The following is a 56,107-nucleotide window of genomic DNA, read 5'->3' as shown; positions in this document are numbered from 1 at the left end:
TCCTGGCCGGCGCCCCACGACCCGGAACGCTGGCCCCGGTCCGGGCGCAGCAGCGTGCCCAGCACGTACGCCAGATGGTGCGAGGTGCTCCACGCCGCCCAGTTGGTCGGCGAGCCGGCGCCCGCCCCGCCCCGGGCCCGCCGCAGGATCTCGTGGTCGCCCCAGGAGAAGGCCGCCCCGGCCGTCGGCCAGTGCGGGGCCGCCACCAGCGTCCGGCACAGGTCCGCGAAGCGGTCGTCGCCCCGACCGCCCCGCCGCGACCAGCGGTACACCCACCACGCCCCGTCGGCCGTGTACCGCAGCGTCGGCAGCCGGTCGCCCGAACCGTCCGTGCCGGCCACCGCGGAGCCGATCCCGTAGTCGCCGTACCCGACGCCGAGGTCGGAGAGGCGCTGCCACAGCCCCCAGTCGAAGCGGTCGAGGCGTACCGGCTCATCGGTGGGGAGGCGGGCCAGCGTCGGCGGCATCCCGCCGGCGGCCACCGTCACCGACCGCCAGGCGTGCCGGCGGGCCCACTCCAACAGCCGCCGGATCCGGGGCTCGGCCAGCCGCACGTCCGCCGGGCAGCACACGTCACCCGCGTCGACGAGCAGGTCGCACTGCTCCGGGACCAGCCGGGCGAGCCGCCAGACCCGCTCGACGGCGGTCGTCGTCGCATCCGGGCCGGCCCGATCCTGGCCGGTGCGCAGCCGGACCACCGCCCGCCGGGCGTACGCCCGCGCGGCCACGCCGTGCGCCACCAACCGCCGGTCGCTCTCCGCGAGCCCGACCACCGGCACCAGCGGTACGCCCCAGCGGACCAGCTCGCTCTCCGGGGCGTCCGGCAGGGCGGAGACGTCGACGGCCGGGAGCAGTCCGGCCGGCAGCCGGCCGATGAGGTCCACGGTGCACGGATCGACCACGCAGACGTCGAGGACCGGAGCGAGCAGCCGAGCGGCGACGTCGTCGAGATGGGCCAGCGACTCCAGCTCACCCCGGCGACCGGCCAGAATGGGGCGGTAGACCGGTTCCGCCGCCCGACCCCCGTGGGCGGGCACCATACTTCAATGTAGCCAGACATCGGCGCCTATCACAGGTTTTCCGGCCGAAGAGCCGATGCCCGGTCCCGGCGTGCCGGGTCGCCCGAACGGCCGTCTCCAAGTGTTTTCCCAGCTCGGCGGAGGTCCGCACACACGAGCGCACGGCGCCGCTCGACCGGGGTCGTAACGTCGCCGCGCTCTGGCCGTCTCCCACCACCGCAGCCGTACGGCGGTACGAAAGCGGGGACCTGGCTCGACCGGCCGGGTGTGCACCGGTCTTGGCGCTCCAGATGCCCGTCCGGAGGGGATCCAAACCGCGGATCAGTGGGGAATTCCACCATCTGCGAGTCCCGGCGTGATCCCGGGCCGGACCGGGTATGACGGCGCCATGGAGCATTTCACCATCGCGACCGTCGCCGAGAAGAGCCCAGACTTCCGCCGCGTGCTGTGGACCGGGGAGCACACCCAGCTGGTGATCATGACGATTCCGCCCGGCGGCGAGATCGGCGAGGAGGTCCACGAGGGCATCGACCAGATCCTGACCTTCGTCAGCGGCACCGGCGAGGCCCGGGTGGCCGGCGAGAAGAAGGAGGTCGTCTCGGGCGACCTGGTCGTCGTACCGGCCGGTACGAAGCACAACTTCGTCAACACCGGCCCCAACCCGCTGGTCCTCTACACCGTGTACGGCCCGCCGGAGCACGCCGACCAGGCGGTGCACCGCACCAAGGAGGAGGCCGACGCGGCGGAGGCCGCTGGCCAGGACGAGCCGCCGACCGCGTGACCGGCGTGGCCTGAACGCCCCGGGTCCGGGTACCCGGGGCGGGTGCATAAACCGCCAATCTCCGACTACGGATTCATCTCCGACTGCCGCTCCGGCGCGTTGGTCAGCCGGGACGGGTCGGTCGACTGGTGGTGCCCCGACCGGTTCGACTCGCCGTCGGTCTTCTGCCGGCTCCTCGACCCGACCGGCGGGCACTGGCGGATCGCGCCGCTGGCCGCGAGCCGGGTGGAGCGCGCGTATCGGCCGGGCACCCTGGTGCTGCGGACCGTCCACCACACCCCGGAGGGGAGCGTCGCGGTCACCGACGCGCTCGCCGCCGAGCTGGGCGCCCGCGGCCACGAGCTGGGGATGAACTCGCCGGCGGTGCTGCTGCGGGTGGTCGAGGGGCTGAGCGGGCGGGTACGGATGCACCTCGACTTCGCCCCGCGCCCGGAGTACGGGCTGCTCACTCCGTACCTGCACGAGCAGCCGGACGGCGGGGTGCTGGCCACCGCCGGGCCGGTGGCGCTGGTGCTGCGCGGGGGCGGGCAGCCGCTGCGCGTGGACGGGGACCGGGTCGGGTGCACGTTCGAGGTCGCCGCCGGCCAGACGGTCGGCTTCGACCTGGCGTACGCCCCGGTCTACGGCCCGCCGCCGGCCCGATTGGACCCGGTCGCCACGCTCGCCGAGACGGCGCGGGCGTGGGAGGCCTACCGGGAGGCCCACCATTACGACGGCGAGTACCGCGCGCAGGTCCGGCACAGCGCCACCGTGCTCACCGGCCTGACGTACACCCGTAGCGGCGCGGTCGCCGCGGCGCTCACCCCGTCGTTGCCGGAAGAGATCGGCGGTGAACGCAACTACGACTACCGCTACTCCTGGCTGCGCGACTTCGCGCTGACCATTCGCGCCTTTTGGGTGGCGGCCTGCCCGCACGAGGCGTCCCGCCTCTTCGCCTGGGTGACCCGCTCCATCGGGCGGGTGGGCGAGGATCCGGTGCCGGTGCTCTTCGGCCTGGAAGGGGAGCGGGACATCTCCGAGCACGAGGTGCAGCACCTGCGCGGCTACCTGGACAGCCGGCCCGTGCGGTTCGGCAACGACGCCTGGCGGCAGCGGCAGCTCGACGTGCCCGGCGAGGTGATCTCGGCGGTCTGGCGGATGCGCCACTACCTCGGCGACACCTTCGATGAGGAGCTGCGAGAGATGGTCCTCGGGCTGACCGAGCAGGTGGCAGGCACCTGGCAGCTGCCCGACCACGGCGCATGGGAGATCCGTGACGTCGAGCGGCACTACCTGTCGTCGAAGGTGTTCTGCTGGGCGGCGATGAACCGCGCGGTGGAGCTGGCCCCCCGGCTGGGCGATCGGGCAGACCCGCGCCGCTGGGCGGCCATCCGCGACGAGATCCGGGCCACCATCATGCGCGAGGGCTGGAACGAGCGCATCGGCGCATTCACCGGTGCCTTCGGCTCAACCGAGCTGGACGCCTCGGCACTCTACCTGCCGGTGGTGCACTTTTTGCCGGCCAGCGACCCGCGGATGCGCTCCACCATCGAGGTGGTCGAGCGTGAGCTGGGCACCGAGGATGGCCTGGTCCGCCGCTGGGACAGCGACCCGGCGGGCTTCCTGCCTTGCTCGTTCTGGCTGGTCGAGTGCCTGGCGATGGCCGGCGAGCGGGACCGGGCCGAGGCGCTCTTCGAGCGGGTGATCGGCCACGCCAACGACGTCGGGCTGCTCAGCGAGCAGATCGACCTGGCCACCGGCGCGCAGCTCGGCAACATGCCGCAGGCGCTTTCCCACATCGGCCTGGTCGCCGCCGCCTGGCGGCTCACCGACCCCACCTCCGACTGAGTGCACCCACTGTGGGCGAGCGTCGCGGCGACGGTCAGGCCGGCAGCACCGGTACGCCGGCGACGTCCACCGTCTCCGGGTACTTCAGCCCCGCGCCGGTGTTCAGCACCACCACCCGCTCGCCGGCCCGGATCCACCCACCTGCCCGCAGGTGCCGCGCCGCCGAGAGGCAGGCCGCTCCCTCCGGGCAGAGCAGCAGCCCCTCCCGCGCGGCGAAGTCCCGCAGGTCGGCCAGGATCTCCGCGTCGTCCACCGCGATCGCGGTCCCGCTGCTCTCCCGCAGCGCGTCCAGGATCAGCTCGTCGCCCAGCGGCGACGGCACGGTGATGCCGAAGGCCACGGTGTGCGCGTCCGCCCACGGGGTCGCCCGCGGCTCCCCGGCGGCGAACGCCCGGACGATCGGCGCGCAGCCGGTGGACTGCACCGCCACCAGCCGGGGCAACTTCTCCTCCACCCAGCCCAGCTCGCGCAGCTCGTGCAGCGCCTTGTGGATGCCGATCAGCCCGACGCCGCCCCCGGTCGGATAGATGATCACGTCCGGCACCTGCCAGCCGAGCTGCTCGACGATCTCGTACCCCATGGTCTTCTTGCCCTCCAGGCGGTACGGCTCGCGCAGCGTGCCGGCGTCGAAGACCTGCCCGCCTGATGCGGCGACCAGGTCGGCGACCCACCGACCCGCGTCGCTGATCAGCCCGTCCACCAGCCGCAGGTCCGCCCCCGCGGCCACGCACTCGCGCCGGCAGATGGTCGGCGCGGACAGCGGCATGGCGATGGTCGCGCCGATCCCGGCCCGGGCCGCGTAGGTGGCCCAGGCCGCCCCGGCGTTGCCGTTGGTCGGCATGGCGATCCGTTCGACGCCCAGCTCCCGGGCCCGGCTCACACCGACGGCCGCGCCGCGTGCCTTGAACGACCCGGTCGGGGTCAGCCCCTCGTCCTTGACGATCAGGTCCGGGATGCCGATCTCGGCGCCGTACGCCGGGGCGCGCAGCAGCGGCGTCCAGCCCTCGCCCAGCGTGGTGACGAACCGGGCGTCGTCCACCGGCAGCAGCTCGCGGTAGCGCCACAGGTCCGCCGGGCGGAGCCCGAACTGCTCCGGGGTCACCGACGCGGCCACCGCGGCCAGGTCGTAGCGGGCCAGCAGCGGCGAGCCGCAGGGACAGAGGTTCTGCAACTTCTCCGCCGAGTGCTCCCTGCCGCAGCGCGGGCACTCCAGGTGCGTCAGGTGCACGATGCTCCTCAGCTCGTGTCGATGCTCAGCCAGCGCCGGCTGCGCCCACCGGGCTCGTACGGGGAGTCGAGCCGCTTGGCCACCACCCCGGGGAGCCCCTGGTCGCGGGCGGTCCGCAGGGCGTCCGCGCCGACCCCCGGGAACCACGGCGGAGTCTGCCAGTGCCGCCCGGCCAACGCCAGACCGTCGAGCAGCTCCCGGCGCTGCACGTACGGCACGTCGGTGCTGGTCACGCCCTCCAGCCAGAGCAGGTCGAAGACCAGGAACTGAGCGTCCGGGCCGCCCCGGCCGGTCGGCGGCTTCACCCTGCCGGCGGCGTCGATCCGGACCAGCACGCCGTCCAGCACCGCTTCCGTCGGCGCCAGCACCTCCGCCATCTCCCGCAGCCACGGGTACGTGCCGGTGATCTCCTCGTCGGTCTCCGACAGCAACCGCAGCCGGCCGCCGGAGACGTACGCCATCGCCCGGACCCCGTCCCAGCGCAGCTCGTACCCCCACTCGGACTCGTCCTTCGGCAGCCGCTTCGCCGCAGTGGGATGCATCGGGCGGACCAGCTCCGGCATGCTCGTCCAACCCTGCGGGGCCGGGTCGGTGCGCCGGACCATCCAGTCCTTCCCGCCGGTGGCGAAGAGCACGTAGCGGCCCGTGGTGCGCTGCCCGTCTAGCACCACGATCACCTCGTCGTCGCGCCACTTCTCCGCGCGGTACGTCCCGGTGTCGTGGACGGTCATCCGCCCGCCGCCGTATTCGCCGGCCGGGATCTCGCCGTGGAAGGTGAGGTACTCCATCGGGTGGTCCTCGGTGTGCACGGCCAGGTGGTTGCGGCCCGGCTCGCGGGGCAGGCCGCGCGGTACCGCCCAGGAGGCCAGCACTCCCTCGTGCTCCAGCCGCAGGTCCCAGTGCAGGCTGCGGGCGTGGTGCTGCTGGATGACGAAGCGGGCCCGCCCCCGACTTGGCCGATTCCGCGCGGGCGCCCGCTCCGGCACCGGCTCGGGGGTACGCTCCGCGTCCCGCTTGCGCCGGTACTCCTCCAGCCGGTCAGCCACTCCCGCATTCTGCGGCACCCGGGAGCGGTCCGCATGCGCCACCCGGACGGTTCGTCCGGTTGCCGACCTTCGGGGCCGTTTGCCGGTGTTGCCGCTCGGCGTCCCGGTGCGGCCGGTCGGCGCGCTTCCCGGCGGGTCGATGGCATGCCGGCGGTGATCAGGGGTAGAACAGCCGCCATGACCACCGCTGAACAGCCCACCGTCCCGCTCGCCGGCGACGCCCGGATGCCGCTGCTCGGCTTCGGCACCTGGCTGGCCACGGGAGAGGCCGGGTACGACGCCGTGCTCGCCGCCCTCGACGCCGGCTACCGGCACATCGACACCGCGACCATGTACGGCAATGAGCGGGAGGTCGGCCGGGCGATCAAGGAGAGCGGGCTGCGCCGCGAGGACATCTTCCTCACCACGAAGCTGCCGCCGGATCGGGTGGGCCGGGAACGGCAGACCCTCGAGGCGAGCCTGAGCGCCCTCGACACCGACTACGTCGACCTGTGGCTGATCCACTGGCCGCCGTCCGCGGCGGGCAGCATCCCGGTCTGGCGGGAGCTGCTGGCCGCCCGGGACGAGAACCTGACCCGCACGGTCGGCGTGAGCAACTACAGCGTGAGCCAGATCGACGAGCTGATCCAGGCCACCGAGGAGACCCCGGCGGTCAACCAGATCCGCTGGAGCCCGTCGCTGTACGACCGGCGGACGCACGCCGCGCATCGGGACCGGGGCGTGGTGCTGGAGGGGTACAGCCCCTTCAAGGCCAGCGACCTGTCCGACCCGGTGCTGACCCGGATCGCCGCCGCCCATGACGTCTCCCCGGCCCAGGTCGTGCTCCGCTGGCACATCGACCACGAGATCGTGGTGATCCCCAAGTCCGTCACCCCGGAGCGGATCCGGGTCAACGCCGACGTCTTCCGCTTCTCCCTCACCGCGGAGGAAATGCGCGACATCGACGCCCTGGGCGGCTGACCGGCGGAAAGGGGCAGCGGGCGACCCGGACGGTCACCGCCACCTCCTGACGGTAGGGCGGCACGGCGAAGGGGCGGGTCCGGACGGACCCGCCCCTTCCCCGTCAAATCAGACCTTCGCGCAGGCCGGTGCGCGGGCCGACGGCATGCCGGGTGTGAGTGGCCGGTGCGGGGAACGTCCGGCGGACGCGAGCTGCCCGACCCGCCGCTGCGGGGGGGCCGGCTGGGGTGCGGCGCCCGGCGGTGGGACCGGCGCGCGGCGACGAGGGGCCGGACGCCTCGGGGCCGATCGCCCCTACCGTGCGTCGGTTGCCGCGAGTAGTGTCTTGCCTCCAACGCGTGCCGAACCCCTCCGGAGGCGTACACCACGATGGGTGGTTCCCCCCTGCGCATCCTCGTCGTCGGCGCGGGCATCGCCGGTCTGGCCGTGGCCCGGGCGCTGCGGCTCGCGGGGTTCCGGCCGGACGTCACCGAGAAGCTCCCCCCGGCCGAGCTGGTCGAGACCGGTCTCTACCTGCCCGGCAACGCGGCCCGCGCGCTGCGCCGGCTCGACCTCGACGGCCCAGTCCGCCCGCTCGGCCAGGTCATCCACCGGCAGCGCTTCCTGGACGCGGCCGGCGCGCCGCTCTGCGAGGTCGACCTCGACGCGCTCTGGGCCGGGGTGGGTGAGTGCCGGGCCCTGCCCCGCGCCGAACTGCACCGGGTGCTGCTCACCGGGGCCGGCGGCGCCGTCCGGCACGGCGCCGAGGTCAGCGCCGTCGAACCGCGGCCCGGCGGGGTCGCCGTCGGCTTCACCGACGGCACCTCCGGGGAGTACGACCTGGTGATCGGCGCCGACGGGCCGCGATCGGCGGTCCGCACCCTCGCCGCCCTCGGCGGCCCGCCCCGCCCGGCCGGGCAGGTGGTCTACCGCAGCGTGGTCCGCGGCGGGCCGCGGGTCGCCGACTGGACCGCCCTGCTCGGCCAGCGATCCGGCTTCCTGCTGGTGCCGATCGGCGCCGGGCGGCTGTACTGCTACGCCGACGAGGCCGGCACCGTACCGCCGGCCGACCCGCCGGCCCGGCTGCGGGAGTTGTTCGCCGGCTACGGCGGCCCGGTACCCGAGGTCCTGGCGGCCCTGGACCAGGTGCACGTCGGCGTCACCGAGGAGGTGGAGCTGGGCCGCTGGTTCCACGGCCGGGTGCTGCTGGTCGGCGACGCCGCCCACGCCACCGCGCCGACCCTGTCCCAGGGCGCCGCCATGGCGCTGGAGGACGCCGTCGTGCTCGCCGAGTCACTGAAGGCCGCCGGCAGCGTCGAGGCCGCGCTGCTGGCGTACGAGAGCCGGCGGCGACCCCGTACCCGATGGGTGCGCGACCGGACCCGGGACCGCAACCGGACCCGCGACGTGCCGCCGGCGCTGCGCGACCCGCTGCTGCGCGGACGCGGCGGAAGGATCTTCCAGGAGCACTACCGGTTGCTGGTCGGCCCGCTCTGAGCGCCGCCACGGTGGCGGATGATCGTAGCCGGCCACCCCACGCGGCGGGGCCACCTGCCGGGGACTATCCTCCTTGCGGATGACGGCTCGCAGATACAGCGCGTGCCGAGCGAGACAACCGAGAACCGGAGGCCACTCGTGACCACCGTCGCACCCAAGCCGGTCGTGACCCGGCCCTGGCCGGTCCGAGAGCCGGTCAAGGGGTCGGCAATCGCGCGGCTGCTGCGCACCACGGACGCGAAGCAGATCGGGATCATGTACATGGTCACCGCGTTCGCGTTCTTCATGATCGGTGGCGTGCTTGCCCTGATCATGCGCGCCGAGCTGGCGCGGCCGGGGATGCAGTTCCTGTCGCCAGAGCAGTACAACCAGCTGTTCACCATGCACGGCACGATCATGCTGCTGTTCTTCGCGACGCCGATCGTGTTCGCCTTCGGCAACTACATCGTGCCGCTGCAGATCGGCGCGCCCGACGTGTCGTTCCCCCGGCTGAACAGCTTCGCCTACTGGCTCTACCTGTTCGGCGGCACGCTGGCCACCGCGGGCTTCATCGCCCCGGGCGGCGCGGCCGACTTCGGGTGGTTCGCCTACGTGCCGCTGAGCAACGTCCAGCACTCGCCGGGCGTCGGCGCCAACATGTGGATCGTCGGTCTGGCCATCTCCGGTCTGGGCACGATCCTCGGCGCGGTCAACATGATCACCACGATCCTGACCCTGCGCGCCCCCGGCATGACCATGTTCCGGATGCCGATCTTCACGTGGAACCTGCTGGTCACCAGCCTGCTGGCGATCCTGGTCTTCCCGCTGCTCGCCGCCGCGCTCTTCGCGCTGGCCGCGGACCGGCTGATCGGCGCCCACGTGTACGACCCGGCCACCGGCGGGCCGATGCTGTGGCAGCACCTGTTCTGGTTCTTCGGGCACCCCGAGGTGTACATCGTCGCGCTGCCGTTCTTCGGCATCATCAGCGAGATCATCCCGGTCTTCTCCCGCAAGCCGATCTTCGGCTACAAGGGCCTGGTCGCCGCCACCATCTCCATCGCCGCGCTGTCGATGAGCGTCTGGGCGCACCACATGTTCGCCACCGGCCAGGTGCTGCTGCCGTTCTTCAGCTTCCTGAGCTACCTGATCGCCGTGCCGACCGGTATGAAGTTCTTCAACTGGATCGGCACCATGTGGCGGGGCCAGATCAGCTTCGAGACCCCGATGCTCTTCGCCGTCGGCTTCCTGGTGACGTTCCTCTTCGGCGGTCTGACGGGTGTGCTGCTGGCCAGCCCGCCGATCGACTTCCACGTCTCCGACTCGTACTTCGTGGTGGCGCACTTCCACTACGTGCTGTTCGGCACGATCGTGTTCGCGGTCTTCGCCGGCATCTACTTCTGGTTCCCGAAGATGTTCGGCCGGATGCTCGACGAGCGGCTGGGCAAGGTGCACTTCTGGCTGACCATGATCGGCTTCCACACCACGTTCCTGGTGCAGCACTGGCTGGGCAACGAGGGCATGCCGCGGCGGTACGCCGACTACCTGCCGGGCGACGGTTTCACCTTCCTGAACACGGTCTCCACGGTCGGCGCGTTCATCACCGGCATCTCGACGCTGCCGTTCATCTGGAACTGCTGGAAGTCGTACAAGACCGGCCCGGTGGTGGAGGTCGACGACCCGTGGGGTCACGGCAACTCGCTCGAGTGGGCCACCAGCTCCCCGCCGCCGCTGCGCAACTTCGACCGGATGCCGCGGATCCGCTCCGAGCGCCCCGCGTTCGACGCCAAGTTCCCGGAGCTGGCCGCCGGCCAGACCATCGCCGGCCCGCCGGAGGGTGGCGCCAAGCCGCTCACCAGCGAGTCCAACGGTGGCGCCAGCTACCAGGAGGACACCTCCGGCAACCTCGACCAGCGCTGACCCGCTGACCGCCGCGCCACGGGCGCCGCACCCCTTCCCGGGGTACGGCGCCCGTCGCCTTTCCGGCGCTGTCCCCGATTGCTGGTATCTGCGACGCCGGAACCCGGCCCCACCACTGCTGCTCGGTCATGCCGGTGCGCTGCAGCCTTGCCCGGCGGGCCTTCTCCGGAGAGCGATATACCTGAGAGTCATATTTATGCCGCTCAGGTATATCGCTTCCCGGGTATACCGGCCGCGTCGCAACCGGCCCGGACCGACCCCGGCCCGGACCGAACCCGGCCCGGCTCCCCGACCTGGCGGTATGCCGAGGCCAGCGATACCGCCACATCCGCGATCTAGGGCCGCGCAGACCGCACCGCCTCCCCGGCCCCGACCGCTGGTGCGGGCCGGCTGGGTGCTCGACTCCCGGCCCTGCCCGCCGGCGCGGCCGACCGCCCGCCGTCGCGGTCAGCGGATAACCCGCGCCGCAGCTCGCGCCTCGGAGGCCGGGTCCGGGCATGGGCGGCGTGGCGGCGTGGCGGCGGCGCTCCCAGGAGCGTGGGTCAGGGGGCGGCGGGGGCCAGTTCCGGCTCGGCGGCGGCGGGGACGGTTTCCCGCCGGTGGCGCAGCTCCACCGGAAGCACGGCCATCGCCACCAGCAGGCCGACCGCGCCGGTCACCGCGAAGCCCCAGAGCGGCAGCGAGGCGTCGATCACCGCGCCGGCGAGCGGGGCGCCGACGGCGATGCCGACGGTGACCGCGGAGCCGTGCAGGCCCATCGCCTCGCCGCGTACGCCGGCCGGGGCGAGCCGGCTGACCGCGTCGGAGGTGGCGGCGATGGTGGGCGCGCAGAGCGCGCCGGCCGGGACGAGCGCCAGGCAGAGCAGCCACCAGTGCGCCCCGCCCAGCCCGACCGGGATGGTGCACAGGCTGAGCGCCGCCATCAGCGCCAGCGGCGAGAAGGAGCGGCTGACCGCCCCGTACGCGAAGCCGCCGACCAGCGACGCGACCGCCCACATGGCCAGCACGGCACCGGTCCAGCCGACCTCGCCGCTGGCCCGCAGCACGGCGACCACCGCGACGTCGGTGCCGCCGAGCACCAGGGTGGCGGCGAGGCTGACCGCGAGGACGGCGAGCAGTCGGGGCGTGAGCCACTCTCGCCGGGGCACCCGGCGCTGCGGGCCGGCGGGCTCCTCCGCGCTGCGGGTGGGCGGGTTCAGCAGCCAGAACACGATGCCGGCGGCGACGATGCCGGCGCCGACCGCCCAGAGGGTGGCGCGCGGGGAGACGGCGGTGGCCAGCGCCACGGCCAGCGCCGGGCCGACCATGAACGACAGCTCGACCGACATCGAGTCCAGCGCGTACGCGGGGCGGCGGCGCTCGGCCGGGACCAGCGCGGCCACCGACTGGCGGACGACCGAGAAGACCGGCAGCGCGAGCAGCCCGGCGACGAAGGCGGCCGGCAGCAGCACCGGGTACGACAGCGCCGGGGCGCCGGCCCAGAACAGTGCCTCGGCGGCGGTGGTCAGGACGAGCACCGGGCGCAGGCCGCGCCGGTCCACCAGCCGGCCGAGCAGGGGCGAGCCGACGGCCGCGCCGACGGTCAACGCGGCGCCGACCAGGCCGGCGGCGCCGTAGCCCCGGCCGAGGTCGAGGACCACGTAGAAGGTCAGCGTCACCCCGGTCGCGGTGAGCGGGATGCGCGCCAGCACCGAGACCAGCAGCAGCGACCGGAGACCGGGCAGGGCGAGCGCCTGCCGGTAAGGCTTCAAGTTCACGACGGTCCGTACCTCCGGCGCCATCCTTGACGCCGGGTACGACAGTCGCAAGCGATTACCTGGTCAAGCGGTCCTGATCACAGGCTCGCCGACCATGCCGACCCCGGCGCCCTCCAGCGCCCGCAGCGCCACGTCGGTGGTGTCCGGTGCGACCCCGGCCGTCAGGTCGAGCAGCACGGTGGTGCGGAAGCCCTCCCGGGCGGCGTCCAGCGCGGTCGCCCGGACGCAGTGGTCGGTGGCGATGCCGACCAGGTCGACCCGGTCGACGCCCCGCGCGCGCAGCCAGTCGGCCAGGCACTCGCCGTCGTCGGCGTGCCCCTCGAAACCGGAGTACGCGGCCGCGTGCTCGCCCTTGTGGAAGATCGCCTCCACCCGACCGGTCTCCAGGTCGGGGTGGAACTCGGAGCCGGCGGTGCCGACCACGCAGTGCCGGGGCCACGAGTCGACATAGTCCGGCGGATCGCCGAAGTGCGCCCCCGGGTCGATGTGGTAATCCTTGGTCGCCACCACGTGGTCCCACCGGCCCGGTTCGGCGGCGAGCAGCCGGGAGATCCCGGCGGCCACCCCGGCTCCGCCGGCCACCGCGAGGGACCCGCCCTCGCAGAAGTCGTTCTGCACGTCCACGATGATCAGCGCGCTGCTCACGGAAGCAATCCTCTCAGCCAGCGGGTACGACGGTCACCGGGATCGCCGGGTCGCCACCGGAGAGCTTCAGGCCCTCCCACGGGATGGAGATCAGGCACTGCCGCAGGTGCTCGCGCGACTCGTCGAGCGTCGGCAGCGCCACCGGCTCGCCGTCGACCACGAACGAGCGCTGGAGCAACCGGTCGTTGGGCCGCCGGTCCGGCACGCCCTGCGGCACGATGACCTCCTCGGTGGCGGTGCCGGTCGGCTTGTGCCGGCGGACGGCCACCTTGCGGCCACCGATCGTGGCCTTGTGCTCGGAGCGCTTGACCACGGGCCGCCCCGCCACCTCGACCAGCTTGTAGACCAGCCCGGCGGTGGGGGCGCCGGAGCCGGTGACCACCGCGGTCCCCGCGCCGTACATGTCGACCGGCTCGGCGGCCAGCGAGGCGATCGCGTACTCGTCCAGGTCGCCGGAGACGATGATCCTGGTCTCGGTGGCGCCGAGCAGGTCGAGCAGCTCCCGGGACTGCTGGGCGATCACCGCGAGGTCACCGGAGTCGATCCGGATCGCCCGCAGCTCCGGCCCGGCCACGTCGATGGCGTTGCGGATGCCCTGGCTGATGTCGTACGTGTCGACCAGCAGGGTGGTGTCCTTGCCCAGCGTGGCGACCTGCGAGGCGAACGCCGCCCGCTCGTCGTCGTGCAGCAGGGTGAACGCGTGCGCGGCGGTGCCCGCGGTCGGGATGCCGTACCGCTGCCCGGCGGCCAGGTTGGAGGTGAACCGGAAGCCGGCCAGGTACGCCGCCCGGGCCGCGGCCACCGCCGCCTCCTCGTGCGCCCGGCGGGACCCCATCTCGATCAGGGTGCGGCCCCGGGCGGCGGTGACCATCCGGGCGGCCGCCGCAGCGACCGCGCAGTCGTAATTGAGCACCGACAGCACCAGCGTCTCCAGCACCACGCACTCGGCGAAGCCGCCGGAGACGGTGAGGATCGGGGAGCCGGGGAAGAAGAGCTCGCCCTCGGCGTATCCCTCGACCTCGCCGGTGAAGCGGTAGCTGCTCAGCCACTCGGCGGCCCGCTCGTCCACCACGCCGGTCCGGCGCAGGAAGTCGACCTCCTCCGCGGAGAACCGGAAGTCCCGGATCAGCTCCACCAGCCGTCCGGTGCCGGCCACCACCCCGTAACGGCGGCCCGCCGGCAGCCGCCGGGTGAACACCTCGAAGACGCAGCGGCGGTCCGCCGTGCCGTCCCGCAGGGCGGCGCTCACCATCGTCAGCTCGTAGTGGTCGGTCAGCAGCGCGGGGCGAAGGGTGCTCACCAGTCCAGCCTAAGGTTCAGGCGGGACCGGCGCCGTCAGGGCCCGGCATCGACCGCAGGGCGGCCCGCAGCTCGGCCCGCCCGGCCACCCCGAGCTTGCTGTAGATGCGCTGGAGGTGGTTCTCCACCGTCCGACTGGACAGGTAGAGCTGCTCGCCGATGGTCCGGCTGGTCGCCCCGTCGGCGGCGAGGCGGGCCACCTCCCACTCCCGGTCGCTCAGCGCCGGGCGGAGCAGCCGGAGCGCCGGGGTGGAGAGGTGGCCGCAGCCGCTCATCAGGGCGGCGAGGCGCTCCCGGGCCGGGCCCGTGGCGGTCGAGCGGCTCTGCCGCAGCCGGTGCAGGGCCATGGCGGCGGCCTCGGCCCCGTACACGATCAGTTCCCGGGCCGCGAAGCCGTCGGCGACGGCGAGCAGTTCGGTGGGGGAGTTCGCGACGGCGGCGCGGGCGTACCGGGCGAGCAGTGGCGGCAGCACCCCGTCGACCCGTTCGGAGAGCTCGGCCAGACGCTGCGCCACCCTGCGCCGCCCGCCGTCGGTGCAGGTCGGGCCGACCGGGGCGGCGGCCTGGTCGAGCCGGACCAGGTCGAGCAGGACCAGCGCCTCGTGGCCGGCCAGCCCGTCCTCCCGCAGCCGGTCGGCGAGCTGGCTGAGGTGCTTGGTCGCGCCCGGCAGGTCGCCGCCGGCGGCCAGCACCGCGCCGCGGGCCTGTTCCAGCCAGGGGTAGAGCACCGCCATGCCGGGGGCGTGGGTCCGGTCGGCCTCCGCCATCGCCTCCGCGGCGAGCACCGGGTCGCCGCGCAACGCCGCCGCCTGGGCCCGCTCGGCATGGGCGAGGCCGGCGTAGACCCGGCTGGTGGCGAGCACCGCGCAGGCGCCCAGGCTGGTCTTGAGCGCCTCGTCGCTGTGCCCCCGCAGCCGGGCCGCGTACGCCTGGAGGATGGCCAGGTAGCCGGTACCCAGCCGGAAGTCGCCCGCGCCCGCGAGGTCGGCGAACTCGTCGGCCACGATGGCGTCGATGCCGGCCAGGTCACCGGAGAGCGCGAGCCGGGTGCCCCGGGCCAGCTCCATGGCGAGCTGGAGGTACGGCATGTCGCCCCGCCAGCGGGCCGCCTCGGCCTGCACCCGGGCGATCGCGGTCGCGCTGCGCCGGAACTGGCCCTGGGCGGCCTGGAGGTGGGCGATGGTGCACCGGGCCAGCTCCCGGGAGGCCACCGAGGCGGCCGGACGGTCCAGCACCGACTGGGCGAGTCGCAACGCCACGTCGGTGTCCAGCCGGTGCAGCCGCATGATGGCCTCGAAGGCGCGGACCCGGGCCACGTCGGCCAGGTCGGTCAGCTCGTCGCCCCGGGCGGCGATCTCCTCCACCGTGGACTCCCGGCTCAGCCCCCAGTAGCTGACCATGCCGCGTACCGTCAGCCAGCGACTGCGCCGCCGGTCGGAGCGCACGTCGCCGGCGACCGAGTCGAGCACCGCGATGGCCTCGTCCGGCCGGTCGGCGAACATCAGGATGGTGGCGAGCAGCTCGGCGGCGTCGAAGCCGCCGTCGGCCTCCAGCGCCGCCCGGGCCAGCCGGGTCGCCAGCGGCACGTCGTACCGGCCGAAGGCCTGGGCCGCCGCGGCGAGCAGCAGGGCCGGGTCCTGCGCGGTACCCGAGTCCAGTCGCCACACCGCAACCCGGAGCAGGTCGTCGCGGCGCCGCTTGCCGACCTGCTCCAGCAGGTCGGCCAGGGTGGCCTGGAGCCGGCGGGTCCGGCTCACCGGGCACTGCCGCCGCATCACCTCGCCGTAGAGCGGGTGGGCCAGCCGCACGTTCAGCCGCCGGTCGTCGTGCACCAGGCTGATCAGGCCGCGCTCCTCCGCGGTCTCCACGTCGACCGGCTCCACCGCGCGCTCGAGCAGTTGCAGCCCGAGCGGTTCGCCGAAGGCGACCAGCTCGACCACCGCCCGGACGCCGGGGGTGAGCTGGCCGATCCGGGTGCCGATGAGGTCGGTCAGGCTCGGGGCCAGCTCCAGCCGGCCGGTCCACTTCCAGATCCCGTACGTGCGGGTCAGCTCGCGGCCACCGGCGGCGGCCAGCACCAGCTCGCGCAGCAGCAGCGGGTTGCCCGCGGAGAGCCGGAACAGCCGCTCGGCGGAGCCCGCGTCGACCGGGCCGCCGAGGATCGCGGCGAGCAGGCCGGTGATCTCGGCGGGACTCAGCGGACCCAGTTCGACGAGCTCGACCAGGTCGTCGGTCCAGAGGGCGCGGATCGGCAGCGGGATCTGCTCGCCGTTGCGCAGGGTGCCGAGCACCGTGGCGTTCTCGGCCCGGGAGATCAGGTGCACCAGCGCCGCCGAGGGCGGGTCCAGCAGGTGTGCGTCGTCGATCGCCAGCACGATGCGCCGCCCGGCCGCCTGCTGCTGCAGCACGTCCACGGCCCAGCGCAGGATGCCGGCGGGGGAGAGGCCCTGCGGCTGGTCGGCCGGGAGCACCTGGACCAGTCCGCCGAAGGGCAGGGCGGCGGTGGTGGCGCTGGCCGAGACCGACCAGATCGCGTACCGGTCGGTGGGCAGGGCCGCGACCCCCTCCCGCAGCAGCCGGCTCTTGCCGACCCCCGCGCTGCCGCTGAAGAACAGTCCACGCCCCTCCGGACTGCCGACCGCCGACAGCAGGCGGTTGAGCTCATCCGTGCGGCCGACGAAGTCCCACCGACTCATCGCAGCAGCATATCGAGGGTAATCTGTCCGCGCGTAGACCGTCACGCAGCGAAGTTGAGTAACCTGTTGATTACCGGTGAGTATCCGAAGTGTTCGGCCGGGAGTGGGCCCCGCGAGTACTCTTCCGGCATCCGGTTGCCACCACCGGATTTTTCACGCGACCGGCCCATTTCGGTCGCCCGACCGGGAGGCCGCCTGATGAAGCCGGGTCCTCTCCGTGCGGTCGACGAGCCCGACCCGGGCGGGTCGGCCGAGCCGCCGCGCGGGGCTCCGCTGCCCACCCGGGTCGACGTGACCACCCCGGGCCCCGACGAGCCGCTGGCCGTGGTGGCGGCCGGCCCGGCCGGCGCGGGTCGTCGCCAGGTGCTGGCCGCCCTGCTGGAGGTGGAGCCGGGGATGCTCGCGGTGCCGACCGGCAGCTGCCTGGTGGTCACCCACTCGCGGGTGCCGACCCGCGCGGCGTACGTGCCGGGTTACCGGCAGCCGCACGCGTACGGCGCGGATCCGCTCGCCGCCGGCCCGGCGCTGGCCCGCCCGCCACGCCGGGTGGAGCTGAGCGTGCCGAACCCGCTGCTGCGGCACTTCGTCGTGCTGGACACGCCGGACACCGGTGCGCTCGGCGTCGCCGGTGGCCGGGTGCTGCTGGAGGCGGTCGGCCGGGCCGGCGCGCTGCTTTTCGTGATCTCCGCGGACCAGGCCTTCACCGCCGCCGAGCTGCATCTGCTGGCCGAGGTGGCCCGCGCCGGGGTGGCGGTGTTCTTCGCGGTCACCCCGGGGGTGGCCGGCTCGGCCGCCGGGTCGGGCGGCGCGACGACGACGGAGGACGCGGGGGCGTCCGTCCCGTCGGCCGCCCCTACCCGGGCGCCGGGCCAGCGTCCGGTCGACCCGGTGGAGGTCTCGCTCGCCGCCCACCGGGCCGCCCTGCTGGCCGCCGTGCCCGACCTCGCCGAGGCCCGCTGGTACCCGGTCCGCCACGCCGACCACGCGGCGCTGCGCCGCGCGCTGGTCGGCTGGGCCGCCGACGAGGGGCTCCGCCGCGCCAGCGCGCAGCCGCCGGTGCTGCCGGGCCAGCACGGCCGGGTGAACGTGGTGCCCGGCCTCGACCCGGGTGACCTCGCCGACCGGCTGGACCGTCAGGTCCGCTCCGGCGCCCAGCGGATCCGCCAGCACCTCGCCCTGGAACTGGCGAACATCCACCTGCGGGTGGTGCAGGAGATCGTCTTCGGGGTCGGCCCCGCCGGCCTCCCGCAGCTGCTGGACCGGGAGATGGAGGCCCTGTCGCTGCTCGCCACCGCGCAGTGTGACCAGGCCGTGCGCGGGGTGCTCGACGAGGCGGCGGCCCGGGTCTTCGGCGCGCCGCTCGCCGAGGGGGTGCGCCGCCGGATCGCGCACGCCGTGCGGTGGGGCCTCGCCGACCACCCGGTCGGCCGGGAGCTGGACCGGGTCCTCCTGGTCACCAGCACCGCCGGGGTGGCCGCGCTGAGCGGCGCCGGCGCGATGGACGCGCTGGCCGGGTTCCCCGGCGCGGAGCGGGTGGAGGTGCTGCCCCCGGTGGGGGTGGCGCTCTCCGGTGGTTGCTGGCAGCACTGGCGGGGGCCTGGCACCGACGACCCGAACGGCGCGCGGTCCTGGGCCCAGCGGGCGCTGCGCGAGGTCGAGCTGGAGCTCTCCAGCGAGGTGTCCCGCCGATTCGAGGTGATCCGGCTCTCGTTGGGCACGGTGCTCACCGATGCTGTCGACCACGGCATCCTGCTCGCCTGAGGTCGGCGGCGCCGACCGGCGTCCGGCCGCCCAGGAGGGTGATCCGGACCGACCCGGCGTTCCGATTCATCGGTTCCCGGGATCCGGTGGCACGATGGGGGGCATGGCGGCTCCACAGGTTGCACCGGTCGAGACGCCGGACACCGACGAGGTGCCGGTCTCCGACCGGCCATGGGTGACGATCGTGTGGGACGACCCGGTCAACCTGATGACGTACGTGACCTGGGTCTTCCAGAAGCTCTTCGGATACAGCCGGGAGAAGGCCGAGCAGTTGATGCTGGACGTGCACCACAAGGGCCGGGCGGTCGTCTCCAGCGGCGCCCGGGAGCGGATGGAGCACGACGCGTCGCAGCTGCACGCGTACGGCCTGTGGGCGACGGTGGACCGCTCGTGAGCATGTTCCGTCGCCAGGGCGACCGGTACGTCGCCACCCTCGCCGTGGACGAGGTCCGGGTGCTGCGCAAGGTCGCCTCGGAGGTGGTGGGGCTGCTCACCGACGGCTTCGACCACAGCGACCCGGTGGTCGGCCGGCTCTTTCCGGAGGTCTACCCGGACGACTCGGCGAGCACGGCCGAGTTCCGCCGGTACACCGAGGGCGACCTCAAGACCGCGAAGATCGACCAGGCCGGGGCCATCCTCGCCGCGCTGCCCGACTCCGCCGGCGAGACCGGCCACGAGGTGCGCCTGGACGCCGAGGCGGCCGAGGCGTGGCTGCGCGCGCTCAACGACGCCCGGCTGGCGATGGGCGTCCGGTTGGAGATCAAGGACGGCACGGACCTCGGGGAGGAGCTCGACGACGCGGTCGCCGAGGACCCGACCTCGTCCCGGGTGTTCCAGCTTTCGGTCTACGCGTATCTGGGCTATCTGCAGGAGTCCCTGCTCAACGCCCTGATCGACTGAGTCGTGACGGTCGCCACCTCGCCGGGCGTCAGCGGCAGGCGCTAGGCTGGGCGGCGTGCTGAGCATCGACCGGTCGATCGTCGACGCGATCGTCGCCCACGCGCGCCGGGACCACCCGGACGAGGCGTGCGGCGTGGTCGCCGGTCCCGTCGGCAGCGACACCCCGACCCGGCACATCCCGATGGAGAATTCGGCCCGCTCGATGACGTTCTACGAGTTCGACTCGATGGAGCAGTTGCGGGTGTGGCGGGCGATGGACGACCGCGACGAGGAGCCGGTGGTCATCTACCACTCGCACACCGCCACCGAGGCCTACCCGTCCCGCACGGACATCTCCTTCGCCGGCGAGCCGGGAGCGCACTACCTGCTCGTCTCGACCCGAGAGCCCGACACGGAGGAGATCCGCTCCTTCCGGATCGTCGACGGCGTGGTGACCGAGGAGCCGGTCCGGATCGTGGATGCCGCCGTGGACCCGCACGCCGTCCAGTCCTACATGTTCGGGCAGAGCCCGGCGACGGTCGACTACGAGTGTTCCGGCCGCTGACCTCTCAGCGCCGGCTCATTCCCTTCCCGCCCGTCACCGCGCACACCCGAACAAGGAGCACGACATCATGGCCATCGAGGTTCGCATCCCCACCATCCTGCGCAGCTACACCGGCGGCGCGAAGGTCGTCGAGGGCGCCGGGGACACCCTGAGCGACCTGCTCACCGACCTGGACTCCCGGCACGCCGGCCTGAAGGGCCGGCTGGTCACCGACGCCGGTGCGCTGCACCGGTTCGTCAACGTCTACGTCAACGACGAGGACGTCCGCTTCCTCGGCGCGCTCGACGCCAAGCTCAACGACGGCGACAGCGTCACCATCCTGCCGGCGGTCGCCGGTGGGGCCTTCGGCTTCGCGGCCGCCGCCGCGATCGCCGGCCACCGCGCGGCCGTCGCCGCCCGCTGAGGGCGGTCTGCCATGGCGCGGTACGACAGCCTGCTCGACGCCAGCGGCGGCACGCCCCTGGTCGGGCTGCCGCGGCTCTCGCCGACGGTGCCCGACGGGGCGCCGCCGGTGCGGCTGTGGGCGAAGTTGGAGGACCGGAACCCGACCGGCAGCATCAAGGACCGGGCGGCCCTGTTCATGGTGCGCGCGGCCGAGGAGTCCGGCCGGCTCCGTCCGGGTGCCACCATCCTGGAGCCGACCAGCGGCAACACCGGCATCTCGCTGGCCATGGTGGCCAAGCTGCGCGGGTACCGGTTGGTCTGCGTGATGCCGGAGAACGTCTCCACCGAGCGGGTGCAACTGCTCCGGATGTACGGCGCGGAGATCATTTTCTCGCCGGCGGCCGGCGGCTCGAACCAGGCCGTCGCCACCGCGAAGCAGATCTCCGCCGAGCACCCCGACTGGGTGATGCTCTACCAGTACGGCAACGAGGCGAACGCCCGGGCGCACTACGAGACGACCGGGCCGGAGCTGCTGCACGACCTGCCCACGATCACCCACTTCGTGGCTGGTCTGGGCACCACCGGGACCCTGATGGGCACCGGGCGCTACCTGCGGGAGAAGGTCGACGGCATCCAGGTCGTCGCCGCCGAGCCCCGCTACGGCGAGCTGGTCTACGGCCTGCGCAACATCGACGAGGGGTACGTCCCGGAGCTGTACGACGCCACCGTGCTGTCCCGGCGGTTCTCGGTCGGCACCCGGGACGCCGTGCTGCGCACCCGGCAGCTGGTCGAGGTGGAGGGCATCTTCGCCGGCTTCTCCACGGGCGCGATCCTGCACGCGGCGCTGGCCGTGGCGCACGAGGCGGTCCGGGACGGCCGCCGGGCCGACGTCGCGTTCGTGGTCTGCGACGGCGGCTGGAAATACCTGTCGACCGGGGCGTACGGCGGCACCCTCGCGGATGCCGAGGACGCGCTGGAAGGGCAGCTCTGGGCCTGACGGCCACGGGGTCGGCCGGCGGCGTCCTGCCGCCGGCCGACTCCTGCGTCACCGGATGGCGCGGAGACGCGTGCCGGTGTCACGTTGATGACATCTTCCGGTAGATGATTCTTGACCCGCAGTGGCGGCGCGTAGGCTGCGCAGCGTGGCGTACGCGTCGGTAGAGATCATCGACGGAGAGGTTGCCGGCGCGTCGACTACCGTGCGTGACAGCGGGACGACCGGATGCGACTGACCGTCCTGGGCTGCGCGGGCAGCTTCCCCGGCCCCGAATCCCCCTGCTCGGCCTACCTGGTCGAGGCGGAAGGCTTCCGCCTCCTGATCGACTTCGGCTCCGGGTCGCTCTCCACCCTCCAGCGCTACGTCGGGCTGCACGCCCCCGACGCCATCCTCCTCACCCACCTGCACTGCGACCACATGCTCGACGCGGTGTCGTACGTGGTGGTGCGCCGGTACGCCCCGGACGGGCCGTACCCGCCGCTGCCCGTGTACGCGCCCGCCGGCGCGCCGGACCGGCTCGCCGCCGCGTACGGGCAGGAGAACAGCACGGTCGAGGATGTCTACCAGTTCTACGGCCTCCAGCCGGGGACGTTCCCGATCGGGCCTTTCAGCGTCACCGTGGACCGGATGAACCACCCGGTCGAGACGTACGGGGTGCGGCTGGAGCACGGCGGGCGGGTGCTTTGCTACTCGGCGGACACCGCCCCCTGCGACGCGCTGGTGCGGCTCGCCCAGGGTGCCGACCTCTTCCTCTGCGAGGCCAGCTACCTCGACGGCGTGGACAACCCGCCGGACCTGCACCTGACCGGCCGGGAGGCCGGCGAGGCGGCGACCAAGGCGGGCACCGGCCGGCTGCTGCTCACCCACCTGGTGGCCGCCTGGGGCAGTGAGGCGCACACGCTGGAGTCGGCCGCCGCCGCGTACACCGGTCCGCTCGAGGTGGTCCGGGCCGGCGCCACGTACGAGGTCTGACCGGCGCCCGTCCCGGCGGCGCGAGCCGCGCCGCCGCGTCCCGGGCATCCCGGGGACGGTTCGATCGGTGCACCGCATAAGGTGCAGGCATGGCGCGACCTGACGGGCGGCTGCCCGACCAACTCCGACCGGTGACCCTGACCCGGGGCTGGAGCACCCACCCGGAGGGCTCGGTCCTCGTCGAGTTCGGCGCGACGCGGGTGCTGTGCACCGCGAGCGTGACCGAGGGGGTGCCCCGCTGGCGCAAGGGCTCCGGGCTCGGCTGGGTGACCGCCGAGTACGCGATGCTGCCCCGGGCCACCAACACCCGCTCGGACCGGGAGAGCGTGAAGGGCCGCGTCGGTGGGCGAACCCACGAGATCTCCCGGCTGATCGGCCGGAGCCTGCGCGCCAGCATCGACCTCAAGGCGCTCGGCGAGAACTCGGTCGTGCTCGACTGCGACGTGCTCCAGGCCGACGGCGGGACCCGTACGGCCGCGATCACCGGCGCGTACGTGGCGCTGCACGACGCGGTGGGCTGGCTGGCCGCGCGCAAGGCGCTGGCCGGCAAGCCGGAGAAGGTGATGCACCGGTCGGTGGCCGCGGTCAGCGTGGGCATCATCGCCGGCGAGCCGCGGCTGGACCTCTGCTACGAAGAGGACGTGGCCGCCGAGGTGGACATGAACGTGGTCTGCACCGGCACCGGCGACTTCGTCGAGGTGCAGGGGACGGGCGAGGCCGGCGTCTTCGCCCGTGACCAGCTCGACGCCCTGCTCGACCTGGGCGTGTTGGGCTGTCTGGAACTGGCCGACGCGCAGCGGAAGGCGCTCACCTCATGAACAAGGTCCTGCTCGCCACCCGGAACCGGAAGAAGCTCGTCGAGCTCCAGCGGATCCTCGACGGTGCGCTCGGCGCGCACCGGATCGCCCTGCTCGGCCTCGACGACGTCGAGGCGTACCCGGAGCTGCCGGAGACCGGCCTGACCTTCGGCGAGAACGCGCTGATCAAGGCGCGGGAGGGCTGCGGCCGGACCGGCCTGCCCACCATCGCCGACGACTCCGGGCTGGCCGTGGACGCGCTCAACGGCATGCCCGGGGTGTTCAGCGCCCGCTGGGCCGGCCGGCACGGCGACGACCGGGCCAACCTCCAGTTGGTGCTGGACCAGATCGCGGACCTGCCGGACGAGCACCGGGCCGCCTCCTTCGTCTGCACCGTCGCGTTGGTGCTGCCGGGCGGTAAGGAGCACCTGGTCGACGGCCGCCAGTCCGGCCGGCTGCTGCGCGCGCCGCGCGGCGACGGCGGGTTCGGGTACGACCCGATCTTCCTCGGCGACGGGCAGCAGCGGACCAACGCCGAGCTGACGCCCGAGGAGAAGGACGCGGTCAGCCACCGGGGCAAGGCGCTGCGCGAGCTGGCCAAGCTGGTCGCGAAGGTGCTGCCGCCCACCGTCTGACCCACGACGGACGGCAGCGCCCCGCTCGAGGTCAGCCCAGCGGGCCGACCTCGCGTTCGATGGCGGCCCGCAGCTCGGGGCCGGCCAGCACCGCCCGGGCCGCCTCCATCACCGGGGCGAGGAAGACGTCCGGGCCGGGCTCGCCGGCGGGCCCGCCCAGCGCGGCCACCGCGGCCCGGCCGGCCGGCGACGGCTCCAGCGGTGCGCGGAGCTGGAGCCCGCGCACGGCCGCCAGCAGCTCCACGGCGAGCAGGCTGGTCAGGTTGTCCAGCACGGTGCGCAGCTTCTTGGCCGCCGCCCAGCCCATCGAGACGTGGTCCTCCTGCATGCCGCTGGTGGGCAGCGAGTCCACCGAGGCGGGGGCGGCCAGCCGGCGGTTCTCCGCGACGATCCCGGCCGCCGTGTACTGGGCGATCATCAGTCCGGAGTTGACCCCGGCGTCGGGGGAGAGGAACGCCGGCAGGTCGCGGTTGCGGGCAACGTCGAGCAGCCGGTCCACCCGGCGTTCGGCGATCGCGCCCACCTCGGCGGCGGCGATGGCCAGGTAGTCGGCGGCGAAGCCGAGCGGCGCGCCGTGGAAGTTCCCGGTCGACTCGACCCGCCCGTCGCGCAGCACCACCGGGTTGTCCACCACCGAACGCAGTTCCCGCCCGGCGACCGTGTCGACGAAGTCGAGGGTGTCCCGGGCCGCGCCGGCGACCTGCGGGGCGCAGCGCATCGAGTACGCGTCCTGCACGGCGTGCGCCAGGTCGTCGCGGTGCGAGTCCATCACCCGGGAGTCCTGGAGCAGCCGGTGGATGTTCGCCGCCGAGGCGGCCTGCCCGGGGTGCGGCCGGATGGCGTGCAGCTCGGGCAGGAACGGCCGCTCGGAGCCGAGCATCGCCTCGATGGCCAGGGCGGCGGTGACGTCGGCCATGGCGAACAGGTGCCGGGCGTCGTGGATGGCCAGCAGCAGCATGCCGAGCATGCCGTCGGTGCCGTTGATCAGCGCCAGCCCCTCCTTGGCGGCCAGCTCGATCGGGGCCAGCCCGACCCGGCGCAGCGCCTCGGCGGCGTCGAGCCGCTCGCCGGCCGGCCCGAGCACCCAGCCCTCGCCGAGCAGCACCAGCGCACAGTGGGCCAGGGGCGCCAGGTCGCCGGACGCGCCGAGCGAGCCGTGCTCGGGCACCCACGGGGTGATCTCGTGGTTGAGCAGGTCCACCAGGGCCTCGGCGACCAGCGGGCGGACCCCGGAGTGACCGAGCGCGAGGGAGCGGACCCGCAGCAGCATCATCGCCCGGACCACCTCGCGGGGCATCGGCGCGCCCACCCCGGCGGCGTGCGAGCGGATCAGCGCGTGCTGGAGCTCGGCCCGCCGTTCGGGCGCGACGAAGGTGTTGGCGAGCGCCCCGAAGCCGGTGGAGACGCCGTAGACCGGCCGGCCGGCGGCCTCGATGCCGTCCACGATGGCGCGGCTGGTCGTCATGGCCTCCACGGTGGCCGGGTCGAGGACGACCTTGGCGGTGCCGCGGGCGACGGCGAGGACGTCGGCGGGGGTGATCCCGGTGGGCTGGATGATTACGGTCGACATTGAGGTACTCCGTTGCGCAGGACCTGGCGGATCAGTGGCACACCGGGCCGGTAGGCCAGGTGCAGGTAAGAGGGGGCGTCGAGGATCATCAGGTCGGCCCGGGCGCCCCGGGCCAGCCGACCGATGTCGGAGCGGCGCAGCGCCGCCGCCCCGCCGGCGGTCGCGGCCCAGACCGCCTCCGCCGGGGTCATCCGCATCTCGCGTACGGCGAGCGCGACGCAGAACGGCATCGACGAGGTGTACGACGACCCGGGGTTGCAGTCCGTCGCCAGCGCCACGGTCACGCCCGCGTCGAGCAGCCGCCGGGCGTCCGGGTACGGCGACCGGGTGGAGAACTCCGCCCCCGGCAGCAGCGTGGCGACGGTCGGCGAGCCGGACAGCGCGTCGACGTCGGCGTCGGTCAGGTGCGTGCAGTGGTCGACGCTGGCCGCGCCGAGTTCCACCCCGAGCCGCACGCCCGGCCCGGGGCCGAGCTGGTTGGCGTGTACCCGCACGCCCAGCCCGACGGCCTGACCGCAGGCGAGGATCGCCCGCGCGTGGTCCACGTCGAAGGCGCCCCGCTCGCAGAACACGTCGATCCAGCGGGCGTACGGGGCGGCGGCGGCCAGCATCGGCCCGCAGACCAAACCCACGTAGTCGTCGGGGCGGTCGGCGTACTCGGCGGGGACGACGTGCGCGCCGAGGAAGGTGGTGTCCTCGGTGAACTCGGCGGCGATCCGCAGCGAGCGGGCCTCGTCGGCGACGGTGAGCCCGTACCCGCTCTTGATCTCGATGGTGGTGGTGCCCTGCCGCATCCCTTCGCCGCGCAGCCGCCCCACGGTGGCCCGCAGCTCGTCGTCGGATGCGGCGCGGGTGGCGCCGACGGTGGTGCGGATGCCGCCCCCGGTGTACGGCTCGCCGGCCATCCGGGCGGCGAACTCGGCGGCCCGGTCCCCGGCGAAGACCAGGTGGGCGTGGCTGTCCACGAAGCCGGGCAGCACCGCCGCGCCCTCGGCGTCGATCCGCCGGTCGGCGGCCGGCGCGTCCCGGGCCGGTCCGACCCAGGCGACCAGGCCGTCCTCGACCAGCACGGCGGCGTCGTGGCGGAGGCCCAGCGGCCCGCCACCACCCGCGCCGACGGAGTTGGTGACCAGCTCGCCGATGTTGTCCACCAGCAGGCTGCTCATCGGTTGGTCACCGCCTCGATGGCGTCGCGCAGCTCGGTCGGCACGTCCACGGTCAGGTGCCGGCCGTCGGCGACGACCGTCCGGCCGTCCACCACGACGTGCCGCACGTCGGCCGCCGTGGCGGCGTGGAACGCCCCGACCGGGGGCACCCCGGCGGTGCGGGCGCTGTCCAGCCGTACGGTGACCAGGTCGGCGCGGTCGCCGACGGCGAGCCGGCCCGCGTCACCCCAGCCCAGCGCCGCGTGCCCGGCCACGGTGGCGGCGGTGCACAGGTCGGCGGGGGTGAAGTGGCCCCGCCGGCGGGTCCGCAGCCGCTCGTCCAGCTCCACCGCGCGGGCCTCCTCGAACAGGTCGATCACCGCGTGGCTGTCGCTGCCCAGGCTCAGCGGGCTGCCCGCCTCGGCCATCCGCCGCGCCGGCCCGATCCCGTCGGCCAGGTCCCGCTCCGTGGTGGGGCAGAGGCAGATCCCGGTCCGGCTCTCCCCGAGCAGGGCCAGGTCGGCGCTGGTGGGGTGGGTGGCGTGCACCGCGGTGGTGTGCGGGCCGAGCACGCCGTGGTCGGCGAGCAGCCGGGTCGGGGTGCAGCCGTGCACCGCCCGGCAGGCGTCGTTCTCGGCGGGTTGCTCGGAGAGGTGCACGTGCAGCGGCACGCCGTTGCGGTCGGCCCAGCCGGCGACGGTGGCCAGCTGTTCCGCCGGCACCGCCCGGACGGAGTGGATGGCCGCGCCGACCCGGGCGTGGTCGTTGCCGGGGGCGATCCCGCTGACCCGCTCGGCCCAGCGCAGCGCGTCCCCGTCGCCGAACCTCCGCTGCGCCCCGACCAGCGGCGCCCCGTCGACCGTCGCGGTGAGGTAGCAGGTGTCCAGCAGGGTCAGCCGGATGCCGGCGTGCGCGGCGGCCTCGATCAGCGCCGCGCCCATCGCGTTCGGGTCGGCGTACGGGGTGCCGTCGGGGCCGTGGTGCAGGTAGTGGAACTCGCCGACGCAGGTGATCCCGGCGAGCGCCATCTCGGCGTACGCCGCCCGGGCCAGGGCCAGGTAGCTGTCCGGGTCGAGCCGGGCCGCGACGTCGTACATGACGTCCCGCCAGCTCCAGAAGTCGCCCCGGCCGCCCTGGGTACGCCCGCGCAGCGCCCGGTGGAAGGCGTGCGAGTGGGCGTTGGCCAGCCCGGGCACGGTCAGCCCGGGCAGCCGCGTGGCGTCCCGCAGCACCTCGACGCCGGCGGTCGGGGTGCCGCCCCCGACCAGTGGCGCGACGGCGGTGATCCGGCCGTCCTCGACCTCGATCAGCACCTCGGGCGTGGGTTCGGCGTGGTCGGGCAGCCAGGCGTACTCCGCGAGCCAGCGGGTCAGCGGCATGTCAGCTCCTCCAGCACCCGGGCCAGGGCGGTCACCCCGGCCGCGCAGTCGGCGTCGGTGGCGGCCTCGGCGGGGGAGTGCGACACACCGGTCGGGTTGCGCACGAAGAGCATCGCGGTGGGCAGGTGCGCGGCCAGCACCCCGGCGTCGTGCCCGGCCCCGGTCGGCAGCACCGGCGCGTCGAGCAGCGTGGCCAGCCGCTTGGCCAGCCCGCCGTCGAACGCCACCAGCGGCGTGGCCGACTCCTCGGTCAGGGTGAGCTCCGTGCCGTCCCGCCTCGCCCGCTCGGCGGCCTTGGCGCGTACCGCCTCGACCAGGCCGTGCAGCGTCTGCGGCTCGGCCGCCCGGGCGTCCAGCCAGCCGGTCACCCGGGACGGGATGGCGTTGGTGGCGTTCGGCTCCACCGCCACCCGGGCCACGGTGGCGTGCGCGTCGCGCAGCCGGGCCTCCTTGTTCGCCGCGAGCACCGTGAACGCGTAGGTGAGCATCGGGTCGCGGCGGTCCGCCATCCGGGTCGTACCGGCGTGGTTGCCCTCGCCCTGGAAGTCGAAGCGCCAGCGGCCGTGCGGCCAGATGGCGCTGGCCACCGCGACCGGCGCGTCCTGCTCGACCAGCGCGCGGCCCTGCTCGACGTGCAGCTCCACGAAGGCCGCGAAGCGGCCGAGCAGCACCGGGTCGGCGCCCGCGGGCCGGTCGCCCAGCGCGTCGGCGAAGCTCACCCCGGCCGCGTCGCGCAGCTCGGCCGCGCGCTCCACCGCGATCTCGCCGGTGAGCAGCCGGGACCCCAGACACGGTACGCCGAACCGGGCGCCCTCCTCCTCCACGAACGCGCCGACCGCCAGCGGCCGGGCCGGGGTGAACCCGGCCGCGCGCAGCTCGTCCACGGCGAGGAACGCGCTGACGATGCCGAGCGGCCCGTCGTACGCGCCGCCATGCGGCACCGAGTCGAAGTGGCTGCCGGTGAGCACAGCGTCGCCCGCCGCCGGATCGCCCCACCAGGCGAACAGGTTGCCGTTGCCGTCCTCCTGCACCGGCATGCCCCGCTGGTCGGCCTGGTCGCGGAACCAGGCGCGCAGCCACCGTTCCGGCTCGGTCAGCGCGTACCGCAGGTAGCCGCCGCTGTCGGCGTCCCGCCCGACCGGGGCGAGGGAGTCCCACAGCTTCCGGAACCGGGCAGCCAGGTCGGTCACGCGGCGCCCCTGTTGTTCGCGACTGCGGGGCTCCGCTGCGCTGCACTCCTCGCGCTCACGCGGCGCCCTCCGCCATCGGCACCCGGACGCCGGTGCGCTCGGCGACCTCGCGGGCGCCGTCGTAGCCGGCGTCGACGTGCCGGATGACGCCCATCGCCGGGTCGTTGGTGAGCACCCGCTCGATCTTCTGCCCGGCCAGGGCGGTGCCGTCGGCGACGCAGACCTGCCCGGCGTGGATGGACCGGCCGATGCCGACCCCGCCGCCGTGGTGGATGGACACCCAGGACGCCCCGCTGGCGGTGTTGACCAGCGCGTTGAGCAGCGGCCAGTCGGCGATCGCGTCGGAGCCGTCGGCCATCGCCTCGGTCTCCCGGTAGGGGCTGGCCACGCTGCCGCAGTCCAGGTGGTCCCGGCCGATCACCACGGGCGCGCTCAGCTCACCGGAGGCCACCATCTCGTTGAACCGGACGCCCGCCTTGTCCCGCTCGCCGTAGCCCAGCCAGCAGATCCGCGCGGGCAGGCCCTGGAAGGCGACCCGCTCGCCGGCCATCCGCATCCACCGGGCCAGCGACTCGTTCTCCGGGAACAGGTCGAGGATGGCCCGGTCCGTGGCGGCGATGTCCTTCGGGTCGCCGGAGAGCGCCGCCCACCGGAACGGGCCCTTGCCCTCGCAGAACAGCGGCCGGATGTACGCCGGCACGAAGCCGGGGAAGTCGAAGGCCCGCTCGTAGCCGGCGAGCTGCGCCTCGCCACGGATCGAGTTGCCGTAGTCGAAGACCTCCGCGCCGGCGTCGAGGAAGCCGACCATCGCGGCCACGTGCCGGGCCATCGACGCCCGCGCCCGGTCGGTGAACTCGGCCGGCTTCGCCGCCGCGTAGTCCCGGGCGTCGGCCGGTTCCACTCCGACCGGCAGGTACGACAGCGGGTCGTGCGCGCTGGTCTGGTCGGTCACGATGTCGATCTCGACGCCGCGGACCAGCAGCTCGGGGAAGACCACCGCCGCGTTGCCGACCACGCCGACGCTCAGCGCCCGACGGTCCCGCTTCGCCGCCAGCACCCGCGCGACGGCGTCGTCCAGCGAGTCGGCGACCTCGTCCAGGTAGCGGTCGTGCACCCGGCGGTCCAGCCGGCTGCGGTCCACGTCGACGATCAGGCAGGCGCCGCCGTTCATGGTGACCGCGAGGGGCTGCGCGCCGCCCATCCCGCCGCAGCCGGCGGTCAGCGTCAGCGTCCCGGCCAGGGTTCCGTTGAACCGCTTGGCCGCGACGGCGGCGAACGTCTCGTACGTGCCCTGGAGGATGCCCTGGGTGCCGATGTAGATCCACGAACCGGCGGTCATCTGCCCGTACATGGTGAGGCCGAGCTGCTCCAGGCGGCGGAACTCCGGCCAGGTGGCCCAGTCGCCGACCAGGTTGGAGTTGGCCAGCAGGACCCGGGGCGCCCACTCGTGGGTGCGCATCACGCCGACGGGGCGGCCGGACTGCACCAGCATCGTCTCGTCGTCGCGGAGCTCGGTCAGCGTCCGGACCAGCGCGTGGTAGGACGGCCAGTCCCGCGCGGCCTTGCCGGTGCCGCCGTAGACGACCAGGTCGTCGGGGCGCTCGGCCACCTCCGGGTCGAGGTTGTTCATCAGCATCCGCAGCGCGGCCTCCTGGGGCCACCCCTTCGCGGTGCGTGCGGTGCCGCGGGCGGCGCGGACGGGCTGGTGCATTTCGTACTCCTCTCAGCCGAGGAACAACTGGCGGCGGGCGGCGGACGACTCGAATGCCTCGAGCCGGGCCTGGGTGTCGGCCGGGGCGGCGTCGCAGATCGCCTGGAGCACCACCATGGCCAGGGTCATCGGGGCGGTGTGCAGGTCGAAGACGAGGTCGGTGCCGACGGCGGCCGGGAGCACCACCTCGGCGTGCTCGGTGGCGGGGCTGACCGGCGAGTCGGTGATCGCGACGACGGTCAGCCCGGCGGCCCGGGCCTCGCGCAGCGCGTCCAGGGTCTCCCGGGGGTAGCGGGGCAGCACGAAGGCGAGCAGCGCGGTCGCCCCGGCCGCGGCGGCCTGTTCGAGCCGGTCGGTGAGCAGGCTGCCAGCGTCGTCCAGCACCCGGACGTCCGGGTGCACCTTCGCGGCGAAGTATGCGAAGTACGCGGCCAGCGGCGCCGCCGCGCGCAGCCCGAGCACCGGCAGCGGGCGGCTGCCGGCCAGCAGCGTCCCCACCTCGGCGAGCCGGTCGTGGTCGGCGAGTTGCCCGGCCAGCCGGTCGAGGTTGCCCATTTCGGCGCGGACGGCCCGCTGCAGCGGGTTGCCGGCGTCGACCGGGTCGGCCGTACCGGCGGCGGTCAGCTCCCGCAGCCGGCGGCGCAGCGCCGGGTAGCCGTCGTGGCCGAGCGCCATCGCGAACCGGGTCACCGACGGCTGGCTGACCCCGGCCAGCTCGGCCACCTCGGCCGCCGACAGGTACCCCGCCGCGCCCGCGTGCTGCACCAGGCAGTGCGCGATCCGACGCTGGGTGGGGGTGAGCCGGACCCCGTGGAAGAGGTCCAGCACCCGGTCGGTCGGCGCCGCGACGACAGCGCTTTCATTCATGCCAGGACTCTATGCATGAAGAATTTCAAAGACAAGCCGCGGCGCCTGGTCCCACCGACCGGCGGACCATCCGGCGGGCGGCCTCTCTGTACTATCCGCACGGCGGGTGAACAGAGGAGTTGTGGCATGCAGCCGGAGGGTCCGTACAGGTTCACCGAGATGAGAACTCGGGGGATTGGCTGCGGTACCTGCTGTCCGCCGCCGGCGGCGTGGTGATCATCGACGGGTTCAGTCTCGCGCAGCGCCGGCTCGGTCGACGCCTGCGGCCGGCGGGAGTGGCCGCGACGGACGACGCGAGCCGGGCCGCCGACGCCGGGCCGTCGGAGCGGGAACCGGTCGCCGCGCAACAGCCGGCCCCGGTCGCCGCGCCGGAGCCGGGGCCGGCCGACCCGCCCGTCCCACCCGATCCCGCACCGGCACCGGACCCCGCGGCCGTCGCGTCCACCCCCGAGCCGGTCGCTGCCGCCGCCACCGGCTCAGTGGACCGGACGCCCGACGTCCGCCCACGCAGCGGGTTCCGCAAGGACATCGAGGGCCTGCGGGCGCTCGCCGTCCTGCTGGTGGTGCTCTGGCACGCGGACGTCCCGCTCATCCCCGGTGGATTCGTCGGGGTCGACGTCTTCTTCGTCATCTCCGGATACCTGATCACCACCGGGATGGTGGCGGAGGTGGCGGCCCACGGCCGGCTGTCGCTCAGCCGGTTCTGGGCGAGACGGGCGAAGCGGCTGCTGCCCAGTTCGGCGCTCGTCCTGCTCGGGGCGGTGGTCCTCACCTACCTCTTCCTGCCGGACATCCGGTGGCGGGACACGGCGTGGGACGTCGTGAGCAGCGCTCTCTACGTGGTCAACTGGCGGCTCGCGGAACTGTCCGTCGACTACCTCGCCGCCGAGCAGGCGCCCAGCATCGTCCAGCACTACTGGTCGCTCGCGGTCGAGGAGCAGTTCTACCTGGTCTGGCCGGTGCTGCTGGTGGCGGTCGCCTGGTTGGCCCGGCGAAGCAACGGCGGACCCACCCGGTTCGGCAGGCTCGCCTTCGGCGCCGTGGGCATCGTGTGGGCGGCCTCTTTCGCGTGGTCGGTGGTGATGGTCCAGACCGACCCGGGCCGGGCCTACTTCGTCACCACCACCCGGATGTGGGAACTCGCGATCGGCGCGCTGCTCGCGCTCTGGCCGCTCCGGCGGCTGACCGGTGCCGCGGCCTCGGTGGCGGGCTGGATCGGCGTCGCGGCCATCGCGGGATCGGCCGTGCTCTTCGACGCCTCGACGCCCTTCCCGGGACTGCTGGCGCTGCCCGCGACCGTGGGAGCCGCGCTCGTCCTCGCGGCCGGCTCGGTCAACCGGTACGGCCCGGTGGCGGTACTGCGCCTGCCGCCGCTGCAGTTCTTCGGCCGGATCTCGTACACCCTCTATCTGTGGCACTGGCCGCTGCTGGTGGCGTTCACCGCGCGGCTGGAGAAGCCGGGCCTCGCGGTGCGGGCGCTCGCGGTGGCGGTCTCCGTCGTGCTGGCGTACCTCACGAGCCGGTTCGTGGAACGACCGGTCTGGCACTCCCGGAAGCTCTCCGTGCGGCCGCGCACCGCGCTCGCGGTCGGACTGGCGTGCACCGTGCTGTCGGTCGGCGCGGGCGTGGCCTTCCACCTCGCGACCGTCGCGCCGGCGACCGACGGCGCCACCGTCCGCAACGCCCAGGGCGCCGCCGTGCTGAGGTCCGGCGTCGCGGCGGGCGCTGGTGTTCCCGTCGACCGCTCCCCGTCGGTCGTTCCCGACCCGGCGCGGGCCCGTGGCGACCTGCCGTCGGTCTACTCCGACGGGTGCCACGGCAGCCCGACCGACACCGCGGTCCGCCCGTGCACCTACGGCGCGGCCACCGCCACGGTCACCGTCGCCCTGATCGGTGACTCGCACGCCGCGCAGTGGGTGCCCGCCCTGCAAGCCGTCGCGGAGCAGCGGAACTGGAGGCTGGTGACGTACACCAAGTCGAGCTGCCCCGTCCTCGACGTCGAGGTGGCCGTGGGTGCGGACCTGCGCCCGTACGACAGTTGCGTGACCTGGAACCAGTCCCTGCGGCGCACGCTGGCCGCCGACCGCCCGGACCTCATCGTCACCAGCAGCTACAACTACTCCGCCATCCGGGACGGCCGGGCCATGCAGGGGGCGGCGAACAACACCGCCCTGGTGGACTCGATGCGTCGCACCTGGCAGGGGCTCGCCGCCGTGGCGCCCGTCGTGGTGCTGCGGGACACTCCGGCGCCGCGCCGGGACATCGCCGAGTGCGTGTCCGCCCACCGGGAACAGCTGACCAAATGCGCCGTCGCCCGCGACGCCGCGCTGGCCGGCATCGGCCCGCTCCAGGCCACCGCGGCGCAGGGACTGTCGGGCGTGCACCTGGTCGACCTGAACGACGCGGTCTGCCCGGCGGACCGGTGCGCGGCGGTCATCGGCGGGGTGCTCGTCTATCGCGACACCAACCACCTGACCGCGACGTACGTGCGGAGCCTGGCACCCCGGCTTGACGAGCAGTTGCAGGTGGTGATGGGTTGACCGGCCACGGGTTTCCGGAGATCAGGAGGGCAACGGACCTCCTCGAGAACCGACCTGCCCCGCGGCGCGAGCGCGCTCCGCTGCTGGCCGGCAAGTCGGTGGCCCTGGTGCACGAGTGGTTCGGCGCGACGGGCGGCTCGGAGAACGTCTTCCTCGCGCTGCGCGAGGTGCTGCCGGACGCGACCGGGTTCGTGCTGTGGCGTGACCGGGACGCCCGGCGCGGGCTCGACCTGCGGGAGTCGTGGCTCGCCCGTACGCCGCTGCGGCGGTCGAAGGCGCTGGCGTTGCCGCTGATGCCCCTGACCTGGCGGACCCTGACCCGGGAGAGCTTCGACGTCGTCATCTCGTCGAGCCACGCGTTCGCGCACACCTGAAGCTCCCGGCCGCCCCCGATTCGCGCTACCTGAGCTACATCGGCGATCCGCCGGCCCCGACGGCGACGCGGCGCAGGTGGCGGTATCGCCCCGTCCATGGTGGAGGCTGCGGCCTCGGTAGCCTCCGCTTGCGCGCCGGGGAACTGCTGACGATCGGACATGGGACGCGATGCTACTGAGTTGCGTTTCCGCCCGGGTGCCCTCGTCCACTCGGTGGGCCGGGCCGGCCGACCGGGTGAATGGAAACTTTCCTCGTCAGCCGCCCCGGTTAACTGGTAGAACGCTCCCGTGGACGCAACGAAGCTCCGGCGGGCCATCGCCCGCACCCCGCTGGCCCCGGTCGCCGCCTTCCCCAAGCGGCTGGCCCGGGTCGCCCGGCACGACGCCAAGGTGCTGCGCACCTCCGCCCGCTGGCTGGTCACCTCGCGGGAGCACCACAACTACACGTACGAGCTGACCAAGCTGAGCCGGCACCACCTCGCCTGGTTCGTCAGCGTGGTCTGCGACGTGCCGGTCAAGCAGGTCCGGGCGTACCTCAACGAGATCGAGACCGACGAGGAACTGCGCGGGCACATCGAGCGGGCCACCGCCGCCGCGTCCCGTCGCGGGCTCGCCGACAAGCGCGTCCGGTACGCCCGCCGGATCGGCTGGTACGCCATCGTCCGCGCCCGCAAGCCCGCCCACGTCGTCGAGACCGGCGTCGACAAGGGGCTCGGCAGCTGCGTCCTCGCCGCCGCCCTGCTGCGCAACACCGCCGAGGGACACCCGGGCCGGCTCACCTCGCTGGACATCAACCCGGAGGCCGGCTACCTGGCCCGGGCCACCCCGTGGGCCGGCGTGGTCGATCTGGTGATCGGCGACTCGGTCGCCTCGATCGGGGCGCTGGACCGCCCGGTCGACCTGTTCCTGCACGACAGCGACCACAGCCGGGGCCACGAGAAGCGGGAGTTCGACGCGGTGGAGCCGAAGCTCGCCCCCGGCGCGATGCTGCTCACCGACAACGTCACCGTCACCAACGTGCTGGCCGAGCACGCGGAGCGGACCGGCCGGCGCTTCCTGGCGTACCGGGAGACACCGGCGCGGCACTGGTACCCGGGCGACGGGATCGGGGTGGCCTGGTGAGGCTCGCGGCCCTGCACACGTACCCGGTCAAGGGTTGCCGCCGGCTCGACCACGACGGCGCCCGGGTCGAACCGTGGGGCCTGGCCGGCGACCGGCGCTGGCTGGTCGTCGACGAGCACGGCGTCGGCGTCACCCAGCGCGAGGTCACCGCGCTGGTCACCCTCCGCGCCACCCCGCGCGACGGCGGCCTGGTGCTGCGTGCCCCGGACCGCGCCGACCTGGACGTGTCCGAGCCGGACACCGGCGAACCGCTGCTCGTCCGGGTGTTCCGCAGCCGCCGGCCGGTCGCCGCGCTGCCCGCCGGCCCGGCGGCCGACGCCTGGCTCGGCGACCTGCTCGGGCGCCCCGTCCGGCTGGTCTGGCTGCGCGATCCGGCCCGGCATCTGGACTCCGGCGAGCGCGACCACGACACCGGCGACCAGGTCAGCTTCGCCGACGAGTACCCGCTGCTGCTGGCGGGTGCCGCCTCGCTCGACGCGCTGAACGACTGGCTGGCCGAGGCCGGCGAACCACCGGTGCCGATGGCCCGGTTCCGCCCCAACCTGGTGGTCGAGGGCGCCCCCGCCTGGGCCGAGGACGGGTGGGCCGGCCGCCGGCTCCGGATCGGCTCGGTGGTCCTCCGCGCCGCCGGGCCGGCCGACCGCTGCGTGGTCACCACCACCGACCAGGAGACCGGGGTACGCGGCAAGGAGCCGCTGCGCACCCTCGCCCGGCACCGCAACATCGGGCACAAGCTCCTCTTCGGCCTGCACCTGGTCCCCGACGGGCCGGGCGAGGTGTGCGTCGGCGACCCGGTCACGCTGCTCGATTGACCACTGCGCGCGGCATCACCGCACGTGGTCCGCGCCGGCTGTGCGGGTTGGGCTGGTGCGGCGAGCGCCCTCAGGCCGCCGGGCCGTCCAGGTCGAGCCACATGAAGATCTCGTCCCGGTCGTCGCCCGGGGCGAGCCGCAGCGCGCCCGGGAGCCGGCCCACCTCCCGGTAGCCCAGCCGGTCGTAGAACGACTCCAGGCCGAGCCCGCCCCGGACCGTCACGTGCAGCGCCGCCAGGCCCCACTCGCGACCGAGCCGCTCGGCCTCCCGCATCAGCGCGACGCCGTACCCCCGGCCCTGGGTGTCGGGGTGCACCATCACGCGCTTGAGCACCTGGTAGTGCCGCTTCAGGTGGAACCGGTTGTCGCAGAAGATCAGGATGGCGACCGGCCGGTCACCCTCGTAGCCGACCAGCAGCCGGTCCGGCCCGTCGGCGATCTCGGCGAAGGCGGCCTCGGCCATGGGCCGGACCTCGGCCGCGGCTACCGGGGCGACGAAGCCCACCGCGCCGCCGGCGTTGGTGACGTCCACCCAGAGGGCGACGATCTGCGCGCGCAGCGCCGGGGTGAGTTCGGGATCCAGTACGAAACGCAGGCTCACGCCCGCCATCCTGCAACACTGGCAGGGTACGAGCCCTCGACCGTGACCTTGATGACACGGCCCTTGGTGCGGGAGAGGGGAATCGAACCCCCACGTCCTTTCGGACACAGGCTCCTAAGGCCTGCGCGCCTGCCTGTTACGCCACTCCCGCAGACCCGCTGAGTCTAGAACGTTCCGCGTGCGGCGTGTGTGGTCCGGTCCGCCGCGGCGCATCCGACCGGCTCAGTCCAGTCCGAGGTCCCGGCGCAGTTTGGCGACGTGCCCGGTGGCCTTGACGTTGTAGAACGCCCGCTCGATCTTGCCGTCGGCGTCGATGACGAAGGTCGATCGGATCACGCCGGTGACCGTCTTGCCGTACATCTGCTTCTCGCCGTACGCGCCGTACGCGGTCAGCACCGCCTTGTCGGTGTCGCCGACCAGCGGGAAGGTGATGGCGTCGCGGTCGCGGAACTTGGCCAGCTTCTCCGGCTTGTCCGGGGAGATGCCCACCACGTGGTAGCCGGCGGCCTGGAGGGAGGCGAGGGAGTCGCGGAAGTCGCAGGCCTGCTTGGTGCAGCCGGGGGTCATGGCGGCCGGGTAGGCGTACAGGATGACCTTGCGGCCGCGCAGGTCGGCCAGGGAGAGCGTGTCGCCGGTGTCGGTGGGGAGGGTGAACTCGGGCGCCGGGTCACCGGGGTTGAGGCGGTCGGTCATGGCGCTGACGATACCGCCGCCGCCCGGGCGCGCCCCGGCGGCGCGCGCCGCCGGCAGGTGATCAAGGCCATGGCTTGTTGCAAGAGATTGGCAACAGAGAGCCGGTGCAAATAGGCTGAGGCTCGTCGGTGTGCGCCCGCCCACCGCGCCCCGGGAGGTCGAGTGGAAATCCTGGCGATGCACATCTCGAACGGGATCATCAACGGTCCCGTCGCCGCGGTCTTCGCCGCCTTCGCACTCGCCGTGCTGACCCTCTGCGTGCTGCGTGGCCGCCGGGACCTGGACGACCGGCTGGCCCCGATGGCGGGCCTGGTGGCCGCGTTCATCTTCGCCGTGCAGATGCTCAACTTCCCGATCCTCACCGCCGGGGTGAGCGGTCACCTGCTCGGCGGCGCGCTCGCCGCGCTGCTGGTCGGCCCGTGGGTCGGCGCGCTCTGCGTGGCCGTGGTCCTCGTGGTGCAGGCGCTGGTCTTCGGCGACGGCGGGGTGGCCATGCTCGGCCTCAACGTCACCAACATGGCGATCCTCGGCACCGCTGCGGCGTACCTGCTGATCGCGCTCCTGCTGCGGGTGCTGCCCCGGACCCCGGCCGGCCTCGCGGTCACCGCCTTCGTCTCCGCGCTGGTCAGCGTCGTTGTCGCCAGCCAGGGCTTCGTCCTGCAGTACTGGCTCGGCGGCACCACCGACCTCGGCAACAACCTGACCGGGCTGGCCGGCACGATGGCCGGTGTCCACCTGCTGATCGGCATCGGCGAGGGCCTGATCACCGCCACCACGGTGCTCACCGTCGCCAAGGTCCGCCCCGACCTGGTGTACGCGCTGCGCGCCCTGGAGCCGGTCGCCCCCGCCACCCGGGTTCCGGTGGCCGGGAGTGCCCGATGACGAAGCGCAACTGGGGCTTCCTCCTCGGCGGCCTGCTGGTCGCCCTGCTGCTCGCCGGGGTGGTCAGCAACTACGCCTCGTCGCATCCGGACGGGCTGGACTCGTCGCTGCTCACGGGCTGCACGGTGAACGCGGACGGCGAGATCACCGGCGGCAGTTGCCCCGCGCAGCGGGCCGAGGACCACGAGCTCGCCGACAGCCCGCTGGCGGACTACGGCATCCGGGGCATGGACAACCGGTTCCTGTCCACCGGTCTCTCCGGCGTCCTCGGCGTCCTGCTCACCTTCGCCCTCGGCGGCGGTCTCTTCTGGCTGGCCCGCCGCCGCGGGCCGGCCGGCACCGACCCGGCCGGCACCGGCACCGACCCGGCCGGCCGGGACACCGGCCCCGCGGGTCACGACGCCGGGCAGGGCGCGGCCCGCGCCGGCTCGGCCGGCTGAGCGGGGGGTACGCCGCGATGGGTGCCGGACACGCACACGTCCTCTACCGGGAGTCCACCTCGCCGGTGCACCGCCTCCCGCCCGAGGCGAAGATCGCCGCGATGGTGTCGTTCACCATCGCGGTGGTCGCCACGCCCCGCGAGGCGTACTGGGCCTTCGGCGGGTACGCGCTGCTGGTCGCCGTCGTCGCGGCGCTGGCCCGGGTGGGTCCACGCTGGCTGCTCGGCCGGGCACTGATCGAGCTCCCGTTCGTGCTCTTCGCGTTCGCGCTGCCCTTCTTCGGGGCGGGGGAGCGGGTCGAGGTGGCCGGGCTGAACCTGTCGGTGGACGGGTTGCTCGGCGGCTGGAACATCCTGGCCAAGGGGACGCTGGGCGTACTGGCGTCGCTCCTGCTCGCCGCGACCACGACGACCCGGGACCTGATCGTCGGCCTGGACCGGCTGCACTGCCCGCAGATCTTCACCCAGATCGCCACCTTCATGCTGCGCTACCTCGACGTGCTGGTCGGCGAGGCACGGCGGATGCGGGTGGCCCGGGTCTCCCGGGGCGACGACCCGCGGTTCCTCTGGCAGCTGCGCGGTTTCGCGGCCGGGATCGGCGCGCTCTTCCTGCGTGCGTTCGAGCGGGGTGAGCGGGTCTACCTGGCCATGGTGTCGCGCGGCTACTCCGGCCGGATGCCGGCGGTCTGGCAGGGCGCGGGCGCGGCCACCGCCGGCCAGTGGGCGGCCGCCGCCACCGTGCCGCTGACGGCCGCCGCCATCGCCGCCGCCGCGGTCGTCCTGACATGATCGGGTACGTGCAGACCGCTCCCTCCCTGGACGTACGCGGCGTCCGGTACGCGTACCCGGACGGTCACATCGCCCTGGACGAGGTCGACCTGACCGTGCCGCGCGGGGACCGGGTGGCGCTGCTCGGCCCGAACGGCGCCGGCAAGACAACCCTGGTGTTGCACCTCAACGGCATCCTCACCGCCACGGCGGGGACGGTCACCGTCGGCGGCCTGCCGGTCAGCCGGGACCGGAACACCCTGGCCGAGATCCGCCGCCGGGTGGGCATCGTCTTCCAGGACCCGGACGACCAGCTCTTCCTGCCCACCGTCGCCGAGGACGTCGCCTTCGGCCCGGCCAACCTGGGCCTGCGGGGGCCGGAGCTCACCGCCCGGGTCGACGAGGCGCTCGCCGCGGTGGGGATGAGCGAGCACCGGGACCGCGCCCCGCACCACCTCTCCTTCGGTCAGCGCCGCCGGGTGGCCGTGGCCACGGTGCTGGCGATGCGCCCGGAGATCCTGGTCCTCGACGAGCCGTCGTCCAACCTCGACCCGGCCGCCCGCCGGGAGCTGGCCGAGATCCTCCGCGCCCTGCCAGTGACCCTGCTGATGGTCACCCACGACCTGCCGTACGCCGCGGAGCTCTGCGACCGCTCGGTGATCCTCGACGCCGGCCGCATCGTCGCCGACGCCCCCACCGTCGATCTGCTCTCCAACGCCCCCCTCCTCGCCGCCCACCGCCTCGAGCTCCCCTACGGCTTCACCCCCCGTCCCGCCGCTCACCCCTGAGACCTGCTCCGCCCCACCCTCCCGCGGCCATCTCGCACTCGGTGTTCCGGCGCAAGGGGGCGAATGCCCGCGAATCAGCGACCCACCGTGCAGAATCCGGAGCCCGGGATCAGTGCGAGGTGGGGGTTGCCGGCGAATCCAGTGGCGGGCGGGTCCCGGCGCGGGAGGCGGCGTGGAGGCGGAGGATGCCGGCGCCGAGCGCGCCGGCGCCCGTGGCGAGGATGATCGTCACCAGCACGCGGGCGGCGGTGGCGGGCCAGATCAACGGGACCACCGAGCGGGAGAGCACGGCCACGTTGGCGAACCCGGCGAAGATCGCCAGGCAGGCGCCGGCCAGGGCGAGGGCGAAGTCGGCGGCCTCCCGGCGGGCCAGCGCATACCCGCCGGCGGCGATGGCGCCGAACCCGGTGAGCAGCATCCAGACCTGACCGTTGATCAGCCCGAGCAGCACTCCGCCCGCTCCGTCGGCCCCGGCGTCGAGTTCCCGGCCGATGGTGAAGGCCGCGGTGGCCAGTCCGCCGAGGGCGAGCAGGGCACCCACGCCGCGCAGTGCGCGTACCCCGGCGGTCGTGCCGGCGGGGGCGAGCCCGGCCGCCGCGACGGCGAGGAAGCCGAGGGCGGCGGCGACCCACCAGGGGTACGCGTCCGGCGGCGGCACCCAGTCCAGGGTGCCCCGGACCTCGACGGTCTCGCCGCCGGTGCGCAGCGGCACCACCCAGTCGCGGATCCGCTGCGGGCGCCCCGGGTCGACACTGACCTGGGCGGGCGGCGACGATTCGAGCCAGCGTGCCCGCTGGTCGTGCCAGCGCACCGACTGCCCCTCGGTGATCCGGTGCCAGACCGGGGTGGCGGCCGGATCGGCGTCGGGGGAGAGGTTGGTGTCGCCGGCGAGGGTCTGGTTGAGGTACGTGGCCGGGGAACGGCTGTTCTCGTACCCACCGCTGGGGCCGACCCGCAGGTACGGCTCCCCGGAGTAGCCGAGCACCTCGACGTCCCGCCCGGTCCGGTTGATCAGCTCCAGCCGGGCGCCCGCCTCCACGACCCGGACGGTGAGCCCGGGCCGGGCGGGGGCGAGCGCGGTCACCTCGGCCCGGTAGTCGGTGCCATCGGGGGCGTCCGCGCCGTGCGCGGCGGCCGGCGCGGCCAGGGTGAGCAGGGCGGCGAGCGCGGCGGTGACGACCACCCCGGCCCGGCGCAGCGGTACGGGGATCATTTGCCGGCCGCCGCCACCGCCGCCGTGATTCCCTGCGGGGAGCGGTCCTCGACGTCCTTGCCGTTCACCTTGATGGTCGGGGTGCCGGTGACCCCGGCCCTGCTCGCCTCGTCGGTGACGTGCTCGGTCCACGACCGGTACGTGCCCTCGCGCACGCAGGAGCCGAAGTCGCCCTTGTCCAGCCCCACGCCCGCGCCGATGTCGATCAGCTCGTCGTCGCTCAGGCCGGCGCTGCCCTCGGCCGGCTGCTTCGCGAAGAGCACGTCGGTGAACTCCTTGAACTTGCCGCCCTTGGCGGCGCAGCCCGAGGCGGCCGACGACCGGCTGGAGTACTCGGTCGTGGAGAAGCGGTTGAGGTAGGCGACCGGGTGGAAGACCACCTTCGCCTTGCCCTCGCTGACCAGTTGGTTGATCGTCGCCCCGCTGGTGTCCTGGAACTGCTTGCAGGCCGGGCAGAGGTAGTCCTCGTACAGGTCGATGGTGACCGGGCCGCCGCCGATCACGATGCCGGTGCCCGGGTCGTTGGCGCCGGGCGGGGCGGTGAAGCTGTCGGACTGCTGGCTGCGGAAGACGGACCAACCGATCAGTCCGGCGATCACCAGCACGACCACCGCGGCGACCGACGTCCAGAGGGTCCGCTTGCGCCGCTTCTCCCGGGCGAGCTGCTCGCGGACCACGCGCGCGGCTTCCCGCTGCCCCTTGCGACTACTCATCCTCGTCCTCCACGGGAGGTTCGCCCGCCAACCAGCCGTCCATGGAGACGGGCGTGCGGGGCCAGCTCAGCAGGAACCCGGCCAGTACCAGGAATCCCAGGTCCCGGAGGATCTCCGGGAGGTAGCTCGGGGCCTGCCCGGCGGCGAGCTGCCCGCCGCTGCCGAAGCACCCGCAGTCGATGGCCAGGCCGCGGCTCCAGGCCGAGGCGATGCCGGTGATGAAGACCACCAGCAGCGCCGCGGAGACCCCGGCGGCCAGTCGGGTCGCCAGCCCGATCAGCAGCAGTACGCCGAGCGCCAACTCCAGGAACGGCAGCGCGGCGCCGATCACGGTGGCCACGTCGTACGGCATGACCTGGTACGCGTTGACGGCCCGGCCGGAGGCGGCCAGGTCGTCGACCTTGGCGCCCCCGGCGACCAGCCAGACGGCGGCCAGGCCGAGCCGGGCGGCGGTGCCCAGCCAGGGCCGGATCGCGGGCCAGCGGGCGGCCCGGGTGCTCGCTGCTGTCACGGTCATTGGTCGTCCCGCTCCCGAGAAAAGTTCCGCGTCACCCGGCGAGCGCGTCGCCGACGGCCTCGACCAGGTCGCCGCGGGCCCGGGCGACGCGGGAGCGGATGGTGCCCACGGGCACCCCCTCCACCGCGGCGGCCTCCGCGTACGACAGGCCGAGCAACTGGGTGAGCACGAACGCCCCGCGCCGCTCCGCGGGGAGCCGGCGGACCAGGTCGGCGGCGCCGAGGTGGCCGGCCGGGTCCGGGTGCGGGCCGTCGGTGTGGGCGTGGGCGGCGAGCCGCTCGTCCAGCCGGCGGCGGCGCACCACGGTGCGCAGGTGGTCGGCGCAGGCCCGGCGGGCGATGCCGAGCAGCCAGGTGCGCGCGCTGGAGCGCCCCTCGAACCCGGGCAGCGCGCGGAACGCCCGCAGGTACGTCTCCTGGGTGAGGTCGTCGGCGCTGTCCGGGTCGATGAGCGCGGCGGCGAACCGCCACACCTCGGCCTGGGTGCTCCGGACGAAGGCGGCCTGCGCGACCGGATCCCCGTCGCGGGCGGCCAGCGCCCAGTCCGTGGCGGCGTCCCGCGCGGCGTCGCGGCCCGCCTCGGGGCGGCCGGCGGCGGTGTCGCGCGGGGCGGGGATCACGACAGACGAGGTTACGCGGCGTACCTGGACCGGGCAGGGCCCTTCGACCCTTTCTATGGTCCGGCCCACGTCGGGAACTTTTTCCCGCCCACCCCCGACTACCTGCTCATGAACTGCGACGACGTACGCGTGGCGCTGTCGGCGCGGCTGGACGGCGAGGACCCGCAGGCGCCGGCGGCGGCGCTGGAGGCGCACACCGGCTCCTGCCCGGCCTGCCGTTCCTGGCTGGCACGGGCCGAGCGGGTGACCCGGCTCACCCGGTTGCAGGCGGTCGACGTACCCGATCTGACCGCCCCCGTGCTGGCCGCCGTCGCGGCGGACCGGGCCGCGGCGGGGGACGGCGCCGCCGCCACCGTGCGGGCCCGGCGCCAGGTGCTGCGGGTGGCCGTGGCGGTGGCCGCGGTGGCGCAGTTCGCCATCGCGCTGCCGATCCTGCTGGCCGGGCTCGGCGTCGAGGCCGACCCGCACAGCAGCCGGGAGATGGCCTCCTTCGACGCCGCCCTCGCCGTCGGGTTCGCGCTGGCCGCCTGGCGGCCGGAGCGGGCCCGGGCGTTCCTGCCGGTGGCCCTGGTGCTGGCGGTCTGCCTGGCGGGCACCAGCGCGGTGGACATCGCCCGGTCCAGCACCGCGCTGGTGCACGAACTGGGCCACCTGGCCGCCGTGGTGCAGGCGGGCCTGCTCTGGGCGTTGGTTCGGGTCAGCGGGGAGCCACCGCGCCGGCTGCCCACCGCCTTCGCGCCGGGACGCGGGTGAGGCCGGGTCGCCGATCCCGGGTCCGGTCGGAGAGCATGATGGTCATGACTGCTGCCGTACGCCGCCGGCCCGGGGCCGTCGCCGACCGTCGCTGGCCCGCCCGGGTGGGCACCGCCGCCGGTTTGCTGGTCGCCCTCGTCGCCCTGCTGCTCGCCCCGGCCACCCCGGCGAGCGCCCACGCCGTGCTGGTCAGCACCAGTCCGGCGGCCTCGGCGGTGGTGCCCAGCGCGCCGGCCGAGGTGGCGTTGACCTTCAGCGAGGGGGTCCGCAAGGTGCCCGGCAAGATCCGGGTGATCGCCCCGGACGGCTCCCGGGCGGACCGGGGCGAGCCGTCCTTCGCCGGTGCGGTGGTGACGATTCCGGTGGACCCGTCCGGCCCGCGCGGCACCTACCTGGTGAGCTACCGGGTGATCTCCGCGGACAGCCACCCGGTCTCCGGCGCGTTCACCTACTCGGTGGGCGCGCCGTCGCCGCCGCCGGTCGACTCCGGCGCGGACAACCGCGCCGACCCGGTGGTCGGGGCCGCGGTCAAGGTGGTGAAGTATCTCGGCTACGCCGGCCTGCTGCTGCTGGTCGGCCCGGCCCTGGTGCTGGCCGCGCTCTGGCCGCGCCGGCTGCCCCGGCGCGGGCCGGCCCGGCTGGCCGGGGCGGGGCTGGGCCTGCTGGTCCTGGCCACCCTCGCCGAGCTGTGGTTGCAGGTGCCGTACACGGCGGGCGGCGGGCTGTTCGACGTGCCGTCGGCGGGGCTGGGCGACGTGCTGGGCAGCGCCTTCGGCACCGCCCACCTGGTGCGGCTGGGGCTGCTCGCGGCGGCGGCGTTCCTGCTCCGGCCGCTGTTCGCCGGGCCGATCGGCCGGACCGACGGCATCATCCTGGCGATCCTGGGCGGGGCGGCACTGTTCACCTGGCCGCTGGCCGGCCACCCGGCCGCCTCGCCGGCACCGGCGGTCTCCATCGTGGTGGACGCGGTGCACCTGGGCAGCATGGCGGTCTGGCTGGGCGGCCTGGTGATGCTCGCGGGGTTCCTGCTGCCCCGGACCGACGAACGCGAGCTGGGCGCGATCCTGCCGATCTGGTCCCGCTGGGCGGCCCTGGCGGTGGCGGCGCTGCTGCTCGCCGGCACGGTGCAGGGGCTGATCGAGGTGGCCACCCCGAAGGCGCTGGTCGACACCACATACGGGCAGCTGCTGCTCGCCAAGATCGTGCTGTTCGCGCTGGTGCTCGGGGTGGCCGCGTACTCGCGGGCGCTGGTGCGGCGGCGGACCGCCGCGGAACGCCCGACCCGGGTACGCCGGGCGATCTGGGTGGAGTTGGCGATCACCGCGGTGGTGCTCGGCGTCTCGGCGACCCTGGTGCAGACCACCCCGGCCCGGACCGCCTCCGCCGACGTGGCCGGTACGACCACCGGCTACTTCGCCGCCACGCTCGCCAGCCCGGTCGCCTCGGTCCAGGTCGAGCTGGACCCGGCCGAGCGGGGCAACAACTCCGTACACCTCTACGCCTACACCAAGGACAACCGGCCGCAGCCGGTGCAGGAGTGGAAGGCGACGGCGGCCCTGCCGTCGGCGGGGATCGAGCCCATCGAGATCCCGCTGCTACCGCTGATGGACAACCACGCCACCGGGGAGATCAACCTCCCGGCGGCAGGGCAGTGGCAGCTGCGCATCACCGTCCGTACCACCGACATCGACCAGGCCACGGTGACCGCCACCGTGCCGATCAGGTAGCGAAAGGGCTCTCACCCAGATGATCCGTCTCCGGCGTCCCGCACTCGCCGTCGCGCTCGCGCTCACCGCCGTCACCACCGCCGTGCTCGGCCTGGCCGGCCCAGCCTCGGCGCACGTCACGGTCAACCCGACGGAGGCGACCCAGGGGGGCTACGGCCGTTTCGCGTTCCGGGTGCCGAACGAGAGCGACACCGCCTCGACCACCAGGGTCGAGGTGGTGCTGCCGGAGAACGCCCCGGTCGGCTCGGTCTCCACCATGCCGGTGCCGGGCTGGACGGTGAAGGTGGAGAAGCGCAAGGTCGACCCGCCGATCGAGGTCCACGGCAGCCAGCTCACCGAGGCGGTGTCGAAGCTGACCTGGACCGCCGCCGCGAACGCCGGCGTCAAGCCGGGCGAGTTCCAGGAGTTCCCGGTCTCGATGGGCCCGCTGCCGCAGGCCGACCGGATGGTGTTCAAGGTGCTCCAGACCTACTCCGACGGCAACGTGTCGCGGTGGATCGAGGAGCCGACGCCGGGCGCGGAGGAGCCGGAGAACCCGGCCCCGGTGCTCGCCCTGGCCGCCGCCTCGCCGTCCGCGACGCCGAACGCGAGCGCCGGGGCGGCCACCCCGGCCGGTGACGACGACGACTCCGACGGAGCCGGCACGGCGCTCGGCATCGCCGGTCTGGTCGCCGGACTGGCCGGCCTGGTGCTGGGTGGGCTGGCCTTCCTCCGGACCCGGCGGGAGCCGGTGCCGCGGGCCTGAGCGGTGCCGTCATCGGCGGCCCGTCGGATCTTCCGGCGGGCCGCCGACCTTTCTGCGGTCCTTGGGATGCTTGCCGTGGATATCCGGTGAATGTGCGGTTCGCCTCGGTAAGGTCGGCCGGGTAATTGGCTACCGAGGGAGACGACACGAATGCGGTTCGTGCGAACGATCGCCGGCATGCTGCTGTTGACCATGGGAATTCCGGCGCTGTTGGCCGGCGGCGGCCTCTGGACCGTCGCCCGGCACGCCGATCCCGACGGCGGCTTCGGCGCCCGCTTCGAGACCGCCCGCACCCCGGGCCGGGCCATCGTGGTCACCGACGTGGACGCGCTGCTCCGCGCCGAGGCGCCGTTCGCGCGTACCGGTCAGGCCCGGCTCCGGCTGACCGCGCGGACCGCCGACGGCCCGGCCTTCCTCGGCCTGGCCCCCACCGACGAGGTGCGGCGCTGGCTCGCCCCGGTGCCGCACGCCACCGTGCGGCGGGTCGCGCTGACCCGGGGCCCGCTGCCGGTCCGGCTCGACCCGGCCGGCCCGGACACCGCCGGTGCCGTCCCGCCCGTGCCACTCGACCAGGACTTCTGGGTACGCCAGGGGATCGGCGCGCTGGAATGGCGCCCCGGCGAACTGGCGAACTCCTCGCTCAGCCTGGTGGTGATGCGCCCCGACGGCGGGGCCGACCTGGCCCTGGACCTGCGCGCCGAACTGCGGACGGGATGGCTCCCGGCCGCGGTGTGGGGCCTGCTGGTCGGCGGGATCCTGCTGGTGGTCCTGGCTCTGGTGGTGCTGTCGCGTCCGGTCCGCCTGCGCGAGGTGGTCTTCGTGGTCGAGCCGGACCAGGTCCCGGTGCTCGCCGGCCGGCTCGGCGTGACCTCGCTCAGTGGCCTCGGCCCGCAGAAGACCGCCGAGGGGCGCCCGCCGCTGGCCGACCGGCAGCTGGTCTCGGTCGGTCCGGCCCACGCCGGGTCGACCCGAGCTGCGATCGGCCCGGTGCCCTCCCGCCGGCCGGAGACCCTCGCCGACCTGCCGGGGAGCCCGGGGATGACGACGACCTGGTCCTGGCCGCCGGGGACGGCCGAGGAGACCGCCCGCCCGGCGCCGGTGGACCGCCCGGCGTCGCCCCACGACCGGGATGGCGACGGCTGACCCGACCCCGGAACGGCCGATGGCCCTCCGCGCTGCCGACGCGGAGGGCCACCGTCACCGGGGGATCGGTGCTACCTGGGAGAAACTTGAGGTAGTTGGGACCAGATTAGCGCCGATCGCCGGCGCTCGGAACATCTGTCCATTTGGTGCAAGTTTCAGTGCGCGGCCGGTATCGCGCGCCGGGCCGGCAGCGCCGCCAGCAGCACCAGGCTGAGCAGCACGTACGCGTTGCGGGCAACGAACTCGCCGGGGTTGTCCGTGCGAGCCGGGGCGACACCCCAGTCCTGGAAGGACACCACGCCGTAGATGATCACGAACGCGGTGCCGGTGGCCAGGGTGAACAGCCACCGGCGCTGCCGCGTCCCCTCGGCCGTGCCCCGGTCGGCGCCCAGCGCCGCGTCCACCAGCACCACCACGGCCGGGATGAACCAGTACAGGTGGTGCGTCCAGGTGATCGGGCTGACCAGACCGCCGACCAGCCCGGTCAGCGTCAGGCCGGCGAGCGCGTCACCGGCCCGGGCGGCGCGGGCGGCCCGCCACAGCCCGTACCCGGCGACCACGCCGACCAGCAGCAGCCAGGGGAGCTGGCTCGGCTTCTCCGGCGCGGTGATCCGGCTGAGCAGGCCGAACAGCGATTGGTTCCCGGTGTAGTCGGTACGCCCCACCCGGTCGGTCGCCCACAGCTCGTGGGTCCAGAACCGCCACGAGTCGGCCGGGGCGACCGCCGCCGCCAGCAGGGTGGCCAGGGCCGCGGTCCCGGCGGCCACCGCCGCCGCCCGCCAGCGCCGGGTGGCCAGGAGGTAGAGGATGAAGATGCCGGGAAAGAGCTTGAGCGCCGTCGCCAGCCCCACGCCCACGCCGGCCCAGCGCCGCCCCTGCGGTACGGCGAACAGCAGGTCGGCCAGGATCAGCACCACCAGCAGCATGTTGATCTGACCGAAGGTGATCGTCTCGCGGGTGCTCTCGACAGCGAAGACCAGCAGGACGGCGACCGTCACGGTGAACAGCCGGGGCAGGTCGTGCCGCGCCACCACCGGCAGCACCAGCCAGCGGGTCGTCACCACCAGGCCGATGCCGGTGAGGATCGTGAAGATCGCCACCGTGGCGCCGAGCGGCAGCAGCGCGAACGGCCGCAGCAGCAACGCGCTCAGCGGGGGATAGGTGAAGTAGAGCGCGCCCTGCACCCGGTCCGGCTGGACGTAGTCGTAGAGCGGGTTGCCGGCCGCCCACCAGTCCATCGCCCGCATGTAGATCTTGAGGTCGAAGAAGTCGTGCACCAATCCCGGCAGGTAGAGCGCCGGCAGCACCGCCGCGAGCGCCAGCACCGTGACGAGCCGGCGGACCGTAAGGCCGCCCGGGTCGTCCTCGGTGACGGCGGGCGGTGCGACGGGTTCGGCTGGCACGGAGAAACCCTAGCGGTCTGTTCCGGCCATGGTGCCGAGGCGCGGGCAGGTGGGCGGCGCGTAGGCTGATGCGGTGGCTGATCTTCTCGTCTGGATCGACTGTGAGATGACCGGGTTGGACCTCGGGCGCGACGCGCTGATCGAGGTCGCCGCGCTCGTCACGGACCCGGACCTCAACGTGCTGGGTGAGGGGGTCGACGTGGTCATCCACGCCGACGAGGCGGCGCTGGACGGGATGCCGGAGATCGTGCGGACGATGCACGGCAAGTCCGGGCTGACCGAGGAGGTGCGCCGCTCCACGGTCACCCTGGCCCAGGCAGAGGACATGGTCCTCGACTACGTCAGCACGCACGTGAAGGATCCGCGCAGCGCGCCGCTGTGCGGCAACTCGATCGCCACCGACCGGGGCTTCATCGCCCGGGACATGCCGCGCCTGGACGCCCACCTGCACTACCGCATGATCGACGTCTCCTCGATCAAGGAGCTCTGCCGGCGGTGGTACCCGCGGGTGTACTTCGGGCAGCCGCAGAAAGGGCTGGCCCACCGGGCCCTCGCCGACGTCCGGGAGAGCATCCGGGAGCTGGAGTACTACCGGCAGACGATCTTCGTACCGCTGCCCGGGCCGGACGTGGAGAGCGCCAAGGCCATCGCGGCCAAGCTCTGACTGCTTCCCGCCGCGGCCGGCGCGGCCGGCTCGGCCTCCGGTCGGCTCGCGCGGCCCTTGGGCCCGACCGGTGAGCCGGAACCCGGTGGACGCGGTCGGCCGGGGTGTGGCTATTATTAGTCCGCGCCCCGCCCGGCTCGTCCCGGCGCGGAGAGCATGGTGGCTGTAGCTCAGTTGGCAGAGCACCGGGTTGTGGTCCCGGTTGTCGTGGGTTCAATTCCCATCAGTCACCCGGTTCCGGAAGCCCCCTCCTTCGGGAGGGGGCTTCCGTCGTTTCGGGGTCCGGGGCGGGAAACGGCGGAGCCCCTTCCGCTCGGGAAGGGGCTCCGGTCGGTCACTGCCTGGTCAGGGCGTCGGCTCGGTGCTCGGCTCGTCCGTCGTGCCGGGCTCGGCGCTGGCGTCGTCGCCGGGCTGCGCCGGCGGCTCGTACGGCAGGGCGCTGCCCTTGACGTACTCGTCCCAGCTCAGGTTCCAGTCGGTCCAGCCGTTACCGTTCTGGAGCTTCCGCTCGGTGCCCTTGACCGTGATCGGGTCGCCCATCCGGGTGTTGGCGAAGAGCCAGGCGCCGTCGGCCATCGAGACGTTCACGCAGCCGTGCGAGACGTTCACCGAGCCCTGCTGCCCCTCGGACCAGGGCGCCGCGTGGATGAACTCACCGCCCCAGGTCAGCCGCTGGGCGTAGTCGATCTTCGTGCGGTAACCCTCCTCGGGGCCCAGCTCCTCCATGGTGTCGAAGACCGTCTTGCGGAGCTTCTCGATCACCACCATGGTGCCGCTGGACGACGGGGTGGTCTTCTTACCGAGGCTGACCAGGATCGTCTTGATCACCCTGCCGTCCTTGGTGACCGTCATCCGCTTGGTGCGGTTGTCGACGGTCATCACGAACGACGGACCGATCTTGACGTCGACGGTGAGGTCCGAACGGCCGTACCAGCCGTCGCCGAGCGGCAGGCCACCCGCCTGCACCCGGTACGACACTGTGGTGTTGGCCTTCCAGAACGTCTTGGGGCGGTAGCGGACCTCGGTGGGGCTGACCCAGTGCCAGACACCCTCCTGGGCCGGCTTCGCGGTCACCGTCATCCGGCGCTGGACGTCGTCCCGGTAGTCCTCCGGAACGGCCCGGCTGAACCGGATGATCAGCGGCATCGCCACGCCGACCACCTGGTTGTCGCCGAGGAAGCTGCTCACCCGGATCTGCTTGGCGGGCTGGGCCATGGTGGTGAAGCTGCTGGTCGCGGTGGCCGGCTTGCCGTCGTCGCCGGTCGCGGTCACCGTCGCGGTGTACTTCTGGCCGTACTCCAGGGCGCCGTCCGGGAGCCAGCTCTTCCCGTCCACGGCGAGCTCGCCGTCGACCTTCTTGCCCGCGGCATTCGTGAGCTCGACGGTGGTCTCCTGGGCGTCCTTCGTGGTGAAGGTGATGCCGGTGGAGGCCGGCACGTCGGCGGCGTCGGCCTTGGGCTCGGTGATGGTGGCGGACGCCTTCGGCTTGCTCTCCCCACCGCCCTGCCAGCTCGACGGCTTGCCGCCGTTGTCGCCGCCGCTCGTGCAGGCGGAGGTCAGCGCCATGGCGGCGGCGAGCACCACCGCCGCGACCACGCGGCGTCGCCCGCCGCGCCCGGCGGTCCCGCGCCGGGTCAGCTCGTCCTGGCCAGCTCGCATTGTTCCCTCACAGTCGTGGATCCCCGGTGCCATCGTTCCCTACTGACGCAGGAATTCGGGTACCCGTTCCCGGTAGTGAACCGGAACACCCCGACTATGATGTACCGAATTTGGTAACCTGCGACACTTCGCGAGTGGGGCTGGTCTCCAGCGACGGCGGCGGCGCTGTCGATCGTCGCGCCACCGTTGCCCGACGTGCCTGCCGGGCAACGGTACTCCCGCTCAGAAGGCCGGGCCCGCGCCGCCCTTCGGCACCGGCAGAGCACTGCCGGCCACGAACTCGGTCCAGCTCATGCTCCACGCGGTCCAGCCGTTGCCGGGCACCAGCCTCCGCGTGGTGCCCCGCACCGTGATCGGGTCGCCGACCAGGGTACGGTCGAACAGCCACCTGCCGTTCGCCATGGAGACGTTGACGCAGCCGTGCGAGACGTTCACGCGGCCCTGCACCCCCTCGGACCACGGAGCGGCGTGGATGTACTCGCCACCCCAGGTGATCCGCTGCGCGAAGTCGATCTTCGTGACGTACTGGTTGTCCGGATCCGCCTCGTCCCGGGTGTCGAAGACCGTCGACTCCTTCTTCTCCATCACCACCATGGTGCCGCTGGAGGAGGGGGTGCTCTTCTTGCCGAGGCTCACCGGCACGGTACGGATCAGCGTGCCGTTCTGGTACACGGTCATCTTCTTGCTGGCGTTGTCGACCTTCATCTCGAAGGCGCGGCCGATCTTGGCGGTCGCGGTCCGGTCGACGTTGCCGTACCGCCCGTTGCTCAGCGGGATGCCGGCCAGGGCCAGCCGCACGCTGATCTCGGTGCCCGGCTTCCAGTACTCGGGCCCCCGGTAGTACGCCTGGGTGCCGTTGTAGAGCCAGTGCCACGCCCCCGGCTGCGGCGGGTCGGTGCGGACGAACATCCGCTTCTGCACGGCCGCCCGGTCCTTCTTCGGGATGCCGGGAGAGAACTCGGCCACCACCGGCATGCCGACCCCGTAGGTCTTGCCGTCGAACATGTACAGGCCGGAGCCGATCATCGACTTCGGCTTGGCCATCGTGGTGAAGGTGCTGGTGCCCTCGTGGGTCTGGCCGTCCGTACCGGTGCCGGAAACGGTCGCGGTGTACCGGGTGGCGTACTTCAGCGGCGTGGACGGCACCCACGACGAGCCGTCGCGGCGCATCCGGCCCTCGACGGTCGTGCCGTTCGCGGCGGTGAGCACGACCTTCGACACCTTCCCGCCGCCGGGGATCGTCGCGCCGATCTCGGTGCTCACCGGCCGGTCGTCCGCCCCGTCGGCCGGACTCACCCGCAGCGGCGCGGCGGCCGGCTGCGGCGACGGATCGCTCACCGTGCCCTCGGCCGCCGAGACGCTGGCCGGCTGACCACCGGCGACGAACGCCGGCTGCTTCTGGTTGTCGCCGCACCCGGTCAGTGCCAGCGACGCCGTCAGGATCAGGGCCCCCACCATCGCCCCGCCCCGCGCGAACCTGCCCATCCCCACCTCTGTTCTCGCGTGCCTGGCGCACATCGTGCCCCATGAACACCCGCGCCTCGGTCCCGTCGATCAGCGGCCTGGGCGCTTTGTTCCGGTCTGCCCCTTAAGCTCGACCGAAGGGGGGAGCCGGGATCGGATTGGAACCCGGGTCAGGGGGCGTGCTAGTGTCTTCTCCGTTGCCAACGAGCGCCGCTAGCTCAACTGGCAGAGCAGCGGACTCTTAATCCGCGGGTTCGGGGTTCGAGTCCCTGGCGGCGCACCACTGAAGGCCCAGGTCACAGCCCATGTCGGCTGTGCCTGGGCCTTCCCGGTTTTCACCGGTACAGCCATCGGTACAGCCAAGCTCAACCGAAGAGCCGGTCGGCGGCCGCGTCCATGGCCGCCCGCTCGACCTCGGCCAAGACGTGTGCGTACGTGTTCATCGTCAACGTGATCTGGCTGTGGCCGAGGGTCTTCATCACCGTGCGGGGCGAGGCGCCCGACGCGAGAAGGAACGTGGCGCAGGCGTGTCGGAGATCATGCAGCCGTAGCCAGGGCAGGCCTGCACGCGCTCGTGTCGCGTGCCAGGCGCGGTCGACGTTGCGCGGCTCCATGGGCGTGCCGATCGTGGAGGCGAAGATCAGGCAGAAGTCCTGCCAGCGCTCGCCCGCCTGGAGCCGTTCGGCAGCCTGCCGGCGCCGATGGGCGCGGATGAGCGCCATGGTCTGTTCGGGAACCGGCACGGTACGCCGCGACCGATCCGTCTTCGGTTCCGAGAAGTGAAGCTGTCCGCCAGCGCGGAGCACGGTTTGCCGAACGGTGAGAGTGCCAGCCGCGAGATCCACGTCACTCCACCGCAGCCCGAGCAGCTCGCCGCGCCGCAGACCGACGGTCAGGGCACAGACCCACAGCGCTTCGAGCCGATCACCCCGGATTGTTTCGATCAGGCGCCGGGCTTCCTCGACCGTCAATGCCCGCCGCTCCTGTTGGCGGATCGACGGGGGCCGGACGGCAAGCGCGGGGTTGCGGTGCAACAGCTCCTCGCGTACCGCGTCGCCCAGGACATTACGGATCATGCCGTGAATGTGGCGGACTGTGGTTGCCGAAAGATCTGCGCTCGCCTTCGCGGCGAGGACGCGACGGATCATCGTCGGTGTGAGCTTGCTCAACGCCACGTTGCCGAGCGCCGGCCGAATGTGGCTCTCAATCAACCAGCGGTAGCCGCGAAGCGTGGACGGCCGAGTCCAGGACAGCTACAACCAGCTCGTCGCAGAGTCACGCCTCATTCGGCACTTCGAGACCGTCTACGTACCGGGCCTGCTCCAGACCGCCGACTACGCTCGCCGGATCCTCACCGAGATGGTCGAGCTGCACAACCTCGACATCGCCGACGTCGACGCCGCCGTAGCAACCCGAATGCAGCGCCAGCACCTCCTGTACGACACCACCAAGCGGTTCGAGTTCCTGCTAGCCGAGCCCGTCCTGCGGTGGCTCCTGTGCCCGCCCGACGTCATGCGCGGCCAGCTCGACCGGCTGCAAACCGTGGTCGGCGTACCGAACATCCGCTTCGGCATCCTGCCTCTCGGCGTCCAGCTCGCCACCACCCCGCAGAACTCCTTCCAGATGTACGACGACGTAGCCATCGTGGAAACCTTCGTCGGCGAGACGACCCACCGAGACGACGAAGCCGCGGCGTACGCCAAAGCCATGGAACGGCTCTGGAAGGAAGCCGTGACCGGAGAAGACGCACGGAGACTCATCGTGCGCGCAGCCCACGACCTCAGGAACTAGCTAGCCGGGGCTTGCCCCGGCCCGTGTCGCTGTCGGGCGTTCCTGGTCCATACACTGCGTCCCTCGGCTGCAGTGGTGATCCGGAGCGAGGGGGGTGTCGGTGGTCTTCGTGATGCAGAAGGTGTGGGAGCCGTCCACGACGGATCTGTCGGCGGGACGGCGCCCGCTGTGGTGGACCGTCGGCCCGTCCGGGACGCTTGCCGTCCTGTTCGTCGACCGACGTCAGTTGGAGCAGATTAGCTATATCAAAGGCTGGGTGGGCTGGGTTCCCGAAGTTCCCTTCGACGGCGTGCTCGTGATCCGTCACGCTGACGGATCGGTGCAACGCCGAACCTTCGAGGCCATCCCGAGGCGACCGAGCCACATCGCGCTCCTTCCGGATGCCCGGCTCCTGATTGCAGCAGGTCGCGCAGGCCGGGACGACTCGGGCGCGTGGGCGCCGAACGCCTCGGTGTTTTCCCTCGAAGGTGAGGAGCGGGCCAGCTTCTGCATCGGCGATGACATCGACGTTCTGGTAACCGACTCTGGTGGATCGATCTGGACGGCCTACGGCGATGAAGGTATCTACGGAGGTCATCCGCAATCAGCGGCTGGGCTTGCCGGCTGGGGCGATCAAGGCCAGGTCGTCTGGGCTCCGAACGGCCGGCTGCCCGAATGGCCACTGGCCGGTTGCGCCGCCGCCACCGAGGGCGACTGCGTGTGGTTGGCCTGGTACTCCAGCAACGGCAGCCGCAGCACCTTCTTGACGCGGATTACCCCTCTGACTGGTGAGGTGGCCAGTTGGCTCAGTCCCGTACCGTCTCCCGACGGGCTGGCGGTACGCGGCAACCATGCGATCCTGACCCGGCGGGTCCACAATGAGCGATCGACTGAAGTGTTCCGGGCCGAGTTGGTCGGCGCTTCCTGGGTCGTGACGGATCGGCACAAGGAGCAGGTACCCGGTCGTGTCGTGCTGCGGTGCGGCCAGGGCCGCGACGGCTTCCTGTGGCTTCGGACCGGTGATACCTGGCTCCGCATCGATGCCTGAGCGCGGAGACTACTGCGGCACCCACCGGGCTGGATGCCAAGCCCCGAGAAGTAAGAAAGATTGACCGAGGTGCACGGATCCGACTCGACCAGCGCGCTGAGGTGTCGCACATCAGCCGACGGAGGACAAGGCTTAACCGCGTCGCGTTGCCGAATTGACCTCTTAAGG

The 56,107-nt window shown here is 73.5% G+C and carries 52 protein-coding genes and 3 tRNA genes (1 of these 55 cut by a window edge); 31 read left to right on the top strand and 24 right to left on the bottom strand.

Annotated elements, in window-relative coordinates; translation table 11 throughout:
* Positions 1-1,040 carry the 5' portion of a beta family protein gene (locus I8N68_RS17965; protein ID WP_200211240.1) on the bottom strand. The gene continues 64 nt to the left of window position 1, outside the view, so the window shows 1,040 of its 1,104 coding nt (coding positions 1-1,040); it begins with the start codon at positions 1,038-1,040; its stop codon lies off the left edge, out of view.
* A 367-nt stretch (positions 1,041-1,407) separates the two neighbouring features.
* On the opposite strand from I8N68_RS17965, the gene I8N68_RS17960 reads away from it, so the two are divergent.
* Positions 1,408-1,800 carry a cupin domain-containing protein gene (locus I8N68_RS17960; protein WP_130332459.1) on the top strand — a complete coding sequence of 131 codons (393 nt, stop codon included), beginning with the start codon at positions 1,408-1,410 and terminating at the stop codon, positions 1,798-1,800.
* Positions 1,801-1,842: 42 nt separating this feature from the next.
* The gene (locus I8N68_RS17955; protein ID WP_200211238.1) at positions 1,843-3,627 is read left to right on the top strand and encodes a glycoside hydrolase family 15 protein; all 1,785 of its coding nucleotides are present in this window, start codon (positions 1,843-1,845) and stop codon (positions 3,625-3,627) included.
* Positions 3,628-3,661: 34 nt separating this feature from the next.
* Here the strand turns inward: I8N68_RS17955 and I8N68_RS17950 are convergent, their stop codons facing one another.
* Entirely contained in the window at positions 3,662-4,855 is a 1,194-nt protein-coding gene (locus I8N68_RS17950; protein WP_200211235.1) for a threonine synthase, read from the bottom strand.
* Between the two features lie 8 nt (positions 4,856-4,863).
* Positions 4,864-5,901 carry a DNA polymerase ligase N-terminal domain-containing protein gene (locus I8N68_RS17945; RefSeq protein WP_200211231.1) on the bottom strand — a complete coding sequence of 346 codons (1,038 nt, stop codon included), beginning with the start codon at positions 5,899-5,901 and terminating at the stop codon, positions 4,864-4,866.
* A 177-nt stretch (positions 5,902-6,078) separates the two neighbouring features.
* On the opposite strand from I8N68_RS17945, the gene I8N68_RS17940 reads away from it, so the two are divergent.
* The 3 genes from I8N68_RS17940 (at position 6,079) to ctaD (ending at position 10,233) form a co-directional block, all read left to right on the top strand.
* Positions 6,079-6,861 (top strand): aldo/keto reductase, encoded by a 783-nt coding sequence (locus tag I8N68_RS17940; RefSeq protein ID WP_200211226.1) that lies wholly within the window; start codon positions 6,079-6,081, stop codon positions 6,859-6,861.
* Between the two features lie 369 nt (positions 6,862-7,230).
* Positions 7,231-8,337 carry an FAD-dependent monooxygenase gene (locus tag I8N68_RS17935; RefSeq protein WP_200211224.1) on the top strand — a complete coding sequence of 369 codons (1,107 nt, stop codon included), beginning with the start codon at positions 7,231-7,233 and terminating at the stop codon, positions 8,335-8,337.
* Between the two features lie 138 nt (positions 8,338-8,475).
* Complete coding sequence (ctaD, locus tag I8N68_RS17930) at positions 8,476-10,233, top strand: aa3-type cytochrome oxidase subunit I (RefSeq protein ID WP_200211222.1); 1,758 nt, start codon at positions 8,476-8,478, stop codon at positions 10,231-10,233.
* A 542-nt stretch (positions 10,234-10,775) separates the two neighbouring features.
* On the opposite strand, the gene I8N68_RS17925 is transcribed toward ctaD, so the two are convergent.
* From I8N68_RS17925 to I8N68_RS17910, 4 genes are read right to left on the bottom strand one after another with little or no spacing between them, the layout of a single operon-like run.
* Positions 10,776-12,014, bottom strand: coding sequence for an MFS transporter (locus I8N68_RS17925; RefSeq protein WP_200211218.1), 1,239 nt, complete (start codon positions 12,012-12,014; stop codon positions 10,776-10,778).
* 39 nt (positions 12,015-12,053) lie between these two features.
* Complete coding sequence (locus I8N68_RS17920) at positions 12,054-12,635, bottom strand: isochorismatase family protein (RefSeq protein ID WP_200211216.1); 582 nt, start codon at positions 12,633-12,635, stop codon at positions 12,054-12,056.
* A gap of 13 nt (positions 12,636-12,648) precedes the next feature.
* Entirely contained in the window at positions 12,649-13,935 is a 1,287-nt protein-coding gene (locus I8N68_RS17915) for a nicotinate phosphoribosyltransferase (RefSeq protein ID WP_200211212.1), read from the bottom strand.
* Positions 13,936-13,951: 16 nt separating this feature from the next.
* The gene (locus I8N68_RS17910) at positions 13,952-16,630 is read right to left on the bottom strand and encodes a LuxR C-terminal-related transcriptional regulator (RefSeq protein ID WP_200211210.1); all 2,679 of its coding nucleotides are present in this window, start codon (positions 16,628-16,630) and stop codon (positions 13,952-13,954) included.
* Positions 16,631-16,828: 198 nt separating this feature from the next.
* Between I8N68_RS17910 and I8N68_RS17905 the strand changes: the two genes are divergently transcribed.
* From I8N68_RS17905 to rdgB, 9 genes are all read left to right on the top strand, one after another.
* Positions 16,829-18,391 carry a P-loop NTPase family protein gene (locus I8N68_RS17905; RefSeq protein WP_200211207.1) on the top strand — a complete coding sequence of 521 codons (1,563 nt, stop codon included), beginning with the start codon at positions 16,829-16,831 and terminating at the stop codon, positions 18,389-18,391.
* A 103-nt stretch (positions 18,392-18,494) separates the two neighbouring features.
* Positions 18,495-18,785: an ATP-dependent Clp protease adapter ClpS gene (gene clpS / locus I8N68_RS17900; protein ID WP_089010866.1), complete on the top strand. Its 291-nt coding sequence runs from the start codon at positions 18,495-18,497 to the stop codon at positions 18,783-18,785.
* A 2-nt stretch (positions 18,786-18,787) separates the two neighbouring features.
* Positions 18,788-19,291 carry a DUF2017 domain-containing protein gene (locus I8N68_RS17895; protein ID WP_200211467.1) on the top strand — a complete coding sequence of 168 codons (504 nt, stop codon included), beginning with the start codon at positions 18,788-18,790 and terminating at the stop codon, positions 19,289-19,291.
* A gap of 55 nt (positions 19,292-19,346) precedes the next feature.
* Entirely contained in the window at positions 19,347-19,835 is a 489-nt protein-coding gene (locus I8N68_RS17890; RefSeq protein WP_200211205.1) for a M67 family metallopeptidase, read from the top strand.
* A gap of 67 nt (positions 19,836-19,902) precedes the next feature.
* Positions 19,903-20,238: a MoaD/ThiS family protein gene (locus I8N68_RS17885; RefSeq protein WP_200211203.1), complete on the top strand. Its 336-nt coding sequence runs from the start codon at positions 19,903-19,905 to the stop codon at positions 20,236-20,238.
* 12 nt (positions 20,239-20,250) lie between these two features.
* Positions 20,251-21,216, top strand: coding sequence for a PLP-dependent cysteine synthase family protein (locus I8N68_RS17880; protein ID WP_200211198.1), 966 nt, complete (start codon positions 20,251-20,253; stop codon positions 21,214-21,216).
* A gap of 225 nt (positions 21,217-21,441) precedes the next feature.
* Positions 21,442-22,188, top strand: coding sequence for an MBL fold metallo-hydrolase (locus I8N68_RS17875; RefSeq protein ID WP_200211196.1), 747 nt, complete (start codon positions 21,442-21,444; stop codon positions 22,186-22,188).
* Positions 22,189-22,277: 89 nt separating this feature from the next.
* Positions 22,278-23,006: a ribonuclease PH gene (gene rph, locus I8N68_RS17870; RefSeq protein WP_200211195.1), complete on the top strand. Its 729-nt coding sequence runs from the start codon at positions 22,278-22,280 to the stop codon at positions 23,004-23,006.
* Positions 23,003-23,620: an RdgB/HAM1 family non-canonical purine NTP pyrophosphatase gene (gene rdgB / locus I8N68_RS17865; protein WP_200211194.1), complete on the top strand. Its 618-nt coding sequence runs from the start codon at positions 23,003-23,005 to the stop codon at positions 23,618-23,620. Before rph ends, rdgB begins: the two co-directional genes overlap by 4 nt.
* A 31-nt stretch (positions 23,621-23,651) precedes the next feature.
* Here rdgB and hutH read toward each other — a convergent pair whose 3' ends face one another.
* The 6 genes from hutH to I8N68_RS17835 are packed head-to-tail and all read right to left on the bottom strand — an operon-like array spanning position 23,652 to position 31,482.
* Complete coding sequence (hutH, locus tag I8N68_RS17860; protein WP_200211191.1) at positions 23,652-25,190, bottom strand: histidine ammonia-lyase; 1,539 nt, start codon at positions 25,188-25,190, stop codon at positions 23,652-23,654.
* On the bottom strand, positions 25,178-26,356 hold the full coding sequence (gene hutI, locus I8N68_RS17855) for an imidazolonepropionase (protein ID WP_200211190.1): 1,179 nt from the start codon (positions 26,354-26,356) through the stop codon (positions 25,178-25,180). The genes hutH and hutI overlap by 13 nt, the downstream gene beginning before the upstream one ends.
* Positions 26,353-27,708: a formimidoylglutamate deiminase gene (locus I8N68_RS17850; protein ID WP_200211466.1), complete on the bottom strand. Its 1,356-nt coding sequence runs from the start codon at positions 27,706-27,708 to the stop codon at positions 26,353-26,355. The genes hutI and I8N68_RS17850 overlap by 4 nt, the downstream gene beginning before the upstream one ends.
* Positions 27,705-28,904 carry an allantoate amidohydrolase gene (locus I8N68_RS17845; RefSeq protein WP_307812866.1) on the bottom strand — a complete coding sequence of 400 codons (1,200 nt, stop codon included), beginning with the start codon at positions 28,902-28,904 and terminating at the stop codon, positions 27,705-27,707. The genes I8N68_RS17850 and I8N68_RS17845 overlap by 4 nt, the downstream gene beginning before the upstream one ends.
* 55 nt (positions 28,905-28,959) lie before the next feature.
* The gene (gene hutU, locus I8N68_RS17840; RefSeq protein WP_200211189.1) at positions 28,960-30,615 is read right to left on the bottom strand and encodes a urocanate hydratase; all 1,656 of its coding nucleotides are present in this window, start codon (positions 30,613-30,615) and stop codon (positions 28,960-28,962) included.
* 12 nt (positions 30,616-30,627) lie between these two features.
* On the bottom strand, positions 30,628-31,482 hold the full coding sequence (locus I8N68_RS17835) for a MurR/RpiR family transcriptional regulator (RefSeq protein WP_200211188.1): 855 nt from the start codon (positions 31,480-31,482) through the stop codon (positions 30,628-30,630).
* Positions 31,483-31,691: 209 nt separating this feature from the next.
* Here I8N68_RS17835 and I8N68_RS17830 point away from each other — a divergent pair, with 209 nt between their 5' ends.
* From I8N68_RS17830 to I8N68_RS17815, 4 genes are all read left to right on the top strand, one after another.
* On the top strand, positions 31,692-34,022 hold the full coding sequence (locus tag I8N68_RS17830; protein WP_307812865.1) for an acyltransferase family protein: 2,331 nt from the start codon (positions 31,692-31,694) through the stop codon (positions 34,020-34,022).
* Positions 34,019-34,396: a glycosyltransferase family protein gene (locus I8N68_RS17825; RefSeq protein ID WP_200211182.1), complete on the top strand. Its 378-nt coding sequence runs from the start codon at positions 34,019-34,021 to the stop codon at positions 34,394-34,396. The genes I8N68_RS17830 and I8N68_RS17825 overlap by 4 nt, the downstream gene beginning before the upstream one ends.
* A gap of 288 nt (positions 34,397-34,684) precedes the next feature.
* Positions 34,685-35,518, top strand: coding sequence for a class I SAM-dependent methyltransferase (locus I8N68_RS17820; protein WP_200211180.1), 834 nt, complete (start codon positions 34,685-34,687; stop codon positions 35,516-35,518).
* A complete protein-coding gene (locus I8N68_RS17815; protein ID WP_200211178.1) occupies positions 35,515-36,330 on the top strand; it encodes an MOSC domain-containing protein in 816 nt (271 codons plus the stop codon). The genes I8N68_RS17820 and I8N68_RS17815 overlap by 4 nt, the downstream gene beginning before the upstream one ends.
* 70 nt (positions 36,331-36,400) lie before the next feature.
* Here I8N68_RS17815 and I8N68_RS17810 read toward each other — a convergent pair whose 3' ends face one another.
* The 3 genes from I8N68_RS17810 to bcp form a co-directional block, all read right to left on the bottom strand.
* Positions 36,401-36,940 carry a GNAT family N-acetyltransferase gene (locus tag I8N68_RS17810; RefSeq protein WP_200211170.1) on the bottom strand — a complete coding sequence of 180 codons (540 nt, stop codon included), beginning with the start codon at positions 36,938-36,940 and terminating at the stop codon, positions 36,401-36,403.
* Between the two features lie 55 nt (positions 36,941-36,995).
* Positions 36,996-37,082: transfer RNA gene (locus I8N68_RS17805), tRNA-Leu, on the bottom strand.
* A 71-nt stretch (positions 37,083-37,153) separates the two neighbouring features.
* Positions 37,154-37,624 (bottom strand): thioredoxin-dependent thiol peroxidase, encoded by a 471-nt coding sequence (gene bcp, locus I8N68_RS17800; RefSeq protein WP_200211167.1) that lies wholly within the window; start codon positions 37,622-37,624, stop codon positions 37,154-37,156.
* Positions 37,625-37,786: 162 nt separating this feature from the next.
* Between bcp and I8N68_RS17795 the strand changes: the two genes are divergently transcribed.
* From I8N68_RS17795 to I8N68_RS17780, 4 genes are read left to right on the top strand one after another with little or no spacing between them, the layout of a single operon-like run.
* A complete protein-coding gene (locus tag I8N68_RS17795) occupies positions 37,787-38,506 on the top strand; it encodes an energy-coupling factor ABC transporter permease (RefSeq protein ID WP_200211165.1) in 720 nt (239 codons plus the stop codon).
* A complete protein-coding gene (locus I8N68_RS17790) occupies positions 38,503-38,946 on the top strand; it encodes a PDGLE domain-containing protein (protein ID WP_200211164.1) in 444 nt (147 codons plus the stop codon). The genes I8N68_RS17795 and I8N68_RS17790 overlap by 4 nt, the downstream gene beginning before the upstream one ends.
* Positions 38,947-38,963: 17 nt before the next feature.
* Positions 38,964-39,734 (top strand): cobalt ECF transporter T component CbiQ, encoded by a 771-nt coding sequence (gene cbiQ, locus I8N68_RS17785; protein WP_200211163.1) that lies wholly within the window; start codon positions 38,964-38,966, stop codon positions 39,732-39,734.
* Positions 39,731-40,501 carry an energy-coupling factor ABC transporter ATP-binding protein gene (locus tag I8N68_RS17780; RefSeq protein ID WP_200211160.1) on the top strand — a complete coding sequence of 257 codons (771 nt, stop codon included), beginning with the start codon at positions 39,731-39,733 and terminating at the stop codon, positions 40,499-40,501. Before cbiQ ends, I8N68_RS17780 begins: the two co-directional genes overlap by 4 nt.
* Positions 40,502-40,610: 109 nt before the next feature.
* Here the strand turns inward: I8N68_RS17780 and I8N68_RS17775 are convergent, their stop codons facing one another.
* From I8N68_RS17775 to I8N68_RS17760, 4 genes are read right to left on the bottom strand one after another with little or no spacing between them, the layout of a single operon-like run.
* Complete coding sequence (locus I8N68_RS17775; RefSeq protein ID WP_234040022.1) at positions 40,611-41,714, bottom strand: hypothetical protein; 1,104 nt, start codon at positions 41,712-41,714, stop codon at positions 40,611-40,613.
* Positions 41,711-42,427 (bottom strand): DsbA family protein, encoded by a 717-nt coding sequence (locus tag I8N68_RS17770; RefSeq protein ID WP_200211159.1) that lies wholly within the window; start codon positions 42,425-42,427, stop codon positions 41,711-41,713. Before I8N68_RS17770 ends, I8N68_RS17775 begins: the two co-directional genes overlap by 4 nt.
* A complete protein-coding gene (locus tag I8N68_RS17765) occupies positions 42,420-42,944 on the bottom strand; it encodes a MauE/DoxX family redox-associated membrane protein (RefSeq protein WP_200211158.1) in 525 nt (174 codons plus the stop codon). Before I8N68_RS17765 ends, I8N68_RS17770 begins: the two co-directional genes overlap by 8 nt.
* A 31-nt stretch (positions 42,945-42,975) precedes the next feature.
* Positions 42,976-43,563, bottom strand: a complete 588-nt coding sequence (locus I8N68_RS17760) for a sigma-70 family RNA polymerase sigma factor (protein WP_200211157.1) — start codon at positions 43,561-43,563, stop codon at positions 42,976-42,978.
* A 108-nt stretch (positions 43,564-43,671) separates the two neighbouring features.
* On the opposite strand from I8N68_RS17760, the gene I8N68_RS17755 reads away from it, so the two are divergent.
* The 4 genes from I8N68_RS17755 to I8N68_RS34265 all read left to right on the top strand — a co-directional run bounded on the left by I8N68_RS17755 (position 43,672) and on the right by I8N68_RS34265 (position 47,931).
* The gene (locus I8N68_RS17755; protein WP_200211156.1) at positions 43,672-44,316 is read left to right on the top strand and encodes a zf-HC2 domain-containing protein; all 645 of its coding nucleotides are present in this window, start codon (positions 43,672-43,674) and stop codon (positions 44,314-44,316) included.
* A gap of 44 nt (positions 44,317-44,360) precedes the next feature.
* On the top strand, positions 44,361-46,043 hold the full coding sequence (locus I8N68_RS17750; RefSeq protein ID WP_200211154.1) for a copper resistance CopC/CopD family protein: 1,683 nt from the start codon (positions 44,361-44,363) through the stop codon (positions 46,041-46,043).
* Positions 46,044-46,062: 19 nt separating this feature from the next.
* Positions 46,063-46,788, top strand: coding sequence for a YcnI family copper-binding membrane protein (locus I8N68_RS17745; protein WP_200211152.1), 726 nt, complete (start codon positions 46,063-46,065; stop codon positions 46,786-46,788).
* A gap of 150 nt (positions 46,789-46,938) precedes the next feature.
* Positions 46,939-47,931 (top strand): hypothetical protein, encoded by a 993-nt coding sequence (locus I8N68_RS34265; protein ID WP_200211150.1) that lies wholly within the window; start codon positions 46,939-46,941, stop codon positions 47,929-47,931.
* Between the two features lie 155 nt (positions 47,932-48,086).
* Here the strand turns inward: I8N68_RS34265 and I8N68_RS17735 are convergent, their stop codons facing one another.
* A complete protein-coding gene (locus I8N68_RS17735) occupies positions 48,087-49,334 on the bottom strand; it encodes a glycosyltransferase family 87 protein (protein WP_200211148.1) in 1,248 nt (415 codons plus the stop codon).
* Between the two features lie 73 nt (positions 49,335-49,407).
* Here I8N68_RS17735 and orn point away from each other — a divergent pair, with 73 nt between their 5' ends.
* Both orn and I8N68_RS17725 read left to right on the top strand, forming a co-directional pair.
* On the top strand, positions 49,408-49,998 hold the full coding sequence (gene orn, locus I8N68_RS17730) for an oligoribonuclease (protein ID WP_200211146.1): 591 nt from the start codon (positions 49,408-49,410) through the stop codon (positions 49,996-49,998).
* A 159-nt stretch (positions 49,999-50,157) separates the two neighbouring features.
* Positions 50,158-50,230 (top strand) — tRNA-His (locus I8N68_RS17725).
* Positions 50,231-50,343: 113 nt separating this feature from the next.
* On the opposite strand, the gene I8N68_RS17720 is transcribed toward I8N68_RS17725, so the two are convergent.
* Together I8N68_RS17720 and I8N68_RS17715 are read right to left on the bottom strand one after the other, a co-directional pair.
* On the bottom strand, positions 50,344-51,657 hold the full coding sequence (locus tag I8N68_RS17720; protein ID WP_200211145.1) for a L,D-transpeptidase: 1,314 nt from the start codon (positions 51,655-51,657) through the stop codon (positions 50,344-50,346).
* Positions 51,658-51,879: 222 nt separating this feature from the next.
* Positions 51,880-53,142, bottom strand: a complete 1,263-nt coding sequence (locus I8N68_RS17715) for a L,D-transpeptidase (protein WP_200211142.1) — start codon at positions 53,140-53,142, stop codon at positions 51,880-51,882.
* Between the two features lie 186 nt (positions 53,143-53,328).
* Between I8N68_RS17715 and I8N68_RS17710 the strand changes: the two genes are divergently transcribed.
* Positions 53,329-53,404: transfer RNA gene (locus I8N68_RS17710), tRNA-Lys, on the top strand.
* A gap of 82 nt (positions 53,405-53,486) precedes the next feature.
* Here the strand turns inward: I8N68_RS17710 and I8N68_RS17705 are convergent.
* Positions 53,487-54,332 carry a tyrosine-type recombinase/integrase gene (locus I8N68_RS17705; RefSeq protein ID WP_200211137.1) on the bottom strand — a complete coding sequence of 282 codons (846 nt, stop codon included), beginning with the start codon at positions 54,330-54,332 and terminating at the stop codon, positions 53,487-53,489.
* Positions 54,333-54,351: 19 nt separating this feature from the next.
* Here I8N68_RS17705 and I8N68_RS17700 point away from each other — a divergent pair, with 19 nt between their 5' ends.
* Together I8N68_RS17700 and I8N68_RS17695 are read left to right on the top strand one after the other, a co-directional pair.
* Entirely contained in the window at positions 54,352-54,912 is a 561-nt protein-coding gene (locus I8N68_RS17700; protein WP_200211135.1) for a DUF5753 domain-containing protein, read from the top strand.
* 100 nt (positions 54,913-55,012) lie between these two features.
* Positions 55,013-55,939, top strand: a complete 927-nt coding sequence (locus tag I8N68_RS17695) for a hypothetical protein (RefSeq protein WP_200211133.1) — start codon at positions 55,013-55,015, stop codon at positions 55,937-55,939.
* The last annotated feature ends 168 nt before the right edge of the window (positions 55,940-56,107 follow it).

Origin of the sequence: Micromonospora coerulea, from assembly GCF_016598485.1 — a bacterium.
GTDB classification, from domain to species: Bacteria; Actinomycetota; Actinomycetes; order Mycobacteriales; family Micromonosporaceae; genus Micromonospora; species Micromonospora coerulea.
Note: the sequence above shows the minus strand (reverse complement) of the source record. Positions and strands in the feature narration are given on the sequence as shown.

Bases quoted from the DNA above. Each gene is read 5' to 3' on its own strand.
- I8N68_RS17770 (WP_200211159.1), bottom strand. From the start codon at position 42,427: ATGAGTAGTCGCAAGGGGCAGCGGGAAGCCGCGCGCGTGGTCCGCGAG.
- bcp (WP_200211167.1), bottom strand. From the start codon at position 37,624: ATGACCGACCGCCTCAACCCCGGTGACCCGGCGCCCGAGTTCACCCTC.
- I8N68_RS17810 (WP_200211170.1), bottom strand. From the start codon at position 36,940: ATGGCGGGCGTGAGCCTGCGTTTCGTACTGGATCCCGAACTCACCCCG.
- I8N68_RS17905 (WP_200211207.1), top strand. From the start codon at position 16,829: ATGAAGCCGGGTCCTCTCCGTGCGGTCGACGAGCCCGACCCGGGCGGG.
- I8N68_RS17790 (WP_200211164.1), top strand. From the start codon at position 38,503: ATGACGAAGCGCAACTGGGGCTTCCTCCTCGGCGGCCTGCTGGTCGCC.
- I8N68_RS17780 (WP_200211160.1), top strand. From the start codon at position 39,731: ATGATCGGGTACGTGCAGACCGCTCCCTCCCTGGACGTACGCGGCGTC.
- hutH (WP_200211191.1), bottom strand. From the start codon at position 25,190: ATGTCGACCGTAATCATCCAGCCCACCGGGATCACCCCCGCCGACGTC.
- I8N68_RS17925 (WP_200211218.1), bottom strand. From the start codon at position 12,014: ATGGCGCCGGAGGTACGGACCGTCGTGAACTTGAAGCCTTACCGGCAG.
- rph (WP_200211195.1), top strand. From the start codon at position 22,278: ATGGCGCGACCTGACGGGCGGCTGCCCGACCAACTCCGACCGGTGACC.
- hutI (WP_200211190.1), bottom strand. From the start codon at position 26,356: ATGAGCAGCCTGCTGGTGGACAACATCGGCGAGCTGGTCACCAACTCC.
- I8N68_RS17910 (WP_200211210.1), bottom strand. From the start codon at position 16,630: ATGAGTCGGTGGGACTTCGTCGGCCGCACGGATGAGCTCAACCGCCTG.
- I8N68_RS17875 (WP_200211196.1), top strand. From the start codon at position 21,442: ATGCGACTGACCGTCCTGGGCTGCGCGGGCAGCTTCCCCGGCCCCGAA.
- I8N68_RS17835 (WP_200211188.1), bottom strand. From the start codon at position 31,482: ATGAATGAAAGCGCTGTCGTCGCGGCGCCGACCGACCGGGTGCTGGAC.
- I8N68_RS17720 (WP_200211145.1), bottom strand. From the start codon at position 51,657: ATGCGAGCTGGCCAGGACGAGCTGACCCGGCGCGGGACCGCCGGGCGC.
- I8N68_RS17880 (WP_200211198.1), top strand. From the start codon at position 20,251: ATGGCGCGGTACGACAGCCTGCTCGACGCCAGCGGCGGCACGCCCCTG.
- rdgB (WP_200211194.1), top strand. From the start codon at position 23,003: ATGAACAAGGTCCTGCTCGCCACCCGGAACCGGAAGAAGCTCGTCGAG.
- cbiQ (WP_200211163.1), top strand. From the start codon at position 38,964: ATGGGTGCCGGACACGCACACGTCCTCTACCGGGAGTCCACCTCGCCG.
- I8N68_RS17745 (WP_200211152.1), top strand. From the start codon at position 46,063: ATGATCCGTCTCCGGCGTCCCGCACTCGCCGTCGCGCTCGCGCTCACC.
- I8N68_RS34265 (WP_200211150.1), top strand. From the start codon at position 46,939: ATGCGGTTCGTGCGAACGATCGCCGGCATGCTGCTGTTGACCATGGGA.
- I8N68_RS17715 (WP_200211142.1), bottom strand. From the start codon at position 53,142: ATGGGCAGGTTCGCGCGGGGCGGGGCGATGGTGGGGGCCCTGATCCTG.
- hutU (WP_200211189.1), bottom strand. From the start codon at position 30,615: ATGCACCAGCCCGTCCGCGCCGCCCGCGGCACCGCACGCACCGCGAAG.
- I8N68_RS17935 (WP_200211224.1), top strand. From the start codon at position 7,231: ATGGGTGGTTCCCCCCTGCGCATCCTCGTCGTCGGCGCGGGCATCGCC.
- I8N68_RS17750 (WP_200211154.1), top strand. From the start codon at position 44,361: ATGACTGCTGCCGTACGCCGCCGGCCCGGGGCCGTCGCCGACCGTCGC.
- I8N68_RS17885 (WP_200211203.1), top strand. From the start codon at position 19,903: ATGGCCATCGAGGTTCGCATCCCCACCATCCTGCGCAGCTACACCGGC.
- clpS (WP_089010866.1), top strand. From the start codon at position 18,495: ATGGCGGCTCCACAGGTTGCACCGGTCGAGACGCCGGACACCGACGAG.
- I8N68_RS17755 (WP_200211156.1), top strand. From the start codon at position 43,672: ATGAACTGCGACGACGTACGCGTGGCGCTGTCGGCGCGGCTGGACGGC.
- I8N68_RS17765 (WP_200211158.1), bottom strand. From the start codon at position 42,944: ATGACCGTGACAGCAGCGAGCACCCGGGCCGCCCGCTGGCCCGCGATC.
- I8N68_RS17775 (WP_234040022.1), bottom strand. From the start codon at position 41,714: ATGATCCCCGTACCGCTGCGCCGGGCCGGGGTGGTCGTCACCGCCGCG.
- I8N68_RS17940 (WP_200211226.1), top strand. From the start codon at position 6,079: ATGACCACCGCTGAACAGCCCACCGTCCCGCTCGCCGGCGACGCCCGG.
- I8N68_RS17895 (WP_200211467.1), top strand. From the start codon at position 18,788: ATGTTCCGTCGCCAGGGCGACCGGTACGTCGCCACCCTCGCCGTGGAC.
- I8N68_RS17960 (WP_130332459.1), top strand. From the start codon at position 1,408: ATGGAGCATTTCACCATCGCGACCGTCGCCGAGAAGAGCCCAGACTTC.